Consider the following 57,671-nt stretch of genomic DNA (forward strand, 5'->3'; position numbering starts at 1 on the left):
GCGCCGGGTCCTTCTCGACGTACTTGCGGTACTCGTCGAGCGTGGTGGCGCCGATGGTCTGGAGCTCACCGCGCGCCAGCATCGGCTTGAGGATGCTCGCGGCGTCGATCGCGCCCTCGGCGGCGCCCGCGCCGACCAGGGTGTGGATCTCGTCGATGAACAGGATGATGTCGCCGCGGGTGCGGATCTCCTTGAGCACCTTCTTCAGGCGCTCCTCGAAGTCGCCGCGGTACCGGGAACCGGCCACCAGCGAGCTGAGGTCGAGGGTGTAGAGCTGCTTGTCCTTCAGCGTCTCGGGCACCTCGCCCTTGACGACCATCTGCGCCAGGCCCTCGACGACGGCGGTCTTGCCGACGCCGGGCTCGCCGATGAGCACCGGGTTGTTCTTGGTGCGCCGGGACAGCACCTGCATGACCCGCTCGATCTCCTTGGCCCGCCCGATGACCGGGTCGAGCTTGCCCTCGCGGGCCATGGAGGTCAGGTTGCGGCCGAACTGGTCCAGCACCAGCGACGAGGAGGGCGTGCCCTCGCCCCGGCCACCGGCCTCGGCGGGCTCCTTGCCGCCGGAGTAGCCGGAGAGCAGCTGGAGCACCTGCTGGCGGACCCGGTTGAGGTCCGCGCCCAGCTTCACGAGGACCTGGGCGGCGACGCCCTCGCCCTCGCGGATCAGGCCGAGCAGGATGTGCTCCGTGCCGATGTAGTTGTGCCCGAGCTGCAGCGCTTCGCGCAGCGACAGCTCCAGGACCTTCTTGGCGCGCGGGGTGAAGGGGATGTGCCCGCTGGGTGCCTGCTGGCCCTGGCCGATGATCTCCTCGACCTGTTGGCGCACGCCCTCCAGCGCGATCCCCAACGACTCCAGCGCCTTGGCGGCGACACCCTCACCCTCGTGGATCAAACCCAGGAGGATGTGCTCGGTGCCGATGTAGTTGTGGTTGAGCATCCTGGCCTCTTCCTGGGCCAGGACAACCACCCGCCTCGCGCGGTCGGTGAACCTCTCGAACATTCGCACTCCCTGACTGCTGCGCCGGCGGTCCTCGGCTCGCCACTGGCATCCGTGGAGAGCGCGGCACCGTGGGACCACTGTAGTCGTTGCCCCGTCGCTCTCCGCTTCCGTTCCGAGCCTGTCGTCTTCGGGGAACTCCTACATCCGGTTACAACGGGTCATCTGCCAGGCAGATTCCGCGAACCGGGCGTTGTCCGCTGAGCGCGAACACCGCCATTGGTAAGGTAAGGCAAACCTCAGACGGCACGACCACAAGGACCCTGCTTCCCCATGACCGTACCGGCGCGGATCGACGCCCGCGACGCGCTGAACCCCCTCGCCGACTCCGTCAGGGCCGCGTCGTCCCTGGTGGGGTGGCTGGAGATCCGCTACGAGCGAACGGGTTCCGGCGCACCCGATGGATGGACCCGGTGCGCCGACCTGCTCGCCGCCCCGGACGGGTTCGCCGCGTGGCGCGCGGGCCTGGCGGAGTGGATGGAGGAGCAGCACGGCGGCTCCACCGAGCGGGCCACGGCGGGGTACGTGCTCGGCTGGTACCTGGGCGCGGTCGGGATGCTCGGCGGCGCGCTGTTCCACCGGGCGCGCCGGGTGCCCTCGCTGCGCCCGCAGGACGTGGCGCTGCGGCTGGCCGACGCGGGCAGGCCGGACGTGGTCGGCGTCGCGCTGCTGGCGGGCGGGTTCGCCTGCCTGCCCAGCGATCCGGCGAGCAACCACCCCGAGGCCACCGTGGTCGCCGACGAGTCAGCGCTGGCCGCGCTGCTGCGCGCCCGGTTCGCCGCGCACGCCGCCGCGTTCACCGCCGCCTACGGCCCGACCACCCGGCTGGGCAGGCGGGCGCTGTGGGCGGCGGCCACGGACGCGCTGGACAGCTCCGCGTGGCTGGCCGGGCTGCACGGCGGCGACGAGGCGGCCGGGGTCGCGGACTCGGCGCTGCTGCTGCCGTTCCGCGAGGCCCCGTACACCTCGGCGACGACGTTGCGGGTGGTCGACGGGACCTGGACGCGGCGGCGGGAGAGCTGCTGCTTCCACTTCACCCTTCCGGGGGCGCAGGCGTGTGAAACCTGCCCCCGCGTCTGCGGGAAGTGACCGGCTCTCCGCCGTTCGCCGGGTGGATCAGCCCTTCGGGTGGTCTTGCCTGCGGTTGGTCGCCGCGTGCGTCGTGGACCGGATCGGCACCACCATCGGGGTGCCCGCGACCGGGTCCGCGATGACGGCGGCCTCCAGCCCGAACACCTCCTCGAGGACCTCTTCGGTCAGCACCTCGGCGGGCGCGCCCTGCACCACGATCCGACCGTCCTTCATGGCCACCAGGTGGTCGGCGTAGCGGGCGGCGAGGTTCAGGTCGTGCAGCACCATGACGATGGTGCGCCCGCCCTCGGCGTGCAGCAGCCGCACCAGGTCCAGCACGTCGATCTGGTGCGCGAGGTCCAGGTAGGTCGTCGGCTCGTCGAGCAGCAGCAGGTCGGTGCCCTGGGCGAGCGCCATGGAGATCCAGGCGCGCTGGCGCTGGCCGCCGGAGAGCTGGTCCAGGGTGCGCTCGGCGAAGTCCTCCATGCCGGTCAGCCGCAGCGCCTCGGCGACGGCGGCCTCGTCGTCGCCGGACCACTGCCGGTACCAGGCCTGGTGCGGGTGCCTGCCCCTGGCGACCAGGTCGGCCACGGTCAGGCCCTCGGGGCCCTGCGGGGTCTGCGGCAGCATCCCGAGCACCTTGGCCACCTCGCGGGTGGGCACCTGGGTGATCGGTCTGCCGTCGAGCAGGACCTCGCCGCCCCTGGTGGGCAGCAGGCGGGCGAGCGCGCGCAGCAGGGTGGACTTGCCGCAGCCGTTGGGGCCGATGACGGCGGTGACGGCGCCGTCGAGCACGTCCAGGTCGAGCCGGTCGACGATCACCCGCTCGCCGTAGCCGATCGACAGCTCGCGCGCCCGCAGGCGCGTTCCGGGGGACGGGGGTGCCGTGGTCATGTCCTCGCCTCCCGGCGGCCTCGGATGAGCAGGTGCATCAGGTAGGGGGCGCCGAGCACGGCGGTGACCACGCCGACCGGCAGCTCCGTGCCGTCGATCAGCTGGCGGGCGATCAGGTCGGAGAGCACCACCAGCACCGAGCCGACGACGGCCGAGCCGAACAGCGGCGGGGTCGCGGTGCCCGCGAGGCGCACCGCGATCTGCGGGGCGGCCAGCGCCACGAACCCGATCGGGCCCGCGGCGGCGGTGGCCACGGCGGCGAGCACGACGCCGAGCAGCAGCAGGGCGGTGCGGGCGCCGTTGAGCCGGACGCCGAGGCCCCTGGTGGTGTCGTCGCCGAACTGGAGCGCGCCGAGCGTGCGGGTGGACAGCACGGCGGCGGGCAGCAGCAGGGCCAGCGCGAGCGCGACCGGGACGATGTGCTCCCAGCCCCGGTTGTTGAGGCTGCCCGCGATCCACACCAGGGCGCGGGCGGTGTCGTTCACGTCGCCCCTGGTGAGCAGGTACTGGGTGGCGTTCGCGGTGATCGCGGTGACGCCGACGCCGACCAGGACGAGCCGGAAGCCCTCGATGCCGCGCCGCCAGGCGATGCCGTAGACGACGAACCCGGCGACCAGGCCGCCCGCGAGCGCGGCGAGCGGGACGCCGACCTCGGCGACCGCGCCCGCGACCGCGCCCGCGTCGCCCGCGAGGATGATCACGAGGACCGCGCCGGTGCCCGCGCCCCAGGTGACGCCGATGATGTCCGGGGTGGCCAGCGGGTTGCGGGAGATGGCCTGGAAGATCGCGCCGGAGGCGGCGAGCGCGGCGCCGACCAGCAGGCCGGTGAGCACGCGCGGCAGGCGCAGCTCCAGCACGACGAACCGCTGACTGCGGCTGCCGCCGCCGAGCAGCACGTCGACGACCTGGCCGAGGCTGATCGGGAAGTCGCCGTAGGCGATGGCCACGGCGAGCGCGGCGAGGGCGAGCGCGAGGCCGCCGACGACCAGGGCGATCGGGCGCCAGCGCAGCGGCCAGGAGAACGGGCCGAGGCGGAGGCCGGTGCGGCCCTTCACGGTCGGGCGCGCGAGCGCGTCGCCGCCGACCGGGACGCCGGACGCGAGGCCGACCGAGGTGGCGCCGTTCACCACGGCCTTCTCCCCCGCCGCGCCTCCGTCCCCGCTCACAGCTTCACCAGGTTCCGGCGGCGGACCAGCGCGACGAAGAACGGGGCGCCCACCAGGGCCATCACGATGCCGACCTCCAACTCGCCCGGCCGGGCGACCACCCGGCCGAGGACGTCCGCCACGAGCAGCAGCACGCTGCCCATCAGCCCGGCCACCGGCAGCAGCCAGCGGTGGTCCGGCCCGGTCACCGCGCGGGCGGCGTGCGGGACGACCAGGCCGAGGAAGCCGATGGGCCCGCAGGCCGCGACCGAGCCGCCGACCAGCAGGGTGATCGCGCCGATGCCCAGCGCCCTGGTCCGGTTCACGTTCTGGCCCAGCGAGCGGGCCACCTCGTCGCCGAGCGAGAGCGCGTTGAGGCCGGGCGCGTTGAACGCCGCGAGCACCAGGCCCGCGACCAGGAACGGCAGCACCTGCCACAGGACCTCGACGTCGCGGCCCTCGACCGAGCCGACCTGCCAGAAGCGGAACGAGTCCAGGCTCTGCCGGTCGGACAGGATCACCCCGGAGATCAGGCCCTGGAGCAGCGCGCTGACCGCGGCGCCCGCGAGCGCGAGGGTGACCGGGGTGGGCCCGCTCCGGCCGGAGCCGAGCAGGAAGACCACGACGCTGGCGCCGAGCGCGCCCGCGAAGGCGAACCAGACGTAGCCGAGCGGGCTGGTCACGCCCAGCAGGGAGATCGCCAGGACCACGGCGAAGCCCGCGCCCTGGTTGATGCCGAGGATGCCGGGGTCGGCGAGCGGGTTGCGGGTGTGGCCCTGGATCAGCGCGCCGCCGATGCCCAGCGCCATGCCGACGGCGATCGCGAAGCCCGTCCTCGGCAGCCGCAGCTCGCGGACGATGGAGTCGTCCTCGGTGCCGGTCGGGGTGAGCAGGGCGTGCGCCACCGAGCCGAGGTCGATCGACTTGGAGCCGAACGCGACGCTCGCGGCGGCGGCCAGGGCGAGCAGGCCCAGCAGCAGCGCGAGCGCGCCGAAGCGGCGGGTCGTGCGGACGGTCACCACGCGCTCTCCTCATGACCCGCCGTGGAACAGTGAGGTGAGCCTAACCGAACTTCCGCGCGGTCGTGACCAGCGGGTATCGCCGACGACCCCGACAAGTCGCGGAGGTTTTCTCTGGGTGATCGGTCGGGCACCCGCAGTGGGAACCGCAGGGCAAACCACCCGGCGCCCAAGATCGAAGCGCGACGCACGTCTCATTTGGGTATTGCCCGTTGACCGATGAGAACTTTGTCAAAACAAGCCGAAGGGGTGCCGGATCATTCATCCGGCACCCCTTCACGGGTCAGTGGAATTGCCGTGGCGAACGCCACTCAATCCTCACCCCTGCTGGTGGTAGGCCTCCAGCACCTCGGCCGGGATGCGACCGCGGTCGGAGACCTTCATGCCCTGCTTGCGGGCCCACTCCCGAATCGCCTGGTTCTGCTCGCGGTCGGCAGAGGCGGGACGGGCGGCGGCCTTCACACCCGCCGGGCGGCCGGGGCCGCGCTTGCGACCGCCGGTCTTGCGGGCGGCGGTGGTGAACGCGCCGAGCGCGGAGCGCAGCTTGCCCGCATTCACCGAAGAAAGGTCGATCTGGTAAGCCACACCGTCCAGGCCGAAGTCGACCGTCTCCTCGGCGACACCGCCGTCCAGGTCATCGACCAGGGTCACGGTGACCTTCTGCGCCATGCGTATCCTCCTGGGACTCGAATGCGCGGCGTGCTCCCCGACCGCGACCAAAAAACATGTGCGCCAGCAGGTTAGCGCACAAGTCGAGGAATGCGCCGCACGGAGTCCTAGAAGTTACTCATTCCGGGCGCACGAGGGGGAACAGGATCGTCTCCCGGATACCGAGACCAGTGATGGCCATCAGCAGGCGGTCGATGCCCATTCCCACACCACCGCTCGGTGGCATTCCGTACTCCAGCGATCGCAGAAAGTCTTCGTCGACCGGCATCGCTTCCACGTCACCGCTCGCGCCCAACCTGGCCTGCGCTTCCAACCGCTCCCGCTCGACCACCGGGTCGACCAGTTCGGAGTATCCGGTGGCCAACTCGAAACCGCGCACGTAGAGGTCCCACTTTTCCGCCACACCGGGGATGCTGCGGTGCTGGCGGGTCAGCGGCGAGGTCTCGACCGGGAAATCCCGGACGAACGTGGGGGCGTGCAGGTGGTCGCCCACCAGGTGCTCCCACAGCTCCTCGACGAGCTTGCCGTGGCCGAGCTTCGGGTCGGTCTCCAGGCCGAGCTTGTCGGCCAGCGCCCGCAGGTCGTCCACGCTGGTCTCGGGCGTGACCTCGACCCCGGCGGCCTCGGACAGCGAGCCGTACATGGTCAGCGTGGTCCACTCGCCGCCCAGGTCGTACTCGGTGCCGTCGACCAGGGTGACCACGTGCGAGCCCGCGACGGCCATGGCCGCCTCCTGGATCAGCTCCCTGGTCATCACCGCGTTGGTGTCGTACGTCGCGTACGCCTCGTAGTACTCCAGCATCGAGAACTCCGGCGAGTGCGAGGAGTCGATGCCCTCGTTGCGGAAGTTCCGGTTGATCTCGAAGACCTTCTCGATACCGCCGACCACGCACCTCTTGAGGTACAACTCCGGCGCGATGCGCAGGAACAGGTCGATGTCCAGCGCGTTCGAGCGGGTGACGAACGGCCGGGCCGCCGCGCCCCCCTGCAAGGTCTGCAACATCGGGGTCTCGACTTCGGTGAAACCCCTGCGGTGGAACGACTCGCGCAGAGAGCGCACCAGCTTGGCGCGGTTGCGCACGGTGTCGCGCGCCTGTTCCCTCAGGATCAGGTCGACGTACCGCTGCCGAATGCGGGTTTCCTCGGCGAGTTCCTTGTGGGCGACCGGCAACGGGCGCAGCGCCTTCGCCGTGATGGCCCACTCGTCCGCCATCACCGACAGTTCCCCGCGCCGGGAGGTGATCACCTCTCCGCGCACGAAAACGTGGTCGCCGAGGTCGACGTCGGTCTTCCAGTCGGCGAGCGCCTGCTCGCCGACCTTGTTCAGGCTCAGCATGGCCTGGAGCTCGGTGCCGTCGCCCTCGCGCAGGGTCGCGAAGGCGAGCTTGCCGGTGTTCCGGATGAACATGACGCGGCCGGTCACGCCGACCACGTCGCCGGTGCTGGTGTCGGGCTCGAGCCCGGTGTGCGCCTCGCGCACCTCGCGCAGCGAGTGCGTGCGGGCGACTTCGACCGGGTACGGGTCGACCCCGCGCTCCAGCAGCCGCGCCCGCTTCTCCCTGCGGACCCTGAGCTGCTCGGGAAGGTCGTCGTCGCTGGTCGGGGAACCGTTCTGCGGCTGCTCACTCACACCGGGAAGGGTACGGAAAGGGCTATCGGGAAATCGAACCGGTTCTCACTAGGGTGTGGGTGGTGACGAGCGCAGAAGACCACGCGGACCTGTGGGCTCGCCGGGCCGCGTCTTTCGGGGCTCACGCCTCCGCCTACGCGGAGCACCGGCCCGACTACCCGGCCGACGCGATCAAGTGGTGCCTGGACCCCCTGGAGAGCACGCCGCTGCGCGTGCTGGACCTGGCGGCGGGCACGGGGAAGCTGACCGAGGGCGTGGTGGCGCTGGGGCACCACGTGACGGCCGTGGAGCCCGACGAGCAGATGCTCTCGGAGCTGGTCAGGCGCAACGGGGGCGTGCGGGCCCTGCCGGGCACGGCGGAGCGCATCCCGGTGCCCGGCGGGACGGTCGACGCGGTCGTGGTGGGGCAGGCGTTCCACTGGTTCGACCAGGCGCGGGCGCTGGCGGAGATCGCCCGCGTGCTGCGACCGGGCGGGGTGCTGGCCGCGCTGTGGACCGGCGACGACCACGGCGTGCCGTGGGTGGCCGACTACCTGGCCGCCGTGTGGGGCGCGGACGGCGACCCGCACAAGATCGGCTCGTCGGGCGGGCCCGCCGAGATCATGCCCCGGCACGAGATGTTCCACGAGCAGGAGACCGCGCGGTTCGCGCACCGGCAGCGCAGGACCCCCGAGTCGCTCGTGGCGACGCTGCGGACGCACTCCGGGGTGGCGACCCTGCCGGAGGCCGAGCGGCTGGCCCTGGAGGCCAAGGCGCTGGACTTCCTGCGCTCCAGGGAGGAGACGCGGGACGGGTTCGACCTGCCGCTGCGGGTGATGGTCAAGCGGATGGTGCGGATCTGACCACGGCCCCCTCGGGCGCCCGGACGGCCGCCGCCCCCGGTCCCGTCGCGGGAACCGGGGGCGGCGGCCGTCAGCGGCCCGGCGGTCAGCGCATGTTGCGCTCGAACACCAGGCGCAGGCCCAGCAGGGTCAGGTCGGGCGCGTGGATCTGGATCGCGGTCGACTCGGACACCACCAGCGGCGCGAGACCGCCGGTGGCCAGCACGGTCACCGGGCCGGGGTCGACGGTGGCCAGCTCCTCCACGATCCGCCGCACCAGGCCGTCGACCTGGCCGACGAAGCCGTAGACGATGCCGGACTGGAGGCACTCGACGGTGTTCTTGCCGATCACCGAGCGCGGCCGGACCAGCTCGACCTTGTGCAGCTGCGCGGCGCGGGCGGCCAGCGCGTCCACCGAGATCTCGATGCCGGGCGCCAGCGCGCCGCCGAGGAACTCGCCCTTGGCGGAGATGACGTCCAGGTTGGTGGACGTGCCGAAGTCGACCACGACGCACGCGGTGCTGTGCAGGTGGTGCGCGGCCATCGTGTTGATGACCCGGTCGGAGCCGACCTCCTTCGGGTTGTCCACCAGCAGCGGGACGCCGGTGCGCACGCCCGGCTCCACCAGCACCTTCGGCACCGAGGCGTAGTAGCGGCCGAGCATGACGCGCAGCTCGCGCAGCACGGCGGGCACGGTGGACAGCGCCGAGATGCCGGTGATCTTGTCCGCGTACTCGCCGAGCAGCCCGCGCATGGTCAGCGCCAGCTCGTCGGCGGTCATCCTGGCGTCGGTGCGCATCCGCCAGCTGTGCACGAGCGCGGCGGAGTCCCCGGTGCCGTCGTACAGGCCGAGGACGATGTTCGTGTTGCCGACGTCGATGACGAGCAGCACCGTGTTCCCCCTACTGGTTCTGGATGAGCGCGTCGAGCGCGGCGGCGTCGGCCGTCTCGGCGAGTGCCTGCGCGGTCACCGCGCCGCTGAGCAGCCCGGAGCCCTCGGGGGCGCGGGCGGCGTCCGAGCCGAGCTCGACGACCTTGTTGTCGGCGTCGACGAACACCACGCGCGGCCGGTAGGAGCGGGCCTCGGCGTCGTCCATGGACCCGTAGGCGATGAGGATGACCAGGTCGCCGGGGTGCACCAGGTGCGCGGCGGCGCCGTTGATGCCGATGACGCCGGAGCCGCGCTCGCCGGGGATGACGTAGGTCTCCAGGCGGGCCCCGTTGGTGACGTCCACGATCGCGACCTGCTCGCCCGCCAGCAGGTCGGCGGCGTCCATGAGGTCCTCGTCCACGGTGACCGAGCCGACGTAGTGCAGGTCGGCCTGGGTGACGGTGGCCCGGTGGATCTTCGACTTGAGCATCGTGCGGAACATGGCGGCGCTCCTCCCTACTCGTCGCCCGCGCCGAGCAGCACGGGGACGTTGTCGATCAGCCTGGTCGCCCCGACGCGGGCCGCCACCAGCAGGCGGGCGTCGCCGTTCTCGGGCGCGGGCCCGAGGTCGGGGGCGCGCAGCTCCAGGTAGTCCAGGTCGATGCCGGGCACGGCGGCGAGCGTCGCGCGGGCGGTGGACAGCACGGCCTCCGGGCCCTGCGCGCTCACGTGCGAGCCCGCGACGAGCGCGGCGGACAGCGCGGTGGCGGTCTCCCGCTCGGACTCGGACAGGAAGCGGTTGCGGGAGGACAGGGCGAGCCCGTCCGACTCGCGCACGGTCGGCACGCCCACGACGGCGGTCGGCACGTTCAGGTCGGTGGCCATCCGCCCGATCAGCGAGAGCTGCTGGTAGTCCTTCTCGCCGAACAGGGCGTAGTCGGGCTGCACGACGTTGAACAGCTTCGACACGACGGTGAGCACGCCCGCGAAGTGGCCGGGCCTGCTGGCGCCCTCCAGCTCGGAGCCGAGCGGGCCGGGGTCGAGGGTGACCTGGCTGCCCGCCGGGTACATGGTGGCGACCTCGGGGGCGAACACCAGCGGGGCGCGCTCCTGGCGGCACACCTCCACGTCGGCGTCCAGGTCGCGCGGGTAGCGCTCCAGGTCGGCGGCCTCGCCGAACTGGGTCGGGTTCACGAACACCGACACCACCACGACGGTGTTCTGCAGGACGTGGGCCTCGCGGATGAGCCTGCGGTGGCCCTCGTGCAGCGCGCCCATGGTGGGCACGAGCGCGATGTTGCGGCCCGCCGCGCGCAGCGCCCTGGTGACGCGGCGCAGCCGCTCGGGGTCGCGGTGCACGGTCACCCCGCCGGGGGTGTAGTCGTCCTTGGTCAGCGGCTTCGTCATCGGTCAGTCCTCGTCGAGGGTGGTGCGGACGTCGGTGGCGCGGTCGGCCGGGAGGAGCCCGGCGGACTCGGCCCGGTCTGCGGTGCGCCTGGCGAGCGCGCGGTACGCGGCCAGGGCGCCGGGGGCGCGGTCGGCCAGCACGGCGAGGTGCTTGGCGACGGTGCCGGTGTCGCCCCTGGCCACGGGGCCGGTGAGGGCCCGGTCGCCGTGCCGCAGGGCGTTGTCGAGCGCGGCGCCGAGGAGGGGCGCGAGGACCCGCTCGGGGTTGGCGACGCCCGCGCCGCGCAGCGCCTCGGCGCAGTCGGCGACCAGGGTCATCAGGTGGTTCGCGCCGTGGGTGAGGGCGGCGTGGTAGAGCGGGCGCGCGGCCTCCGGGACCCGGACGGCCTCGGCGCCGATCTCCACGACGAGGGCCTCGCCGACGCTCCAGGCGATGTCGTCGCCGTCGGCGGCGGTGACCCCGAAGGTGCAGGCGCGGACCCGGTCCACGTCCTCGGGGCGGCCGGTGAAGGTCATGGCCGGGTGCAGCGCCAGGCACAGCGCGCCCACCTCGGCGGCGGGGGCGAGCGCGGCCACGCCCTGCGCGCCGCTGACGTGCACCACGATCTGGCCCGCGCGCAGCGAGCCGGTGGCGACCAGGCCCCTGACCAGGCCGGGCAGCTCGTCGTCGGGGACGGCGAGCAGGACCAGGTCGGCTCCGGCCGCCACGTCGGGCGGGGGGAGCACGGGGACGTCGGGGAGCAGGGCGTCGGCCCTGCGGAGGGAGGCGGTCGACACGGCGGAGACCGCGGTGACGACGTGGCCCGCCCTGGTGAGGGCGGCGCCGAGCACCGAGCCCACCCGGCCTGCCGAGATGACGCCCGCGGCCAGGCGCGCGGGGCGGGGGGTCGCGTCCATGCGACGTTGCTCCTTCAGGACGTTCCAGTCCCGTTGGGGGGTACCGGACGACTCCACCGAGGGTAGTGAGGGGGTGCGGGCGCGGGGGTCAACTGCGACGAACGCCACCCGCCGCGTCGGGGTCGTTCGGCGAGGTCGGGACGGTCGGGCCGGTCCGGGGGGCCTGGGCGCCGGGACGGCCCCGGTCGTCCGGGCGGGCCGCGCGGCCCTGGCGGGCGATGCGCGCGATCCGGACGGTGCGCTCCGCGCGCTCGGTGAGCCGGGGGCGGCCCGCGCCGTCCGCCGCGCCGAGCGCGCCGGGGGCGTTCACGGCGGCCACGCGGGTGGCCAGCAGCGAGCGCAGGAGGTTGGCGTGGCGGCGGTCGGCGTCCGAACCGGCGGTGCCCAGCGCCATGCGGTGGCGCAGGAACGCCAGTTCGGTGGCGGCCACCTGGTAGCCGGCCACCGCCTTCGCGGCCTCGTCGCCCGCCTTGCGGCGGACCGTGCGGCGCCAGCGGCTGCGGCCCTGGAGGCTGGCCAGCAGGGTGACCTCGCTGGCGGCGATCCACTGGCGCTCGGCCATGCCGGGGAGCTGCTCGGCGACGATGCGCTGCTCGCGGCGGCGCTGCCAGACCACCAGCCAGAGCATGCCCGCGAAGATCGGGACCATGATCAGGAAGTAGAGGTTGATGAACGTCGAGCCGGTGCCGACCGTGGTGGAGAAGTTCCACAGGGAGTGCAGGCCCACCGCGCCCAGGTAGCCCAGCAGCGGGCCCGCGATCCGGACGTTCCGCTTGTGCGACATCGCCGCCAGGCCGACGCCGATGCCGAGCATCGAGGTGAACAGCGGGTGGGCGAACGGGGACAGGACGCCGCGCAGGATGAACAGGGCGACCACGCCGCTGCTCGCGTCGCCGAGGCCGCTGTCCACGAAGACGCGGGCGAAGTAGTAGATGTTCTCGGTGAACGCGAAGCCCGCCGCGACCACGCCCGCGTAGACGAGGCCGTCGACGGCGCCGTCGAACTCGTGGCGGCGGCGCAGGAAGAGGGCGAGCAGGAAGACGCCCTTGGTGGCCTCCTCCACGATCGGGGCGCCCACCACGGCGGCGAACGTCGCGCCGTCGCCGTCGTTGATCAGCTCGCCGATCACCTGGGCGGTCTGGTTGAAGACCAGCGAGGTGATGGTCGCGCCGCACGCGCCCCAGGCGAAGCCGAAGAGCAGGAGCTTGGCGGGCTCCGGCTCCCAGCGGTCGAGCCACAGGTAGGCGCTCAGCACCGCGATGACCGGGAGGAGCGAGGCCGCCGCGCCCACCAGGATCGGGGCCAGGCCGACCTTGCTGGTGCCGAGGCCGAGCAGGACCAGGCCGCAGACCCCCAGCACGATCAGGGCCGCGACCGGGAGGAGCACGGTCCAGCGGCGTTGTTCGGTCCTCTTGCGGGCCGGTGAGGGTGCGGCAGCGGTCACGTGGTGGAACTTTATAGCGGTGGTGGCGGGGGTGGTGCGCGGATCTCGTCGTGGCTGGTGGGCGGGCCGTCAGGGGCGCCAGGGCGGCAGGTCGGGGAGCAGGTCCGGCAGCGCCGGGCCCCTGGGGTGCAGTAGCCAGCCGAAGGCGCCGAGGCCGGTGGGGTCGCGCAGCTCCGCGATCCTGGAGGCGCGCTCGGCGGCGGTGAGCCAGTCCGGGGTGCGCGCGGTGAGCGGTGCGGCGGACCGGCCGAGGGCGGCCAGCGCGTCCCGCTGCGACACCAGGGCCCACGGGCGGCCCGCGGCCTCGGCGCAGGCGTCCAGCGCCACGTGGGCGGTCAGGTCGCAGGAGCCGTCGAAGGCCGGTTCCACCCGGTCGCCCGCGCGGTAGGCGGTGAACGTGCCCTCGGGGTAGCGGCCCGCCGCGCGGTCGGCCGCCAGGTGGCCGTAGTCGATCGCGAGCGCCGCGCCCCGGACGCGGGCGACCGCCGACGCCCAGGCCGCGTCCCTCGGGGCGCCGATCTCCGCCCGCCCACCGGGGCGCAGCGGCCACCAGCGGTCCAGCCAGGGGTCCCGGTGCGGCCAGGCCACCACGGGGCAGGGCAGGGCGTCCAGCCACTCGTGCGCGACCAGGAGCCCGGTGACGCGCTCGGGGAGGTCGCGGGTCCAGCGGACGCCGGGGAGGTCGCGGGTCGGGCCGACGTCCACGGCGGTCACCCGGACGCGGTGGCGGAGCGCGGGGTCGGCGTCGGCGAGGGCGCGGACCGTCCCGGACAGCTCGCCGCCGCCCGCGCCGAGGTCCACGAAGTCCAGCGCGGGCGGGTGGTCCAGGGCGGTGTCCACGCGGCGCAGGAGTTCCAGGAGGGCTTCCGCGAGCTCCGGGCCGACCAGGGGGGCGGTGCGGAAGTGGTCCGACGGCACCTCGCCCCTGGTGAAGAAGCCCGCCGGTCCGTACAGCGCCTCGCGCCACGCCGATTCCACGTCCTGCACGGGAGGCAGTGTGCCCGGTCCGATGACCGCCGGCGCCCGGCCCGCGCGGTGGGAACGCTGGGGCGCATGGAGTTCCACGCGATCGGTGACGACGTCCTCGCCCGTGCCAGGGCTGCTGCGGGGGCGGACGAGGAGCACGAGCTGCTGACCGCGCCGGGGGTTCCGCTGCGGTGCTGCCTGCGGCGGGCCGGGGCGGAGGCGGTGGTGCTGTTCCGGTACCGGCCCGGCGCGGGGCGCGGGCCCTACGCGGAGGTGGGGCCGGTGTACGCGCACGCCGAGCGGTGCGCGGGGCCGGAGGTGGTGGACGGGGAGCTGCCGCTGTTCACCGCGCCCCGCGTGCTGCGGGCTTACACGGCCGAGGGGCGCATCCACGACGGGGTGCTGTCCGGTCCGGACACCGGGTGGGCGGACCTGGGCGCGCTGCTCGCGGACCCGGCCGTCGCGCGGGTGCAGGTGCGGTCGGCGACGCACGGGTGCTTCCTCTTCGAGGTCACGCGGTCCGCCGTGCGAGCATGACCGGGTGCAGATCACCGTGGGCGTGGGAGCTGGGGCCAAGCACCTCGGGGTGGACCGGGTGGTCGACCTCGGACCGCTGCACCCCTCCGCGCACGGGGCCTACCGGCTGCGGTTGACCGTGCGGGACGACGAGGTGATCACCTCCGCCGAGCCGCTGGTCGGGCACCTGCACCGGGGCGCGGAGAAGCTGTTCGAGGTGCGCGACTACCGGCAGGTGCTGACCCTGGCGAACCGGCACGACTGGTTGGCCGCGTTCTGCAACGAGCTGGCCGTGGCGCTCGCGGTCGAGCGGATGACCGGCATGGACGTGCCGCCGCGCGCGCAGTGGCTGCGGGTGCTGCTGTGCGAGCTGAACCGGGTCATGGCGCACCTGGTGTTCCTGGCCCCGCTGACCGACCCGGTGGCGGCGGCGCGGGGGCGGGAGGCGGTGCAGTCGGTGCTGGAGGAGGCGTCCGGCGGGCGCATCCACTTCATGGCCAACCGGATCGGCGGGCTGCGCGAGGACGTCCCGGCCGGGTGGACCGAGCGGGTGGCGGGCGCGCTGGACGTGGTCGAGGTGCCCGAGGCGCCCACCGGGTTGGCCGGGCTCGGGGTGCTGGGCCGGGCGGACGCGCTGGCACTCGGGGTTACCGGGCCGATCGGGCGGGCGTCCGGGGTGGACCTGGACCTGCGGCGGGACGATCCGCTGCCCGCGCACCGGGAGCTCGACGTGCGGCCGAGCGTGCGGACCGCCGGTGACGCGCACGCGCGGGTCGCCTGCATGATCGACGACCTGGCGCAGGCGGTGGCGCTGGCGCGGGAGTGCCTGCGGCGGCTGCCAGGCGGACCGGTGAACCTGAGGCTGCCCAAGGCGATCAAGGCCCCGGAGGGGTCCGTGTACACGCGGGTCGAGGCCCCGCTCGGGGTGTCGGGGGTGCACCTGGCCTCGCGCGGCGAGAAGACGCCGTGGCGGTTGAAGCTGCGCACGCCGTCGTTCAACAACGTGCAGGCCCTGTCCGCCCTGCTGCCGGGGACCCCGGTGGCGCAGCTCCCCCTGGTGCTCGGCTCGTTCGCGGTGGTCGTCGGCGACATCGACCGCTGACCGGGGCCACGGGCGCGGGCTGGAAGCGCTTCCGCGCCAGGGGAAGCGGACGAAGGCGGACCACGCGGCACGCTGACGCCCATGACGTCAGCCCTGCCTGCGTCCCTGAGCGCCCGGCCGTGGACACCCGTCAGCTCATGGGCACCCGGCCGCGCTCATGGGCACCGCCCCACCTGGCCGCGCCCGTTCGCACGCGTGGACGTCTCCCCGCGCCCGTCCCCTGCCTCGTCCGCAGGTGCGCCCGCCCCCGTCCCACCAAGACGACCGCGACACCCCTTGCCCCACAACCACAAGCGCCCCGACTCCTCCAGGAGCCGGGGCGCTTGTGGTTGTGCCGCTAGTCCTCGCGGCGGCGCCTGCGGCGGGGCGAGTCGCCGCCGCCGAAGGCCGCCAGGAGTTCGCTGACCGACTTGCCGTCCGCGTGCGCGCCCGCCGCCGGGTCCGGCTCGGCCGCGGCGCGCCTGCCCGCGGCGGGCTGGGCGGCCTCGTCGCGGGGTTCGGCCCTGCGACGGCCACCGGCGGCCTGCTCCGGCTGCTCGGGCTGCGCCGCCCTGCGGGGGGCGCTCTCCTCCGGCTGGGGCGCGCGGGCCGCCGCCGCCCCGTCGGCGACCGGGCGACGCGTCCCGGACTGCTCGGAGGCGGACCGGCCGCCCGCCACCGCGCGGCGCACGCCACCGGCCTGCTCCGCCGCCGACAGGCCGCCCGCCGCAGCGGGGCGGCGGACCGCCGACTGCTCGGAGGCCGAGCGTCCGCCCGCGACGCCGCGCCGCACGCCCGACTGCTCGGACGCGGTCCGGCCCGCCGCAGCAGCAGGACGCCTGGCCTGCTGCGTCCCCTGCTCGACGGCCGGACGGCCACCGGCGACGGACCTGCGCACGCCGGACTGCTCGGACGCGGTCAGCCCGCCCGCAGCCGGGCGGGCGGGGCGCTCCTCGGCCACCGTCTCGCGGCTGATCATCTCGGTGCGCTCGGCGATCCGGCTGCGCCGCTGCGACTCCGCCGTCTTCACGGGCTCGCCCTGGCCGCGCGCCGCCGACGTGCCACCGCGCGCCGACTGGTCCGTGAAGTAGTCCTGCCCTGCGCCGTCGGCGGGCCTCGCGGCCTGCTTGGCCGGGTGCGCCACCTGCTTGGTCGGCGCGGCCTGGGGCGTCCCGGCCTGCGCCCCGGCCTGGGCCTGCGCCGCGGCGGGGCGCTGCGCTTCAGCGGGGCGCTGCGGTTCGGCCTTCGGCTGGGCGCGCTTCACGCCCGGCGGCTGCACGGCCTGCTTCGGCGCGGCGGGCGCCGCGGACTTCGGCTGCGGCGGCCTGGTGCCGCTCCGGACGGGATCGCGGCGCACGGCCTCCGCGCGGGCCGCCTCGCGGCGCACCGGCTCCACCCTGCGGGCGGGCGGCGCGTCGGTGACGCGCTCGATCAGCTCGGTCTGCTCCGCCGGGTCCAGGTCGACCACGGACGGCTGGTCGTCCTTCTTCGCCTTGCCCGAGGTGATGACCCGGTGCTCGTTCATCGCGGACACCAGGCGGGACTGGTCCAACCGGGACTGGTCGCCCAGCGAGCGCATCCGCGTGGCCTCCGCCCGCAGCGCCACCCGCTCGACCAGCACCTCGCCGCCCAGCAGCGCCTCCAGGTTCTCGCGCAGCGCGCGCAGCTCGCCGCGCAGCGCGTCCAAGTCGTCCTTCGCGTCCTCCTGCGCCTTGCGGTGGGCCTCGGTCTCCAGCTCCAGCTCGAACTCGCGCCTCGCGGCGACCTCGCGCTCCAGCTCCAGCTCGTACACGTTCTGGAGGTCGGCCACCTCGTCCTCGCGGTCGGCCACCTGGCGGCGGTAGCGCGCGGCGAGGAAGGCGCCCACGAGCGCCGCCCACAGCGCCGACACCACGGCCAGCCTCAACCAGCGGGCGTTGTCACTCAGCACCAGCACCGCCGCGGCAACGAGGGCGAACGCCAGTGCTGCGACCAGCAGGAGGCGCGCGGAGCCACGACCGTGTTCTTGCTGCTCGTCGTCTCTCGACGGGGCTCGCCCGGTCATGGGCACCACGGTACCGGTCGGTTACCCGTTTGAGACCTCGGCATCCGGTTTCACGCTCGGTGCTCGGGCTGGTCCGGAGTGCGGCAGCAGCGCTCCAACCACAGTCCGGAGGCGATCAGCGCCGCTGCGCACACGAGTCCCACCACGGCGCTGGTCAGGTCGTTGTCGGCGGCCGGGAACCGGCCCCGCGCGGGGGCGACGTGCAGCAGCACCGCGCCCCAGGCGCCCGCCATGATCGCGCCCAGTGCCGAGGACGCCTTGGCGAGCGCGACGGCGCGGGCGGCGGTGAGCGCCTGCACCGGTTCGGCGCCGGGCTTGCGCAGGATGCGGGCGCGCAGCGACACGGCGAGGCCGAGGTCGACGGCGGCGATGACCAGCAGGACCACCCCGGCGAGCCTGGGCAGCGGGGGCAGCTGGGAGTAGGAGAGCTTGAGCAGCAGGAAGACCAGCGCGGCCGAGCCGAGCCCGGCGGCGAGCAGGTCACGGCCCCTGGTGAACGTCACAGCGCGACCTCCAGCCTCCGCACCCCGGACAGGTCCACCCCGGCCAGCAGGTCGGCGACCCGGCCGCGACCGGGCAGCACCGCCTCCGGGTCGACGTCGAGCCAGGGCGCCAGCACGGTGGCCCGCTCGTGCGCGCCGGGGTGCGGCAGCAGCAGCTCGGGGTGCTCGGACCGGACGTCGTCCACGGCGACCACGTCCACGTCGAGCGTGCGCGGCCCCCAGCGGCGCTCCCTGACCCGGCCGGAGGCCTGCTCCAGCTCCTGGCCCCTGCGCAGCCAGCCCCACTCGTCCAGGTCGCCCTCGACCAGCAGGACGGCGTTGAGGAAGTCGTCCTGGTCGGTGACGCCCCACGGGGCGGTCTCGTACACCGGGGACGCGGCGAGCAGCCACGGCCGGAAGCCGTCGACGGCGGAGCGCAGGTGGGCGAGCCGGTCGCCGAGGTTGGAGCCCAGGGACAGCACGGCGCGGCTCACCTGGTCCTCCGCACGGTCACCGCCACGTCGGCGAAGGTCAGCGGGATGGGCGCGTGGGGCTTGTGGACGGTCACCTCGGTCGCGGTGACCCGGCCGTCGGCCATGACCACGTCGGCGGCCCGTCCGGCGACGGTCTCGATGAGGTCGTGCGGCCCGCCGGCGACGACCTCGGCGACGGCCTCGGCCAGCTCGCCGTAGTGCAGGGTCTCGCGCAGGTCGTCGGTGGCGGCGGCGCGGGTCAGGTCCAGCCACACCACCACGTCGACCAGGAAGTCCTGGCCGTCGCGCTTCTCGTGCTCGAACACGCCGTGGTGCGCGTGGACCTTCAGGCCGCGCAGCTCGATCCGGTCGCCGGACCCGGTGGGCTCAGGCACGACCGGCCCGCCACGCGCCCGCGACGGCCACCGCGTCCACCGAGCGCGGCACGTCGTGCACCCGCACGCCCCAGGCGCCGTTGAACGCGGCCAGCGCCGACACGGCCGCCGTCGCGTCCTCCCGGCCCGCCGGGGGACGCTCGCCCAGCAGGGCGCCGAGGAACCGCTTGCGGGAGGCGCCGACCAGCACCGGGAAGCCCAGCGCGATCAGCTCGTCCAGCCGGTTCAGCAGCTGCCAGTTGTGCTCGGCCCGCTTCGCGAAGCCAAGGCCGGGGTCGACCACCACGTTCTCGGCCCGCACGCCCGCGGCGAGGGCGGCGTCCACGCGGGCGGACAGCTCGTCGCGGACCTCCCGCACCACGTCGGAGTACTCGGCGAGCCGGTCCATGTCGGCGCTGTGCCCGCGCCAGTGCATGACCACGTAGGGCACGTCCGCCTCGGCGACGACCTTGAGCACGTCCGGGTCGGCCAGGCCGCCGGACACGTCGTTGACCACCGACACCCCGGCCTCCAGGGCGGCGGCGGCCACCTCGGAGCGGGTGGTGTCCACGCTGGTCACCACGCCCTGGGCGGACAGCGCGGCGATGACGTGCGAGGTGCGGGCGACCTCCAGGTCGCTGGGCACCCGCTCGGCGCCGGGCCGGGTGGACTCGCCGCCCACGTCGACCAGGTGCGCGCCCTGGTCGCGCAGGGCCAGCCCGTGCGCGACCGCGTCGGCGAGGTCCAGGTACCGGCCGCCGTCGGAGAACGAGTCGGCGGTGACGTTCAGGACGCCCATCACGACGCAGCCGCCCGGTGTCGGGAGCGGGCTCACCGGTAGCGCCCCTTGATCAGCGAGATGGCCTCGGCGCGGGAGGAGGCCGAGGTGCGCAGCAGGCCGCGCACGGCGGAGGTGGTGGTGCGCGAGCCGGGCTTGCGCACGCCGCGCATCCCCATGCACAGGTGCTCGGCCTCGACCACGACGATGACGCCGCGCGGCTCCAGCCTGCGCACGAGCGCGTCGGCGACCTGCGAGGTCAGCCGCTCCTGCACCTGGGGGCGCTTGGCGTACAGGTCGACCAGGCGGGCCAGCTTGGACAGCCCGGTGACCCGGCCCTGCTCGTTCGGGATGTACCCGACGTGCGCGACGCCGTGGAACGGCAGCAGGTGGTGCTCGCAGAACGAGTAGACCGGGATGTCCGTGACCAGGACGAGCTCCTCGTGGCTCTCGTCGAAGGTCTTGGCCAGCACGCTGTCCGGCTCGGTGAACAGGCCCGCGAACATCTCGCGGTAGGCCCGCGCGACCCGCGCGGGCGTCTCGCGCAGTCCCTCGCGCTCGGGGTCCTCGCCGCAGGCGAGCAGCAGCTCGCGCACGGCGGCCTCGGCGCGCTTCTGGTCGAAGGGCCGCTTCGCGGCGACGCCGGCCTCCCCGTTGCTGGGGAGACCGGCGTTGTCGAATTCGATCACTTGCGGTTGTCCGGGTCCGAGTCGAAGTTCCGCTTGTCCGCGTCCGCCGGGTCCGGCCGCCACGCGGGTGTGGTCGGCTGGCCCCCGCTGCCCGGCACGGTGGCCGGGGTCCAGCCGGGGGGCGCCCCGTAGTTGGGCGGCCCCGAGCCGGGGGTGACCTGCTGCGGCGGGTGCTGGACGCCGTTGGCGCCAGCGGGGACCTGCTGCGGCTGGGCCTGCCCCTGCGGGGTCTCGGGCGGCGGCGCGGGCAGGGCCGCGGGCTCCGCCTCGACCTGGTCCTCGACCACCGGCGGCCACGGCTCGCCGCGCTCCCTGGCCAGCTCGCCGGGGGTCTTGACCGGCGGCTTGGTCGAGGGGATGCGGTTGCCGAAGTCGTTGAACTGGGTGATCCGGGGGCGCTTCTCGACGCCCGCGAAGATCCGCTCCAGGTCCTTCTGGTGGAGCGTCTCCTTGTCGATCAGCTCCAGCGTCAGGTCGTCGAGGACGTCGCGGTAGGTGTTCAGCACCTCGTAGGCCTCCGTGTGGGCGGCCTCGATGAGCTTGCGCACCTCCTCGTCGATCTCGTGCGCGACCTCCAGCGAGTAGTCGGCCTGGCGACCGGCGTTGCGGCCGAGGAACGGCTCGCCCTGCTCCTGGCCGTACTTGACGGCGCCGAGGCGGGAGCTCATGCCGTACTCGGTGACCATCGCGCGGGCGATCTTGGTCGCCTGCTCGATGTCGTTGGACGCGCCGGTGGTGGGCTCGTGGAAGACGAGCTCCTCCGCCGAGCGACCGCCGAGCGCGAACACCAGCCGGGCGATCATCTCGGACCTGGTCATCAGGTCCTTGTCCTCCTCGGGGACGGACAGCGTGTGACCGCCGGTGCGCCCCCTGGCGAGGATGGTGACCTTGTAGACCGGGTCGATGTCCGGCATCGCCCACGCGGCCAGCGCGTGGCCCGCCTCGTGGTACGCCGTGATCTTCTTCTCCTTCTCGGAGATGATCCGGCTCTTGCGGGCGGGGCCGCCGATGACGCGGTCGACCGACTCCTCCAGCGCGGAGCCGTCGATGACGGTGCCGTTCTGGCGGGCGGTGAGCAGCGCGGCCTCGTTGATGACGTTGGCCAGGTCGGCTCCGGAGAACCCGACGGTGCGCTTGGCGAGGCCGTCGAGGTCGGTGTCGGGGGCCAACGGCTTGCCCTTGGCGTGCACCCGGAGGATCTGCTTGCGGCCCTTCAGGTCCGGTGCGGACACCGGGATCTGCCGGTCGAAGCGGCCGGGGCGCAGCAGGGCGGGGTCGAGGATGTCGGGCCGGTTGGTCGCCGCGATCAGGATGATCCCGCCGCGCGAGTCGAAGCCGTCCATCTCCACGAGCAGCTGGTTGAGCGTCTGCTCGCGCTCGTCGTGCCCGCCGCCCATGCCCGCGCCGCGGTGGCGGCCCACCGCGTCGATCTCGTCGACGAAGATGATGCAGGGCGCGTTCTGCTTGGCCTGCTCGAACAGGTCGCGCACGCGCGAGGCGCCGACGCCGACGAACATCTCGACGAAGTCCGAGCCGGAGATCGAGTAGAACGGCACGCCGGCCTCACCGGCGACGGCCCTGGCCAGCAGGGTCTTGCCGGTGCCGGGGGGCCCGTAGAGCAGGACGCCCTTCGGGATCTTCGCCCCGAGCGCCTGGTAGCGGCCGGGGTTCTGGAGGAAGTCCTTGATCTCGTAGAGCTCCTCCACCGCCTCCTCGGCTCCCGCGACGTCGGCGAACGTCGTCTTGGGCATGTCCTTGGAGAGCTGCTTGGCCTTGGACTTGCCGAAGTTGAGGACGCGGTTCCCGCCACCCTGGGCGTTGTTCATCATCCACATCAGCAGCAGGAGCAGCAGCCCCAGCGGCACCAGGTACAGGAGCATCTGCGTGAGCAGGGAGTCCTGGGTCACCTTGGTCTCGACCTGCGGCTTGTTGCTCGCCTGGTCGACCAGGGTGAACACCTCGTCCGTGGCGCTGGCCGGGTACGAGGCCATCAGGAGGCCGTGGTTCTCGAAGGTGGAACCATCGTTGAGGACGAGTTTGAGCTTCTGCTCCTTGTCCTCGATCGTGACTTCCTTGACCTTCCCGTCCCGCACCTGTTGGAGGGCTTGGGAGGTCGTGACCTGGTGGTAGTTCCGGTCCTCGTCGAAGAGCACGCTGAAGACGTAGAAGAGGAGCACCACCGCCACGATCCACAGCAGCGGGTTGCGAAGCAGGCGCTTGCGGTCCATTCACTTACGGCCGTCGGGCGGCCTCGACCCTCCCTGACTTGTTGACGGGCGCGGACGGGCACACCCGTCCGACCAGACTACCGCCCGGACGGCCGGTGCATCGCCCCGCGTGCGCGGGGCCCGCCCCGGTTGTCGCGTTCGAGGGACCAACGGGCGGAAGAGCTCTCCGGTTCCCGTCGCGGCGCCCGGTTCCGATCGCAGGTCAGGAGCGGTCGGAACCGGGGCCCGCAGCACGGGTTGAACCGCGCCCACCGGATTCCCGTAACTCTTTCGAGGGAAACGTCGTTACGTTGGTGCGGACGGGGAAAACCGGCCGCCGCACGTGACCTCAGCCACGGAAGCCCAGGTCAGAGCGTTAGGCGTGTCATCCTCGGTTACCGTACGAGGTCACCATCGGTAACACCGAGTGATCAATCCCCTCCCCCGGAGGGGTGAAAACCACCGGATCGAAGGTGCGCAGAAGAAGATGTCAGCCCGCAGCGAACGCCCTGGCCGCGCCAAGCGGATAGCACTCCCCGTGGGGGCCCTGCTCGGCGTGCTCGCCGCAGGGGCCACGGCCGTGGTCGCGCTCAAGGCGACCAGCGGCCCGGACTGCACCGGCACGCTCCCGCTCAAGGTCGCCACCACCCCGGCCGCCGAGGCGGTCGTGCGCGGCGCGGCCGACGACTACCAGGCGGGCCAGCCCGTCGTGGACGGCCGGTGCGTGCAGGTGCAGGTCGAGGCGCGCACCGCCGCCGACGTGGCGCACGAGCTGCCGAACGCCCGGATCAACCCGCCCGTCATGTGGGTCCCGGACTCGACCATGTGGGCCGAGGAGGCCCAGCGCCAGTCCGCGAGCCTGGGCGCCGACGCGCCCGTGCTGGAGGTCGGCGAGCCGCTGGCCGGGTCCCCGCTGGTCATCGCCGGTCCGGCGGAGAAGCTGCGCGCTCTGGGCTGGCCGAGCGCCTCGGTCGCCTGGGCCGGCGTGCTCGCGCCCGGCGTGGACGCCGCGGTGAGCGACCCGACCACCTCCACCGAGGGCCTGGCCACCCTGGCGGTCATCCGCTCCCGGCTCGGCAACGCGGACGGCACGCCCAACCAGGAGCTGATCGGCTCGCTGATGCGGATCGGGCGCAACGCCGTGACCGTGCGCGACTCGTTCAGCAAGGTCAGCCAGGACGAGCGGACCGCGCCGCTGTTCACCGCCTCCGAGCAGGCCGTGCTGGCCGCGAACCGGGCGGCGGGCGGGCTGCGGGTCGCCGCCTCGTACCCGGCCGAGGGCACGATGATGCTCGACTACCCGGTGGTGCGGATCAAGCGGACCACCGACCAGCCTGGCACCGGGGTCGCGGCGAGCGGCTTCGAGCAGGCGCTGCGCAGCGCCAAGACCCGCGAGCGGTTCGTGGACGCGGGCTTCCGCACCCCGGACGGGCAGGCGGTGGCGGGGCTGTCGGCCGAGCGCGACGGGGTGGGCGGCGACGCGGTGAACGCGATGCCGAAGCCCAGCCCGGCCGAGGTGTCCGAGCTGCTGGGCACCTGGGGCGCGGTGAGCCTGGACTCGCGGATGCTGGCGGTGCTGGACGTGTCCGGGTCGATGACCGAGCTGATGGGCAACGGCCAGACCCGCATGGCGGCGGCGTCCGAGGCGGCGCTGACCGCGCTGGGGATGCTGCCGGACACCTCGGAGATCGGCCTGTGGGCGTTCTCCACGAACAAGAAGCCGCCGAACGACTGGATCGAGCTGGTGCCGCTCGGCCCGCTCGGCGAGGTGCTGGGCAGCGCGCCGAGGCGGACGCAGCTCCAGCAGGGCGCGAAGGGCCTGGCGGCGCTGGTCGGCGGCGGGACCGCGCTGAACGACACCACGCTCGCGGCGTTCCGCCGGATGCAGGCCTCGTACGACCCCGAGAAGATCAACTCGGTGGTGCTGATCACCGACGGCCGCAACGACGACTACGCCAGCATCACCACCGCGCAGCTGCTCCAGGCCCTGGAGTCGGAGTCCGACCCGGCGCGCCCGGTGCCGCTGATCATGGTCGGGCTCGGCCAGGAGGCCGACATGGAGGCGCTGCGGGCGATCTCCTCGGCCACCGGCGGCAAGGCCTACCAGGCGCTGGAGGCGGCCGACATCCGCAGCGTGCTGCTGGACGCGATCTCCCAGCGGCGGTGCAGGCCCAACTGCTGAGCCCGGACCCGGCGGGCGCCTGCCCGACGAGCACGGGACCCGCCCGCCCCGCGAACCGCGCGGGGCGGGCGGCGCCCGCTCAGCCGGAGTAGACCTTCGGGTCCAGCTTCCCGATGTACGGCAGGTCGCGGTACCGCTCGGCGTAGTCGAGGCCGTAGCCGACCACGAACTCGTTGGGGATGTCGAAGCCGACGTACTTCACCGGCACGTCGACCTTGACCGCGTCGGGCTTGCGCAGCAGCGTGCAGACCTCCAGCGAGCGCGGCTTGCGCGAGGCGAGGTTCTTGAGCAGCCAGGACAGCGTGAGCCCCGAGTCGATGATGTCCTCCACGATGAGGACGTCCCGGTCCGCGATGTCGCGGTCGAGGTCCTTGAGGATGCGCACCACGCCCGAGGAGGACGTGGAGGACCCGTAGGAGCTGACCGCCATGAACTCCAGCTGCACCGGGACGGGAAGCGCCCTGGCCAGGTCGGAGGTGAACATCACCGCGCCCTTGAGGACGGTGATGAGGACGAGGTCGTCACCGCCTGCCGGGTAGTCGGCGGCCACCTGCTGGGCGAGCTCACCGACCTTGTCGCTGATCTCCTGCTCGCTGACGAGCACGGAGGCGATGTCGCCGTCGTACACGGACGATCCCCTTTGGTCATGCCTGGACTGGTTCCACCAGCAGCCTGCCACGTGCCCGGCGCACCACAAAGCCGCCGGGTACCCACACCCCACCACCACCGGCCCCGGCGCGCACGAGGGCGTCCACCGCGCGCAGGTGCGAATCGGACAACTCGGGCACGCCCTCGGCGAGCAGCCACCGCCGCAGCACCCGCCTGCGCAGGGCCACCGGCAGCGGCGCGAGGTCGGCGACCGCGCCCCGGTCGCCCGCGAACGCGTCCGCGAGGTCGTCCAGCGCGTCGTTGTCCTCGCGCAGCTGGGCGGCGGTGCGGGCCAGCGCCCGCGCCACCCCGCCCTGCAGCACCTCCTCCAGCAGCGGCAGCACCTCGCGGCGCAGCCGCACCCTGGTGAACGCGGGGTCGGCGTTGTGCGGGTCCGACCACGGGGAAAGGCCCAGCTCGGCGCAGGCGCCCTCGGTGTCCGCCCTGGTCACGCCCAGCAGCGGGCGGCCCCACGGCGCGTCCAGCTCGCGCATCCCGGCGATCGAGCGGGGCCCGGAGCCCCGGCCGAGGCCCAGCAGCACGGTCTCGGCCTGGTCGTCCAGGGTGTGCCCGAGCAGCACCAGCCCGCGCTCGGGCCGCAGCGCGGCGTACCGGGCGCGGCGGGCCGCCGCCTCCGGCCCACCGCCGCCGGACACCTCGACCCGCCGCACCTCGGCGTCCAGGCCCAGCTCGGCGCACGTGCGGGCGGCCCGCTCGGCGACCTCGGCCGAGCCCTCCTGGAGCCCGTGGTCGACCACGACGGCCCGCGCGCCGCCGGTCAGCGCGGCGGTGCAGGCGGCGAGCGCCAGCGAGTCGGCCCCGCCGGACACCGCCACCGCGACCCGCGCGGGGCGGTGCTCGGCGAGGAACCGCCGCACCGCCGTCCGGACCCGCGACAGCGGCCCGTTGGCGGCCGGGGTCACGGCGCGACGCGGCGCAGCCAGGCGGCGGGGTCGGCGATCTCGGCGCGGGTCGGCAGCGCGTCGGGGGCGCTCCACACCGCGTTGAACCCGGTCATGCCGACCTCGTCCACCACGTGCCTGGTGAACGCGGCGCCCTCCGCGTACTGCCTGACCTTGGCCTCCACGCCCAGCAGCGAGCGCAGCACCCGGTCCAGCAGCCCGCCGCCGGAGCGGCGCGCCGTGAACCGCTCGCGGATGACCGCGACGGACGGCACCACGTCCGGGCCGACCGCGTCCATGACGTGGTCCGCGTGCCCCTCCAGCAGGGTGGACACCGCGATCAGCCGGTCGAGCGCGGCGCGCTGCTCGGGCGTCTGGAACAGCTCGATCAGCCCGACCGGGCCGTCCGCCTCGCGCAGCCGCCTCGGCAGGTCGCGCAGCCGGGGCGACTCCTCGTCCATGCTCTCCAGCAGCTCGGTGACCAGGCCGGAGAAGTGCCCGGCCAGCCACGGCACGCCGGTGAACTGGAGCCGGTGGGTGCACTCGTGCAGGCACACCCACATGCTGAAGTCCTCGCCGGGCACGTTCAGCGCGCGCTGGGTGCCGACGATGTTCGGGGCGACCAGGAGCAGCCTGCCGCCGCCGGAGAACGGGTCGTACTGGCCGAGCACGCGGGAGCTGAGGAACGCGAGCACCACGCCCGCCTGCACGCCCGCCGTGCCCGACACGACGCCGCCGAGCACGCCGCCCTGCCGGGGCATGGCGCTGTCGGTGAGCACCGACAGGCCGTCGGCCGCCGCGCGCACCCAGCTGGGCCGGTCGACGACCTCGCCCGCGCGCAGCGGCAGCCCGTGGCCGAGGCCCGTCAGCTCCCGGACGTGCGTCTCGGCGTCCACCGCCAGCTCGCGGAGCCTGCCGACCGCGACGTCGGCCTCGGCCCTGGGCACCACCGGTCCAGGGCGGACCAGCCGGGCCGCTGTGGAGACGGCCACCTCCCAGTCGATCGACGCCGCCGCCCGGTCCTGCTGAGTCACCGAGTTCACACCTGACGACGCTACCGGCGCTGGACCGTTCACGAACAGCCGCAGCCCCTGAGCTGGGCGGCGAGGGCGTCGAGCCCGGCCCGCGCGCCGAGGGCGTCGCCGCTGCCGTTGGACATGAACGCGAACACCAGCAGCCTGCCGTCGGTGTCCACCACGACGCCCGCGAGGCTGTGCACCTCGGTGAGCGTGCCGGTCTTGCCCCTGATCCAGCCCTTGCCCGAGGGCGACTGCGCGAACCGCTCCCGCAGGGTGCCGTTGCCGCCCGCGACGGCGAGCGCCGTGAGCAGCGGTCGCATCCGGGTGGTGACCGGGTCGGTGGCGGCGTCGGGACGCGCGGCGGCGGTGAGCAGGTCGCCGAGCAGCTTGGCGGGCACCTTGTTCTGCACGCTCATGCCGCTGGCGTCGAACGTGGTCACGCCGGTCAGGTCGAAGCCGTTCTCGGTGAGCACGTCCCGCACGGCCTTGGTGGCGCCCTCGTAGGAGGTCTCGGCGTTGCGCGCCTTGGCGACCTCGCGGCCCAGCGTCTCGGCGAGCACGTTGTCCGACAGCTGCATCATGTTCTCGATCAGCCGGTCGAGCGGGACGGACTTGACCTCGCCGAGCACCTTGGCGGCCTGCGGGGCGATGGTCTTCTCACCGGCGGTCGCGCCCAGCCGCTCGGCCAGCTCCCGCGCCGCGTCGGGCGCGGGGGTGGCGGTGCGCGGGGTGTCGCCCTTGGTGGGGTCGGAGCGGGCGCCGTCGAGCATCAGCGGGCCGATGTTGGTGATGAAGCCCGCCGCGACGTCGCCGGGGTCGACGCCGGGGGCGAGGCCGGGCTCGGCGCTGTAGCGGCTGATGTCGTAGTCGACCTTGGTGATCGGGCCGGAGGCCTTCACCTGCTCGACCAGCTCGTCCAGGGTGGGCGCGCCGGAGTAGACCGACGACTGGCCCTCGGGCAGCGAGGACAGCGTCGGGTCGCCGCCGCCGACCAGGACGACCGTGCCGGGCTCGGTGCCCTGGACGACCTTGGTGGTGAACTGGGTGGTGTGGTCGAGCTGGAGCAGCGCGGCGGCGGCCACCAGGTTCTTCACCGTGGAGGCGGGCACCAGCGGGGTGGTCTCGCCCTGGTGCCACAGCACGGTCTTGGTGACCGGGTCGACGACGGTGCCGGTGAGGTTGCCGAGCGCGCCGTTGGCGAGCGGGGCCTGGAGCGCGGCCTGCACGCCCGCCGGGGTGGGCGCGGGCGCGTCGGAGCCGAGGGCCCGCACCGCGAGGTCCACCTGCGCGGGCGGCGCGGGCGGCTGGGTGGTGGAGGTGGGCCCGGTCTCCAGCCAGCCGAGCTGCACGGCGGCCAGCGCGGCGCCGCCGAACAGGACGAGCACGGCCGCGAGCGCGCCCACGACCACCAGGGGCCGCTTGCGCTTGGTCCGCTGGGCGGGGACGTCGGCCCGCTCGTCGGAGTCGGCGGCGAAGGCGGCGAAGGCCGCGTCGTCGTCGCGCCGGTCGGTGGAACCGGGTTCGGCGGCGGGGTGCTGGTCGCCGGGCGGGATGGTGCCGCGCCCGGACTGGGCGGCGCGGTGCTGGTCACCGCCGGGCGGGATCGTGCCGTGCCCCGGCTGGGCGGGGCGGTGCTGGTCGGAACCGGGCGGGATCGTGCCGTGCGGGCCGCTCCCCGGCCCCTGGGGCCGCTGCTCGACCCGAGTCTGCTCGCCGCCGGACTGCTGGCCGGGGGGCGGGAAGGTGAACTGGCCGGGGGTGATGCTGACCTTCTGGGTCTGCTCGGACGCGCTCTGGCCGCTCTGGTGCCGGATGCCCTGGCTGCCCGACCCCTGCTGCCCGAACCCCGGCTGACCGGCCTGCCCCGAGCCGGGCGGGATGGTGCCGCGCGGACCGCTCCCGTGGCCACCTTGCCCCGGCCCCTGCCTGCCGGGCCCCTGCTGGCCGGGTGCTTGCTGACCGGGACCTTGTTGGCCGCCCGCTTGCTGACCGGGCCCCTGTTGGTGAGGTCCTTGCTGACCGGCTCCCTGCTGGCCCGGCGCTTGCTGTCCGGGCGCCTGCTGGTGAGGCCCTTGCTGTCCGGTCGCCTGGTGGCCCGGACCCTGCTGGCCGGGTGCTTGCTGCTGGCCGCTCTCCGGTCTGCCCGCGTTCTGGGCGCGGTTGGCGGCGGCGCGCTGCGCGGCGAGCTGGGCGTCGGCGCGCGCCGGGTCGAACGAGGGCACCTCCGCGCGCGTCCCCGGCCACCCGGCCTCGGGCTGCGAGGTGGACTTCGGCGGGTCGAACCGCGTCGGCTCGCCACCGAGGAGGCCACCGGGAGCGGGGAAACCGCCTGCGGGCGTACCGGGAGCCGGAAAACCACCGGCCGGGGTAGCGGGAGCGGGGAACCCAGCAGCCGGGGTGCTGCCCGAGGGCGTGCCACCCGACTGCTGCCCACCACCGGACTGCGGCGCGTTCGACTGCTGGGCGTTCGGCTGCCGCGCGCCGGACTGCTGCGCGTTCCCCTGCTGCGTACCGGACTGCGGCACACCGGGCTGCTGCGTGCCGGGCTGCGGCGTGCCGGGCTGCTGGGCACTGGGCTGCGACGTGCCGGACTGCGGCGTGCTCGCCTGCTGGGCGCCGGACTTCCCGCCGCCCGCCTGGCCACCCGCCGCCTGCGCGCCGCTCGCCTGCCCGCCCGCAGCCCCTGCCGCCAGCGCGCCCGCGCCCAGCGCCGCAGCGCCCACTCCACCGGCGCCCGTCCCGCCCGCGCCCGCGCCGGACGCCCCACCGGACCGGTTGTCCTCGTCACCCGACCGGGCGGTTTCCGCCTGACCGGCGCCCGCAGGCCGCGTGACCTCGTCGCCGTCCGGTCCCGCCGGTGTCGCGCCCTGCTCCGCCGCGGTCCCGCGCTGCGCCCCGGAGGGCTGCTGAGCTGCGGTCGCGGTGTCCTCCCCCGCCTCGCCACCGGCCTCGGGGAGGTCGGTCCTCGGTGTCGGCCCGCCGGGCGGTCGCAACCGGTCGATCTTGATCAGCTCGGTCTTCTCGGCGCCGCCCGACTTCTTCGGCAGCGCGATGCGCATCGTCGGCGGATCAGCCGGGCGCGGGCTCCTGACCTGCTCGCGGTCCGTGTCGTCGCCGTCGACGGTCGGCCACGATGGCTCCTCGGGCACGCGGTCCTCCGGGTTCGATTACGGGCAATCTCACACGCCCCTCAGCACTGCTGGCGGGGGTTGACGAGACGTCGTGGTCCACACTAGTGGGAACTACCGGACAGCCAGACGAGCGAGGACCGCCAGTGGAGTTCGACGTCACCATCGAGATCCCCAAGGGGGTCCGCAACAAGTACGAGATGGACCACAAGACGGGGCGCATCAGGCTCGACCGCACCCTGTTCACGGCCACTCAGTACCCGGCGGACTACGGGTTCGTCGATGACACCCTGGGCGAGGACGGTGACCCGCTCGACGCGCTCGTGCTCGTGCAGGAGCCGACCTTCCCCGGCTGCCTGATCCGCTGCCGCGCGATCGGCATGTTCCGGATGACCGACGAGAAGGGCGGCGACGACAAGCTGCTCTGCGTCCCGTCGGACGACCCGCGCTCGGAGCACCTGCGGGACATCCACCACCTGAGCGAGTTCTACCGCCTGGAGATCCAGCACTTCTTCGAGGTCTACAAGGACCTGGAGCCGGGCAAGAGCGTCGAGGGCGCGACCTGGGTCGGCCGCACCGACGCGGAGGCCGAGATCGTGCGCTCCTACCAGCGCCTCAAGGACGCCGTGGCGCGCGGCGAGGAGCACTGAGGCCGTTCCACGGAACGGTGAAGGCGAAGAGGGCCACCCCTTGGCGGGGTGGCCCTCTTCGTTTCCCCGGTCGGGGCGCCTCTCGCCGGAAGCGCCCCGGTCAGGGGGTCGGTGCGGCGCTGGTCAGCGCGCGGCGGGTCAGTGCAGGGCGATGGTCGAGGTCGCGTCGGCCTCGTCCTTCGAGCGCTCCAGGCCGGAGCGGTCCGACAGCGGCACCTCGCGCAGGAACCACACGATCGCGAACCCGACCAGGGTCACGAAGGCGCCCACGAAGAACACCGTGTCGATCGCGGAGGAGAAGCCCTCCAGGAACGGCCTGGCCAGCACCGGGTCCAACTTGGACAGGAACTCGGTGTTGTTCAGGTCCGCCGCCGCGCCGCCGCTCTGGAGCTGCTGCGCGAAGGACTGGTTCTCCGGCCGGGCGAGCGCGGCGCGGAACGCGTCGGTGCCCATGGCCGAGCGCAGCGACTCGCCGATCTTGTCGCCGACCGTGCTGAACAGGACGGACAGGAACACCGCGGCGCCGACCGTGCCGCCGATCTGCCGGAAGAACGTGGCCGACGAGGTCGCCACGCCCATGTCGCGGGGCTCGGCGTCGTTCTGGATCGCGATGAGCAGGGTCTGCATGCACAGGCCGAGGCCGATGCCCATGGTGAACATCAGCGCCATCGGCTGCCAGGTGGCGGTGTCCACGCCGACCGTGCTGAACAGGAACAGCGACGCGGTCATCACGCCGAAGCCGACGACCGGGAACACCTTGTAGCGGCCGGTCTTCGAGGTGATCTTGCCGCTGGTGCCCGCCGCGGTCATGATGCCGAGGGTCATCGGCAGCATCATCAGGCCCGCCGTGGTGGCCGAGTGGCCCTGCACGATCTGCAGGTACAGCGGGATGGAGACCATGCCGCCGAACATGCCCGCGCCGAGCACGAAGTTGATCGTGTTGCCGAGCGCGAAGGTCTGCTTGCGGAACAGCCGCAGCGGCAGCAGCGCCTCGTCGCCCGCGCGCTTCTCCGCCCACACGAACGCGATCAGGCCGAGCACGCCGACGACGTACATGGTGATCGAGGTGGCCGAGGCCCAGCCCCACTCGCGGCCCTGCTCGGCCACGATCAGCAGCGGCACCAGGCCGACGGTCAGCGTGATCGCGCCGAGGAAGTCGACCCGGTGGTCGACCCGCTGGTGCGGGATGTTGAGGACCTTGGCGACGACGACCAGCGCGGCGAGCGCGATCGGGACGTTCACCAGGAACACCCAGCGCCAGCCCGCGAAGCCGAGGAAGTGGTCCATGCCCGCGAACAGGCCGCCGACGACCGGGCCCGCGACGCTGGAGACGCCGAAGACGGCCATGAAGTAGCCCGCGTACCGGCTGCGCTCGCGGGGCGAGGTGATGTCGGCCAGGATCGCGAAGGCCAGCGACATGAGGCCACCGGCGCCGAGGCCCTGGACGGCGCGGAACGCGGCCAGCTCGTACATCGAGTCGGCGATGCCGCACAGCAGCGAGCCGACCAGGAACATCGAGATCGCGGTGAGGTACATCGGCTTGCGCCCGTAGATGTCGGACAGCTTGCCGTACAGCGGCGTCGTGATGGTCGACGTGATCAGGTAGGCCGTGGTCGCCCAGGCCTGGATGGTCTGCCCGTTCAGGTGGTCGGCGATGGTCTTCATGGCCGTCGCGACGATCATCTGGTCGAGCGCGGCCAGGAACATGCCCATGAGCAGCCCGGACAGGATCGTCAGGATCTGCCGGTGGGTCAGCAGCGCGGCGCCGGGCGGCGTCGCTCCCGCTTGGGTTGTCGTCTCCGACATCACTTCTCCCCTTCGGAGCGCGGCCCCTGTCCGCCCTCTGCGATGAAATCCGGGAGCGCTTTCTCGTATCCCTCGACGAAGCGCTCGAAGTGCTCGACGAACGTGGTCCAGTCGTGGGTGGACCAGTCCGAGAAGAGGCGGGCCAGCGCCGCGTTGCGCACCCGTCGCCGCTCGTGCAGGAGGGACAGCCCATTGTCGGTCACGGCGAGCACGCTCGCCCGTCCGTCGTCGGGGTCCGCCCTGCGCTCCACCAGCCCGTCCTTGACCAGCCCGGCGACCTGGCGGCTGACCGTGGAGGGGTCCGAGAAGACCGCCTCGGCCAGCGCGCTCGCGCGGGACGGGCCCATCTGCGCCAGGTTGGCGAGCAGGACGAAGGAGGCCTTGTCGATGCCCGCCTTGCTGAGGCTGGCGGAGAGCGCGGCGTGCATCTTGTTCAGCCGGACGAGTGCGGTGCCGAAGCGGCCGGCGAGCTCGTCGTCGGGCCGCCCGCTCCCGTGGGCGTCCTCGGGCGTCGTCATCCGGACCACTCCATTGCTTGCATCATCCAACTAGTTTCAGTGGGCAAGTTTGCGCCCGATCAAGAGTCTTGGCAAATGAAATACTCGTGACGAGCGTCGCTTCGCTACTGGCCGGTAACATCTCATGCCATGGATCTCTCGCTCGTCGCGGACGCGATGCGGAAGTCAGTGCCGTGGGTGCAGACCAACGGCGTGGAGTTCACCGAGGTCGGGGCGGACCGCGTGGTCGCGGCGCTGCCCGACCGGCCGGAGTCCCGGAACCACGTCGGCGGACCGCACGCGGCCGTGCTGTTCGGACTCGGCGAGACCGCCTCCGGCGCCGTGGTGATGGCGGCGTTCAGCGGCTACCTGGACCGGGCGACGCCGCTCGTGGCGCGCGCGGAGATCGCCTACCGCAAGCTCGCGCTCGGCCCGCTCACGGCGGAGGCGCTGCTGGAGCGGCCCGCCGCCGAGGTGGTCGCCGAACTGGAGGGCGGGCAGCGGCCGGAGTTCCCGGTGCGGGTGTCGGTGCGCGATGCCGAGGGCGTGGTGACCACCGAACTGGTGGTGACGTGGACCCTCAAGCCCCGGCGATGAGGACCCACAGCAGTTGAATGACTCCATGGTGAAGTGGTCGGCCGTTACCCGGTCGACCACATTCACTCCAAGGAACTAATGCAGTAACGCAGTGCGACTCCTGCCGCGATGAGGCGAGCATGGAGAGCACCGCGCTGGTCCGCAGGACGCCGTTCCGGCTCCTGCCACTGGTCCCCGCACTGCTGCTGACGGCCTGCGCCGCGCAGCCGCTCGCCGCACCCGCCGCCGGCCCTGCCGCCGGTCCCGTCGCGGCGGCAGGCACGCCGTCGAACGCCTACGGGCGATCGGACGCCGATCAGCGGTGGGACCCGGCCGGGTCGTGGTCGAACTCCTCCCCCGCGCAGGCCGCCCCCACCGACTCCTCCCTCCTCCCCGCCCGCGCCTCGGGCGTCCTCGACGCGCGCACGATCGCCGTGGCGGGCGGCGGCTCGGTCCGGCTGCTCGGGCTGGCCGAGCCGGGCGCCTGCTGGTCCGGCGCGGCGGCCGACTTCCTCGGCTCGCTGGTGGCGCAGAAGGACCTGGCGCTCGACGGCGCGTCCGTGCGCCTGCCCGGTGGCGCCGACCTCTCCGCCCAGCTGGTCAGCCAGGGCATGGCCCGCGCCGAACCGGACGCGGCAGGCGCGCTGACCCGCGCCGAGGCCGCCGCCAGGAAGGCCGGGCTCGGCCTGTGGGGCGCGCCGTGCGGCGGCTCCGACTCGGTGGTGACGACGCCCGCGCCGACCGCGCGCGCACTGGCGGCGTGCGCCGCGAACAGCTCCACGACCCCCGCCGGCCGACCCGGCTCACCGACTCCCGACCACGACACGGATGGGGTGGCCTGCGCATGAGCGCGAACCACGGCAACGACCAGAACGGCGGCGCGCCCGGCTACGGCGTCCCCGACGACAACGCGGGCTACGGCACGCCGGGCTACGGCACGCCCGGCTACGGCGTCCCCGGCTACGGGGCGCCCGACCACGGCTACGGCCCCCAGGCCACCGCCTACACCCCTCCGCCGCAGGCCAAGAGCGGTCTGAAGGGCAAGTGGTCGGCGATGTCGCGCATGAAGAAGACCGGCGCGGTGGCGGGCGGGATCTTCGGCGCCCTGATCCTGATCGGCGCGCTCTCCGACCCGCCGCCCGCCGACAGCACCAGGGCGGCGGCGACCGCGAGCGCCACCGCGACCACCACCAGCACCACGACGACCACCACGACGGCCCCGACCACCACGACGCCTCCCCCGGTGACGGTGGCCGAGGTGGCGGACGGCCGCTCGGTCGCGGTCGCGGGCGGGCGGGTGCTGGTGCTGGCCGGACTGGCCCAGCCGGGCGAGTGCTGGGCGCAGCAGGCGGTGGACTTCCTCAAGTCGACCGTGGCGGGCAAGGAGCTGGCGCAGGTCGGCGGGCAGCTGCTGCTGCCGGACGGCAGCGACGTGTCCCTGCTCGCGCTGTCCCAGGGCGTGGCGAAGGCGCTGCCGGAGGCGAGCGCCGCGCACAACGCGGCCCAGGCTGCGGCCCAGAAGGCGGGCCTCGGCCTGTGGGGCGCGCCCTGCGGCGGCTCGGACGCCAAGCCCGCCCCGACCACCACGCAGGCCCCGGCTCCCCAGCCGAACCCCCAGCCCAACCCGCAGCCGCAGCCCAACCCCCAGCCGAACCCGCAGCCGAACCCGCAGCCCGCGCCCCAGCCCCAGCCCCAGCCCCAGCCGGACCCCGCGCCGAGCGTCTACTACAAGAACTGCGCCGCCGCGCGGGCCGCAGGCGCCGCACCGGTCCGCCGGGGTCAGCCCGGCTACGGCTCGCACCTGGACCGCGACGGTGACGGAGTCGGCTGTGAGTGAGCTGAGCGCCAGGACCTCCGATCCCGAGCGCGTCCGGGGTGGCAGGGTCGTCTGCGGGTTCCTGGTGGTGCTGACGGCGCTCGTGCTGGCGGGCTGCGAGGGGAGCACCCCCTCCGGGGGCGAGCTGTCCACGAGCCCCTCGCCGACCACCACGACCACCAGCGCGACCACCACGACCAGCAGCCCGGCGCCGGTCACCACGACGAGCACGACCACCACCACGCCGCCGCCCGCCGTGGCGCCGCAACCACAACCACAACCGCAGCCCGAGCCGAAGCCGCAGCCCAAACCGCAGCCGGCGCCCGAGCCGCAACCCGCGCCCGCCTACTACAAGAACTGCGCCGAGGCGCGCGCCGCAGGAGCCGCACCGCTGCACGCCGGTGAGCCGGGTTACCGCTCGGCCCTCGACCGGGACGGGGACGGCGTGGCCTGCGAGTGACCACCGCGGCGGGCTCCGGCGTCCGGGGGTCGTCGGAGCCCGCCGCGGCCCTCCCCCTCCCCACCGCCCCCTCCCCACCGCCCCCTCCCCGCCGACTGGACCTGGCCGCCGCACCCGCGTAGAACCGGTCCCGTGCTGGTGGATCAGGTCGAGGTCGAGTACACCCCCGCGACGGTCGTCGACGCGGCGCGCGCCGCCGAGGAGGCCGGGATCGACGGGTTCTGGGTCGCCGAGACGCGGCACGACCCGTTCGTGGCGCTGAGCCGGGTCGCCGACCGGGTCGAGGGGATCGGCCTGGGCACCGCCATCGCGGTCGCCTTCGCCCGCAACCCGATGAGCACCGCCGTCCAGGCCAACGACCTGCAGCTGCTGTCCCAGGGCCGGTTCCGGCTGGGGCTGGGGTCGCAGGTGGAGCCGCACATCACCAAGCGGTTCGGGATGCCCTGGTCGAAGCCCGCCGCGCGGATGCGCGAGTACGTGCTGGCGATGCGCGCGATCTGGGAGTCCTGGGCCACCGGGGAGCGCCCCCGGTTCCGGGGCGAGTTCTACACGCACACGCTGATGACGCCGTTCTTCGACCCCGGCCCCAACCCGTTCGGCCCGCCCGAGGTGTGGCTGGCGGGCGTCGGGGAGCGGATGACCGAGGTCGCGGGCGAGGTGGCCGACGGGTTCCTGTGCCACGCCTTCACCACCGAGCGGTACCTGCGCGAGGTGACGCTGCCCGCGCTGGAGCGCGGCCTGGCGAAGTCCGGGCGGACGCTGGAGGGGTTCGGCGTGAGCGGGCCGTCGATGGTGGTCACCGACGACGCGTCGGCCGCCGCCGCCCGCCGCCAGATCGCGTTCTACGGCTCGACGCCCGCCTACCGCCCGGTGCTGGACCTGCACGGCTGGGGCGAGCTGCACGAGGAGCTGCACCGGCTGTCCCGCCGGGGCCTGTGGGCCGAGATGGACGCGGCCGTGCCGGACGAGGTGCTGGGCGCGTTCGCCGTCACCGGGACCCCCGCGGAGGCCGCCGCCGAGGTCGTGGCGCGGTACGGGGACGTGGTCACCCGGATCGCGGCCCCGGTGCTGCGCGCGGACCTCAGGTCCGGCTGAGGCTGGGCACCCGGTGCGGGAACAGCGCGGACTCGGGCACCACGCGGGCCACGACGACCCTGCGGTTCCAGCGCCTCCTGCCGATCCGCTGGGCGACGAACACCAGCGGCAGGGCAAGCAGCGTCACCACGACCATCGCGAGCATCCGTCATCACCTCCAGGGCGGCACGGACACTGTCGCCCAGCATCGGCGGAATCGGCATGAAGGTCACCCGATCGGAGCATCAAGCACCGTGCCCAGGGTCGAGTGAGTTCCTCTGGGGACAATATGCACCCTAAGAACGCTCTCAGGCCCGCGCTCGTCCCCCAATGCGCCCGAAGAGTGCAGTGGATCACGCCCAACGGGGTGAACGCGGCTGGTTAGGTTAGGCTCACTTGAGATAGGCAAGGGGCACTGGGGGCCGGAGCTCCGCCGCGTTCCGGGTTCGGGGGTTCCCGGACCGGCGGGGCCCCGGTAACGATCACTCGTCGTCACCCGAACCATCCGCCCTCGCGGCAGCGCGTGCCGACCCCGCGCACACCGAGTCACCGGTGCGCCCACAAGGACCAGAGCCATACGACCTTTAGGGTGAAAAGCTCTTAGGTTAGGCTCACCTCATGTCACAAGGCGACGCTCTGCTCACCGGTGAGGCGCTGGTCCTCGCGCACCACGACCGCGCCGTGGTGGAGGGCGTGTCCCTGGAGCTGCGCGCGGGCGAGGTCACCGCGCTGGTCGGCCCCAACGGCTCGGGCAAGTCCACCGTGCTGCGCTCGCTCGCGCGCCTGCACAAGCCCCGCGAGGGCGGCGTGCGGCTCGGCGAGCGGCAGGTGTGGGGGCGTGCGGCGCTCAGCGGCAAGGAGTTCGCCCGCAACGTCACCCTGCTCACCCAGCACCGCCCCACCCCGTCCGGCGTGTCCGTGCGCGACGTCGTCTCCTACGGCCGCCACCCGCACCGCGCGGGCTGGCGCGGGGTGGACGCGGACGGGGCCGCCGCCGTCGACCGGGCCATGGAGCTGACCGGCGTCACGCCCATGGCGGGCCGGGGCGTCGACGAGCTGTCCGGCGGCGAGCTGCAGCGCGTCTGGCTGGCGTCCTGCCTGGCGCAGGAGACCTCGGTGCTGCTGCTCGACGAGCCCACCAACCACCTGGACCTGCGCTACCAGGTCGAGGTGCTGGACGTGGTGCGCGACCTGGCCGACGACCACGGCGTGGCGGTCGGCGTCGTGCTGCACGACCTCGACCACGCGGGTGTGGTCGCCGACGAGGTGGTCCTGCTGTGCGATGGCCGCGTCGTCGCCTCCGGGGCGGTCCGCGAGGTGCTCACCCCGGACCACCTGACCAGCGCGTACGGCGTGGAGGTCCAGGTCGTCGACGACCCGGTGACCGGCGCCCCGCACTGCCGCCCGCTCGGCAGGCGCACGCCCCGCAGACCCTGAGTTCCCCCCACCGAGAAGAAGAGAAGAACGATGCGCCTGTTGACCCCCGCCCTGCTCGCGGCAGCCGTGCTGCTGTCCGCCTGCGGCACCACCGAGAGCACCTCCAGCGAGCCCAGCGCGTCCGGTGACGCCGGTGGCGCCATCACGCTGACCGACGCGCGCGGCAAGACCGTCGAGCTGAAGGCCCCCGCGAAGAAGGTCGTGTCCCTGGAGTGGGCCGAGACCGAGATGGTGCTGACGCTGGGGGTCACCCCGGTCGGCGCCGCCGACCCCGCGGGCTACGCGACCTGGAACTCCGCCGAGGCGCTGCCCGGTGACGTGAAGGACGTCGGCAAGCGCGGCGAGCCCAGCGTCGACGCGATCGTGGCGCTGGAGCCCGACCTGGTGCTGATGCCGCTGGCCCGCGACACGGCCGTCGCCGAGCAGCTGGAGAAGGCCGTCCCGGTCGTCATGACCAAGTCCAGCGACGCGACGAAGAACTTCGACCGGCTGCGCGAGGACTTCAACCTGATCGCCAAGGCCGTGGGCAAGGAGGCCGAGGCGAAGACCGCGCTGGCCGAGATGGACGCGAAGCTGGCCGAGGGCAAGAAGGCCGTCGAGGCCAAGGGCGCGACCGGCACCCCGTTCGTCATGGCCGACGGCTGGATGCAGGGCAGCACGGTCAGCATCCGCCCGTTCGGCAAGGGCTCGCTGGTGTCCGACACCGCCGAGGCGGTCGGCCTGGTCAACGCGTGGACCGGCGAGGTCGACGCGGAGTGGGGCCTGGGCTCGACCGACGTCGAGGGCATGACCGCGATCACCGACCCGAAGACGATCATGGTCTACAGCGCCTCCGAGGAGGACGTGTTCACCACCGGTCTCAAGGACAACGCGGTGTGGCAGCGGCTGCCGTTCACAACCTCCGGCAAGATCACCAAGCTGGAGAAGGGCACCTGGACGTTCGGCGGGCCCAAGTCGGTCGTCGGCATCGCGGACCAGTTCGTGAAGGCCGCAACGTCCTGATGCTGCGCACCGCCGCCGTGGTGGCGGGAGCAGTGGCGGCCATCGTCCTGCTCTCCGCCGTCCACCTGACCCAGGGCACGTCGTCCGTCGGCGCGCTCGACCTGCTGTCCGCCGTGCTCGGCGACGGGAACGCGCAGGCCTTGGCCGTGCTGGAGGGCTCGCGCCTGCCCAGGCTGCTGACGGCGCTGCTCGTCGGCCTGGCGCTGGGCGTCGCGGGCGCCGGGATGCAGTCGATCGCCCGCAACCCGCTGGCCTCCCCGGACACCCTCGCGGTGAACTCGGGGGCGCACCTGGCCGTGGTGTCGTTCGCGGCGTTCGGGATCGGGCTGCCCGCCTACGCGGCGGGCGGCGCGGCGTTCGTCGGCGGCCTCGCGGCCACCGCGCTGGTGCTGGCGCTGTCCGGCGGCGCGTCGACGAGCCCGAGGCTGGTGCTGGTCGGCTCGGCGGTGGGCCTGACGCTGTACTCGGCGACGACGCTGGTGCTGCTGCTGTTCGAGCAGGAGACCACCGGCCTGTACGCGTGGGGCAGCGGGTCGCTGTCCGTTGGCGACCTGCGCACCACGACCCAGATGGCGCCGGTCGTGCTGGTCGGCGTGGTCGGGCTGGTGCTGATGTCCCGGTCGCTGGACGTGCTGGCGCTGGGCGACGACAACGCGGCCGTCGTGGGCCTGAAGGTGCGGCGGACCAGGCTGGGCGCGGTGCTGCTGACCGTGGCGCTGACCGCGGCGGCGGTGACGGCGGCGGGCCCGGTCGGGTTCGTCGGGCTGAGCGCCCCGGTGATCACCCGGCTGCTGGCAGCGCGGGTCCCCGGACTGGCGAGGCACCGGGCGCTGCTGCCGGTGTCCGGCCTGGTGGGCGTGCTGGTGGTGCTCGGGGCGGACGTGCTGCTGCGGGCGCTGCTGGGCGCGTCCGAGGCGGTCCGGGTGCCCACCGGCGTGATGACCACGCTGCTGGGCGCGACGGTGCTGGTGTGGCTGGCGCGCAGGCAGCGGTCCGGCGGGTCGCGCAGGCAGCCGCCGAGCGGCCGGGTCGGCGTGGTCGGGTCGCGGCGGCGGCTGGTGGCGGTGTCGGTGGTGCTGGCCGCGCTGGTCGTGGCCGCGCCGCTGGTCGGGCTGCTGATGGGCGACCGGGTGGTGCTGCTGGGCGACCTGGGCAACTGGCTGTCCGGGCGGACCGGCCCGGCGCTGACGTTCGTGCTGGACCAGCGGCTGCCCAGGGTGCTCGCGGCGGTCGTGGCGGGCGCGGCGCTGGCCGTCGCCGGGTGCGGCGTGCAGTCGGTGAGCCGGAACCCGCTGGCCGAACCGGGCCTGCTGGGCATCACGGCGGGCGCGGGGCTGGGCGCGATCGGGCTGATCACGCTGGTGCCCGGCGCGGGCCCGTGGCAGATCGCGGGCGCGGCCGGGTTCGGCGCGCTGGTGGCGTTCGCGCTGGTCTACGGGCTGTCGTGGCGCGGCGGGCAGGACTCGGACCGGTTGGTGATCATCGGCATCGCGCTGTGGTCGGCGGGCATGTCGCTGATCACGCTGCTGGTGGCGACCACCGACCCGTGGAACACGGTGAAGGCGCTGACCTGGCTGTCCGGCTCGACCTACGGGCGGACGCTGGAGCAGGTGCTGCCGCCCGCGCTGGCGCTGGCCGCGATCGGGCCGCTGCTGTGGTTCGCGCACCGCGACCTGGACCTGCACTCGCTGGACGACGACACCCCGAGGGTGCTGGGCGTGCCGGTGGAGCGGTCCCGGCTGCTCCTGCTGCTGGGCTCGGGCGTGCTGGCGGCGAGCGCGGTCGCGGCGATCGGCGTGGTCGGGTTCGTGGGCCTGGTGGCCCCGCACCTGGCCAGGTCGCTGGTGGGCGGGCGCAACGCGCGCGTGCTGCCGGTGGCGGCGGGGCTGGGCGCGGTGCTGGTGAGCCTGGCCGACACGATCGGCCGGACGGTCATCTCGCCCGCGCAGATCCCGGCCGGGCTGGTGATCTCGCTGGTCGGCACGCCGTACTTCGTGCTCGTGCTGTGGCGCTCCAGGGAGCGCAGGGCCTGAGCCGAGGGGCTCCCCGCTCGCGGGGAGCCCCTTTTTTTCTGCGGCCCCTCCCCCGAAGCCGGGCTCACAGCCCGTGGGCGCGCAGCTCGCGCAGGGCCCCTTCCAGCACGTCCCGCTCCGCGACGGCGAAGTCCAGCGGGTCGACCACGTCGCCCCAGCGCTCCTGGGCGCTCGCCTGGACGGCGTCGAACCAGTCCGGCAGCGCCTTCGCCCCGGTCTCGTCGATCCGCCCGTGCGCCAGCGCGTCCGCGACGACCAGGTCGAGCTCCGCGCGCGCGGGCGCCAGGCCCGGCTTGCGCGGCGCGGTCCAGTCGTCGGCCAGCACCGGGCGCAGCAGCGCGGCCTCCCGGTTCCAGTGCAGCAGCAGCGCGAGGTCGGCGGTGGCCCCGTCCGGCAGCTCGGCGGGCCACAGGGCGCGCAGCGCGGCCCGCTGCCCCGACCACGGCGTCGACCCGGCCTTGGGCAGCAGCTCCGGGTAGAGCCTGCCGATCAGCGGCGCGAAGAACCCGTGCAGCCACAGCCTCGGGTGCGGCGGGCGCCAGTACAGGTCGCTCACGCACGCGTCGGCGAGCCCGCCCAGGATCGGCTCGACCAGCAGCGGCACCAGCGGCGGGTCGCCGAAGTAGCGCACGTCCCCGTCGAGCAGGCACACCACGTCGCCCCGGCTGGCGGCCACGCCCGCTAGGACCGCCGCGCCCCGGCCCGGCCGCGACTCGACCACCGAGGCGCCCGAGGTGAGGGCGACCTGGGCGGTGCGGTCGGCGCGCCCGACCACGACCACGACCTCGCCGGGCACCCCGAGGTCCTCCAGCCCGCGCAGCGCGTCCTCGACCACCAGGCCGACGGTGGACTCCTGGTCGTGCGCGGTGACGACGACGCTCACGCTGCGGGGCCTGCGGGCCGTCCTGCGGCTCGGCGCGGCGTCGACCGCCGCGTCGATCACCGGGTCGTCAGGTCGGCGCACGCGCCCTCCGCTCTCCCGCCGGGCCGTGAACCGGTCCGAACAAGCGAACAGGCCCGGTCCGGGGAACCCGGACCGGGCCTGCGCTTCTCGCTGAGCCGCCTATCGGAATCGAACCGATGACCTGTTCATTACGAGTGAACCGCTCTGGCCGACTGAGCTAAGGCGGCGAGACGCGACAACTATAACCGACGCCACGAGCGTCACCGAACGGGGGGTCCCCTCGTTGCACCCGCCGAGGCGGCGCCGCCCGAACGACGCCGCCGAAGCCGTCCGGACCGAAGGAAAGGCGTAGGTGAAGTCGCTCCCCCCGAACCCCCGCTCACGACGGTGTCACCCGGTGGTGAATAGGCTGGCGAGCACGAACGCCGTGCACACGACCACACTGCTCTGGACCGGCATCACGCTGCTGCTGATCGGCGTGCTGGCGGTGCTCGCCGCACCCCCGCGCAGACCGCCCGCCGCGTCGGACCGGCAGCACCGGGCGCCCCGCTCACGCAGGCCCGCGCGCGTCAGCCCCGCTGCAGGGTCGTCAGCATCGCCTCCACGGCGATCCTCGGCTTCACGTTCCGCTCCAGCGCTCCCCGACACGCCAGCACTGCTTCAAGTCTGCGCAGCGTCGACTCACGGCTCCAAGCCGCCGCCGCCGTCCGGGCGTCCGCCGCGCGGTCCGGGTGGTTCAGCGCGGCCTCGGAGCCGGTCGAGGTGACCAGCACGTCCCGGTAGAACGCGGCCAGGTCCACCAGGGCCTGGTCGAGCGAGTCCCGCTGGGTCCGGGTTGCCCTGGACTTCTGCCGCTTCTCCAGGTCCTTGAGCGCGCCCTTGGCGCCCCTGGTGGCCGAGGCGGTGCCCTTGCCGGTGCCGCCCGCGCCCATGGCGGTCTCCAGCGCCTTGCGCTCCTGCTCGTCGCGCTCCTCGTTGGCGGAGAGCGCGTCGCCCTCGGCGGCCTTCACCAGGTCGTCGGCGCAGGTGAACACGTCGGCGGGCCTGCGCAGCGCGAGCGGGATGGCCAGCACGGACTCGCGGCGCAGCCTGCTCTGCTCGTCGGTGGCGAGCCTGCGGGCCCTGACCACGTTGCCGCCGGTCACCGACGCGGACCAGGACGCCAGGTCGGGGGCGACGCCCTCCTCCTCCAGCGCGGCGGCCACGTCCGGGACCTTCGGGGAGCCCAGCCGCACCACGCGGCATCGGGAGCGGATGGTCACCGACACGTCGTACGGGTGCTCGGAGGGCGCGCAGAGCAGGAACACGGTGCGCTCCGGCGGCTCCTCGACCGCCTTGAGCAGCGCGTTCGACGCGCCCTCGGTGAGCCGGTCGGCGTCGGCGACGATCACGACCTGCCAGCGGCCCGAGGTGGGCCTGCGCGCGGACACCTGCACCAGCGAGCGCATCTCGTTCACCGAGATCGACAGGCCCTCGGGGGCGACCACGCGCACGTCGGCGTGGGTGCCCGCGAGCGCGGTGTGGCAGCCGGCGCACACGCCGCAGCCGGGCCGGTCGTCGGTGGCGGTGCACTGCAGCGCGCCCGCGAACGCCCTGGCGGCCTCGGTGCGGCCCGATCCGGGCGGCCCGGTGAACAGCCAGGCGTGCGTCATGGCGCCCGGCGCGGGCGTCCCCCCGGCGACGATCGCGGCGGCGGCCTCCGCCGCGGCGGCGAGCACGGTCACCGCGTCGGGCTGGCCGACGACCTCACTCCACACTCCCCTTGGCACGGGACAACCGTACTCAGGGGGCCTCGGCGAGCGGAGCGGCAGCGCGGATCTCGCCGCCGACCAGGCGCGCCACGGCGTCCTTGACCCGCGCGGCGACCTCGTCCGGGGTGCCGTCGGCGTCGACCACGAGGTAGCGGTCGGGGTCGGCGGCGGCCATGCCGGTGAGCAGGCGCTGGACCTGCCAGTGGTGCTCGGCGTTGGTGATGGTGCGGCGGGCGCCCTCCAGCCCGGCGGGGACCGCGCCGGGGGGCGCGCCGAGCGCGGAGGCGGGCAGCGTGGTGGGGGTGCGGTCGAGCAGCACGGTCAGGTCGGGGCGGAGCCTGCCGGTGGCCCAGTCGGACAGCCGCTCCAGCTCGGAGGTGTCGACGGAGCCGGAGGCGGAGAAGTGCGCTATCGGGCTGTCGGCGAACCGGTCGACGACGACGATCAGCCCGTCCTCCAGCGCGGGCCGGATGCGCCGCTCGACCACGTCGGCGCGCACGGCGGCGGCCACCAGCGCGTGCGCCCGCACCCCGGCCAGGTCGGCGGTGTTGAGCAGCTCGTGGACCCGGTGCTCGTCCAGGTCGGGGTCGCTGGCCAGCAGCACCTCGTGCCCGGCGGAGCGCAGCACCTCGGCCAGCTCGCGGGCCTGCACGGAGGTGTCCAGGCTGGCGTCGCCCTCCACGGTGATGAGCAGGCCGCGCTCCCGGCGGGGCCTGCCGCGCAGCGCGGCGAGCAGGTCGGACAGGATCGGGGTCTCGCGCCGGTCGTCCATGAGCCGGTAGGCGATCAGGCCGACGGCGGCGGCCAGCACGCCCGCGCCGAACAGCACCGGGCGGGTGCCGTCGATCTTGAGCGGGTGGTCCAGGACGGTGATGACCCTGGGCTGCAGGGTGGTCACCAGCAGCGGGCTGGCCACCGTGGACAGACCGAGGATGACCTTCATCAGGGACTGGACCAGGGCGACCATCCGGCCGCGCACCTCGTCCTCGACCTTGGAGCCGATGATGGTCAGGCCGGTCAGGAACGCGATGCCCGCGCAGCCGCCGACCAGGGCGACCGCGACCAGGGCGAACCACAGGTGCGGGGCCAGCGACACCACGCCCAGGCTCAGGCCCGCGCAGACGATGGTGACGCCGAAGAGCCTGCCGTGGGTGAGCCTGCGGGCCAGCTTGGGGGCGGTGATCATGCCGGTGGCCAGGCCCGCGAAGACGGCGATGAACAGCAGGCCGTAGGCGCTCTCGCCGCCGAGCAGGCTCAGCGCGTACAGCTTGGCGCTGCCGATGACCGCGCCCGCCGCCGCGAACGCGCCGGTCATGCCGATGACCAGGCCGCGCAGCAGCGGACGGCGCCAGGCGTAGGCGAGGCCGTCGCGCATCATCACGAGGAAGCCGGGGGCGTCCTCGTCGCGCTTGCGGGGCGTGGCCATGCGGCCGGACAGCTCGGGGATGCGGGTGGCGACCAGGACGGCGGAGGAGACGTAGAGCAGGCCGTTGACCACCACGGCGATGGTGGCGATGCGGAAGCTGAGGTCGCCGCCCTGCAGGTGGAAGTAGCCGGGGATGCCGGAGATCAGCGCGTAGAGGCCGAAGCCGCTGATGGTGGTGATGCCGTAGGTCATCACCAGGCCGAGCTGGTTGGCGGTCTCCACCTGGTCGGGCCTGCGCAGCAGGTTGGGCACCGCCGAGTCCTTGGCGGGTATCCACAGCATGGCGCAGCAGCCGATGAGGAAGTTCGCGATGAACAGCCACCAGGCGGTGCCGACGAAGGCGATGGACAGGAACAGGCCGCCGCGCGCCAGGTCGCAGGCGACCATGACCTTGCGGCGGTCGAACCGGTCGGCGAGGACGCCGCCGAGCGGGGCGAAGAGCATCCCCGGCAGCAGCTGGGTGATGACGACCGCGCTGAGCGCGAAGCCCTCCCAGCGGTAGCCCTCGGCGAGCTTGGTGACCAGACCCGTCAGCGCCAGGAGTGACAGCCAGTCACCCACGCTGCAGAGGTAGGTGACGCCCCAGAGCCTGCGGAAGGGGCGGATGGCCAACACGCTCCGGATGCGATGCCCGGTGGACGCCTCGGTCCGGTTGCTCCCGGATCGTCCCGGCCCACCAGCCGTGTCGCTGTCCTGGATGGTGCTCACCCCCTAGGTCGCAGGTCACCAGGGTAACCGGCTGTGCTGGTCGGGGGGCCGGATCGGGCGCAGCGGTGAGGTTCGCCTCTCAGCGCAGGGCGTCGAGGAGCGCGCCGACGATCTCGCGGAGCGTGGTGAAGAGCATGGAGGCGATGACGCCGAGGACGACCAGGATGGCGACCACCGTGCTGCCGGTCCCCTTCGCCTGGGCCTCGGGGCGCGGGGGCGGCGCGGCCGGGGACCCGCCCCGCCGGTGCCCGGCCCGCTGGGTCGGGACCTGCGGGGGCTGGAACTGCTGGTGCTGGAACTGCGGGTGCTGGAACTGCGGGTACGGGGCGGGCGAGAACGACGGCTGCGGCTGCGGGACCGACGCGCGCGGGGCCCGCCCGCCGCCTGCCCGGCCCGCCTGCGGGAGCGCGGTCTGCGGTCCGCGCGGCCGGGTGGAGCGCGCCGCCCGCTGGGGCGTCGCGTGGACAGGACGCGCGACCGGCGTGACCGGCGCCGGGGCCCGGACGTCGGCGGCCGGGACCTGGGCGGGCGTCTCGGGCACGGGCAGCGCCCAGGGCAGCTCGCCGGTGACCAGCCCGGCGAGCGGGTCGGGGAACGCGGCGGGCGGCGGCGGGGCCTGCGTGCCGTCCGGTCCGAACAGCCCGCCGTCCCCACCCGCCGCTGCGGCCACGGTCCTCAGCCCTTCGACTTCGCCGGGGTCTTCTTCGCGGCGGGCTTCTTCGCCGCGGGCTTCGCGGCGGCCTTCGTCGTCCTGGCCGCGGGCTTCTTCTTGGTGCTCGGCCCCTTGGCCCGCTTCTCCGCCAGCAGCTCGGAGCCCCGCTCGTCGGACAGCGTCTCCACGTTGTCCGACTTGCGCAGCGAGGCGTTGGTCTCGCCGTCGGTCACGTACGGGCCGAACCGGCCCTCCTTGACCACCATCGGCTTGCCGGACACCGGGTCGTTCCCGAGCTCCTTGAGCGGCGGGGCAGCCGCCGCGCGACCGCGCTTCTTGGGCTCGGCGTAGATCTTCAGCGCCTCGTCCAGGGTCACCGTGAACAGCTGGTCCTCGGTGGTCAGCGACCGCGAGTCGGTGCCGCGCTTGAGGTACGGCCCGTACCGGCCGTTCTGCGCGGTGATCTCCGCGCCGGACTCCGGGTCGGTCCCGACCAGGCGCGGCAGGGACAGCAGCCGCAGCGCGTCCTCCAGCGTCACGCTGTCCAGCGACATCGACTTGAACAGCGAGCCGGTGCGCGGCTTCGCGGCCTTCTTGCCGTCGGCGGGCTCGGGCAGCACCTCGGTGACGTACGGCCCGAAGCGCCCCTCCTTGGCCACGATCTCGTGCCCGGTCGCCGGGTCGTTGCCCAGCGAGCGCCCCTCCTGCGGGGTCGCGAACAGCTTCTCCGCGATCTCCAGGGACAGCTCGTCCGGCGGCAGGTCGTCGGGCAGGTTCGCCCGCTGCGACGCGCCGTCGACCTCGCGCTCCAGGTAGGGCCCGTACCGGCCGACCCTGACCACGACGGTGTGCCCGGCCTCGTCGCTGAACAGCGGGATCGAGTTGATCTCGCGGGCGTCGATCTCCTCGACGCTGGAGCCGACCAGCTTCTTGAGCCCGCCGGAGCGGCCGATCGAGGTCTCGGGGCCGACGTCGCCGCCGAAGTAGAAGCCGGACAGCCAGGTGGTGCGCTCCTGGCGGCCCTCGGCGATGCCGTCGAGCTCGTCCTCCAGCGCGGCGGTGAAGTCGTAGTCGACCAGCCTGCCGAAGTGCTGCTCCAGCAGCCCGACCACCGCGAACGCCACCCAGGAGGGCACCAGCGCGGAGCCCTTCTTCCACACGTAGCCGCGGTCCTGGATGGTGCTGATGATCGACGCGTAGGTGGACGGGCGGCCGATGCCCAGGTCCTCCATGGTCTTGATCAGGCTGGGCTCGGTGAAGCGCGGCGGCGGCGAGGTCGAGTGGCCGTCGGCGGACAGCTCGGCGGCGTGCACCGGCTGCTCGGCGACCAGCTGCGGCAGCCGGGACTCGGCGTCGTCGGCGTTGCCGCCCGCCTCCGAGTCGACCGTCTCCACGTACGCCTTGAGGAAGCCCGCGAACGTGATCGTGCGGCCGGAGGAGGCGAACAGGACCTCCTCGCCGCCGCCGGTGCGGCCCGCGACGCGCACGCTCGTGGTGTTGCCGCGCGCGTCGGCCATCTGGGAGGCGATGGTGCGCTGCCAGATCAGCTCGTAGAGCTTGTACTCGTCGGAGTCCAGCTCGCGGGCCACCTGGCCGGGGGTGCGGAAGACCTCGCCCGCCGGGCGGATGGCCTCGTGCGCCTCCTGGGCGTTCTTGACCTTGCGGGTGTACTGCCTGGGCTCCTTGGCCACGTACTGCGCGCCGTACAGGTCGGTGGCCTGGGCGCGGGCCGCGGTGATGGCGGTCTCCGACAGCGCGGTGCTGTCGGTTCGCATGTAGGTGATGTAGCCGTTCTCGTACAGCTTCTGCGCGGCCCGCATCGTGCGGTCGGCGGAGAAGCGCAGCTTGCGGCCCGCCTCCTGCTGGATCGTGGAGGTCATGAACGGCGGGTACGGCTTGCGCGTGTAGGGCTTCTCCTCGACGGAGGCCACCCGCATGGCCGCGCCGGTCAGGCCGTCGGCGATGGCGCGGGCGTGCGCCTCGTCCAGCACCTTGACCTCGACGCCGTCCTTGAGGCGGCCGTCCGAGCCGAAGTCGCGGCCGGTGGCGAGCCTGGTGCCGTCGACGGAGACGAGCCTGGCCGGGAACTGGCGCGGGGTGGCCTCGGCGCCCGCGTCGATCGTCGCGGAGACGTCCCAGAACGAGGCGGTCACGAACTTCATCCGCTCGCGCTCGCGCTCGACCACGATGCGGGTCGCCACCGACTGGACGCGGCCCGCCGACAGCTTCGGCATGACCTTCTTCCACAGCACGGGGCTGACCTCGTAGCCGTAGAGGCGGTCGAGGATGCGGCGGGTCTCCTGCGCGTCGACCAGGCTCAGGTCCAGGTCGCGCGGGCTGGCGGCGGCGGCGAGGATCGCGGGCTCGGTGATCTCGTGGAACACCATGCGGCGCACCGGGACCGAGGGCTTGAGGGTCTCCAGCAGGTGCCAGGCGATGGCCTCGCCCTCGCGGTCGCCGTCCGTCGCGAGGTAGAGCTCGTCGACGCCCTTGAGCAGCTCCTTCAGCTCGGCGACGGTCGACTTCTTGTCCGGGGTGACGATGTAGAGCGGCTCGAAGTCGTGGTCGACGTCCACGCCGAGCCGCGCCCAGGGCTGCCCCTTGTACTTGGCGGGCACGTCGGCCGCGCCGCGCGGCAGGTCGCGGATGTGCCCCTTCGACGACTCCACGACGAAGCCGTTGCCGAGGTAGGACGCGATCTTGCGCGCCTTGGTGGGCGACTCGACGATCACCAACCGCCGGTTGCCGTCCGCACTTCCCCCGGTGCTCTTCCTCGTTCGCGTCGATCCAGCCACGCCGTCCTGCTCTCTTCGACCACTGTGTTCCCGACCCGCCAGTGTGCACTGCCCGGCGACCGCCGCAGGGCTGCCCTGGTCGGGACAGGGTGACACAACTGTGCCTGAACTTCCCCCAGGACGAGCCGCTACGCGGCGGGCCAGGTGCGGTCCCCGACCCCGGTCGGAGCACGTCCGACCAGCTCGGAGAGCCGTTCCAACCGCCTTCGGCCGGTCACCCGCAAAGCCGGTCCGCCCGACTTCGGGGTGAGCAGCGCGGCGGGCAGCCCGGCCGAGGCGAGCGCCGCGCGGAGCGGTTCGTGGGTGTCCGGCGCGTCCGGGTCGAGGCCGAGCAGGTAGCCCGGTTCGACCCAGCGGCCCGAGGTGAGCGCCCACAGCCGCAGCACCCCGCCGTGCGGGGTGAACCCGCTCGGGACGACCTTGGCGCCCGCGCGCAGCCAGTGCGCGGCGAGCGGGGCGAGGTCGGTCCGGAAAGGGGTCCTGACCTGCACCGGCGGTTCGGCTCCCGGCTCGGGTTCCGCGATCGGTTCGGGCGCGCCGGACTCGGCCTGCACGCCGCGCTCGGCGAGGGCCGCGACGAGCGCGGGCCCGCGCCAGGGCTCGGCGAGGACGGCGGTGAGGCGGGCGGCCCGCCCCCTGGCGAAGCCGAGCACCCGGCCCGGCCCGCAGAGCAGGCCGGCCAGGTCGTCGACGCCCGGTCGCCGCGCCTCGGCCGAGTAGAAGGACAGCTGTTGCCCCACGACCCGGCAGCGTAGAACAGGCGTTCGACGCCGGCCAGTCCCGCGCGGGGGCGGGGCGACCCGACGAGTCGTCCCGATCTCACTCTTTCGTGTGAACTTCGCGCACCTGCGCCCGAGTGGGCGCGGGGTCACTTGCCCGCGAGGGCGGACATCTGCTCGACCACCTCGACGCACTCGGGCGTCTTCTTCAGCACCTCGTTGAGCTCGGGCTTGTTCTTGCCGATCTCCTGGAGCGGCGCGACGAGGTCCTTCGCGTCACTGCCCTCGGACAGCTTGTCCAGCTCGGCCTCGAACGTGGGGCTGGCCGGGTCGAGCGCCTTGACCTTCCCCAGCGCCGCCTCGGCCTCCTCGCCGGAGGTCTTGAGCAGGGTGACGAACTGCTGGTGGAACTCCTCGCCGACGACGGCGGGCGCGCCGATCTCCTCCAGCTGCTTCGCGGCGTCGAGGCTCTCCTTGGCGCCGTCCTCCATGAACTCGACCAGCAGGTCCTTCTGCATGGCCTGCATCTGGGCCTCGCTCACGTTCTCGCCCGCCTCCATGGCCTGCGCGAACATCTTCTTCATCAGCTCCAGGGCCGCCTTGGCCCGGCTGCCGAGGGTGGTGCAGAAGGAGGTCGCCCAGCGCGCCTCGCGCTCGCTGTCGTCGACCTGGGCGGAGACCGGGGCAGCGGACGCGGCGGAGGTGCCCGCGGGGGCCGCAGTGCCGTCGGTGTTCGTGCTGCACGCGGACAGCACGAGGGTCGCGGAGAGCAGCACGGACGTGACGGACAGGTGACGCTTCACTAGCTAGTACCCCCAGAAGAGTTAAAAAATCTGCCCGAAAGGTACAGAGCAGGTCTGACAAAGATCGACTGAGTTATCGCAGCGTGCCCCAAGTTGGTCCGTTCAGGGGGACTTGGGATGTGCGACGGCGAGACGCCAGCCTGAGCTCAGCCGCTCCCCGGCAGCTGACCGGACTTCGACGCCATCTCCCGGCACGGTCCGGCGGCGGCGAAGGCGGGAGCCAGCTCCGGGTCGCCCTTGGCGCTCTCCAGGTGCTTCTGCAGCGCGTCGGACCCGCCCTGCCCCTGGTCGAGCGCCGCCATCTGCTCCGCGAACGCCGGGTCGGCGGCGGTCAGCCCCTGGAGCTTCTTCGCCGCGGCGGCGGACTCCGCTCCCGCGCCCTCCAGGAACTTGACGATCTCCGCGTGCAGCGCGGCGGAGCGCCCGGTGGGCGCACCCAGCTCGTTCAGCTTCTTCACCGAACCGGCCATCGCGGTCCCGGTGCCCGCGAGGTAGTCCAGCACCGCTGTCCGGTAGCCGTCGAGGTCGCCGCCCTCCATCCGGGAGCTGACGTCCTCGAGCATCGCGAGGCTGCGGTCGACCATGCCGTTGAAGGTGGCGCAGGACTCCCCGGCCCAGCTGACCGCCTTCGGGTCGGCGCCGTCGCCGCCGGACTTCGCGCTCGCCGAGGTCGGGGCCGCGGAGGCGGCCCCCGAGGGCGCGACCGCCGAGGGCGCGGAGGACGAGGTCGCCGGGGCGCCGCTCGCGGGCGCGGCCGTGCCCGAGGCGCCGGACGAGCAGGCGGAGAGCACGGCGGCGCAGGCCAGCGCGGCGCCGACCAGGGAAACGCGGAACTTCACGGAAAAGATACCCCCAAGCGAGTGAAAACCTCCCCTCGCGAAAAGGTACAGATCATTTTCCGCTTGGTCCAGAGATCGTTTTCCCGGTGAATTCGATCTTTTGGTGGACGTGCGCCGGGATTCCGGTCAGCCGCCGATCTTCCGCTGGATCTCGACGCACTTCGGCGCGGTGTTCATGGCCTGCTCCAGCTCGGGAACGGCGGAGACCTTCTCACCGTGCGCGAGCAGGGCGCTGGCGGCGTCGAGGCCACCGGCCTGGGACACCGCCTGGGCGAAGTCGGGATCCTCGGGGTCGAGCGCCGCGACCTGCTGCTCGGCCTTCCCCAACTGGTCGTTGACCTTGCCGAGCACCTCGATGATCTCGGCGTGCAGCTCCTCGGCCCCGGCGAGCGGAACGCCGATCTTCGCGAGCTCCCCCTCGGCCGCCGTGAAATCGGTCTCCAACCCGGAGACGAGTTGCGTGAAAGCCGCCAGTTGCGCTTTGTTGCGCTCCACCACGTCGGTGATGGCGGGCAGCTGGGTGTGCTTCTCCTGGTAGGCCTGGAGGCCGAGGGCGTACCCGCCGACCAGCCCGCAGTAGGCCTCGACCCACGTGGTGACCTTGTCACCCGGCGGCGCGGCAGCGGTCCCGGACGACGTGGCCGACGCGGGCGCGGAGGTCCCGGAGGACGGGGGCGCGGCGGGGTCGGTGGGACCGGACGAGCAGGCGGACAGCGCGACGGCGGCGACGAGCAGCGCCCCGACGGCGGAGTGGTGCTTCACGGTTTCTACCCCCGCACGAGTGAGTTGATCTCGAACAAGGTAGCGATCCGCCGGACCACCGACCAGGGTCCGGCGAGCGGCGCACCCGGTCGGGCGCGGCCCGCGAACCCCCACGACCACCGCCCCCACGGCAGGACTCCCCTGACCTGGGGGAACCCACCCGTCAGCTCACGAGGTCGACGGCGGAACGGAGGACTCCGGCGCGGGCGCGTCGGCGGTCGCGGACGGTGACGGGCTGGCGGTGCGCAGCGCCTGGCACTTCGGGGCCTTGCGGGCGGCGGCGGCCAGCTCCGGCGTGGACTCGACCTCCTTCAGCGGCACGCTGAAGTCCGCGAGCTTGGCCAGCGCGTCCCTGGCGGGCGCGAGGCCGCCGTACTGGTCGTTCGCGTCGGCCTGCTCCACGGCGGACTTGGCGTCGGTGAACACCGTGGCCATCTCGGTGAAGGTGGTCGCCATCTTCTCCACGACCTGGTCCCCGCCCGCGACCGGGGACTGCCCCACGGCGCGCAGCTCGGTCGCGCTCTTGGTGAACGCCTCGCCGAACTGGCCCATGTAGGTGGCCATCAGCTCCTTGCGCTTGCCGGGGTCGGTGACGTCCGCGCCCGGCGGGGTCTTCTGGACGGTGGCGAACGCCGAGGTCGCCGAGCACACCTTGTCCAGGTAGTCGGCGGCGAGCTGCTCCGGCGAGGCGGAGGTGGACGTGCTGCTCGTGGTCGGCGTCGGCTCGGTGCCCTGCCCGGTGCAGCCCGCGAGCAGGCCCGCGGAGAGCGCCGAGGCGGCGACGGCGGTGACGAGGCGGGCTCTCATGTCGGTCTCCCTGGCAGGCGCGGGTGGTCGGTGCTCGACCCCCATTCCACCGAACGCCCCCGAGGGGGAGCACCACGGGGTGGTGCTCCCCCCTGCCGAACGGGCCTTTCCCGGCGGCCCCGACTAGGCGGCGCCGCCCGTGGCGGGCGCCTGGACCGGGTCGGTGACGGTCGCCTGCGCGGGCACGCTGGGCGTGCCCGACGGCGGGTCGACCGGGTCCTCGCCGATGACCGTGCCGCGTCGCTTGGACACCACGACCGCCGCGACGATGACACCGACTGCGATCGCCGCGATGCCGTAGCGGATGGCGGGCGAGGCGTCCGCGCCGATCGAGAACGTCACCACGGCGGGCGCGATCAGCACCGAGACCAGGTTCATCACCTTGATCAGCGGGTTGATCGCGGGACCGGCGGTGTCCTTGAACGGGTCGCCGACGGTGTCGCCGATGACCGTGGCGGCGTGGGCGTCGGAGCCCTTGCCGCCGTGGTGGCCGTCCTCGACGAGCTTCTTGGCGTTGTCCCAGGCGCCACCGGAGTTGGCCAGGAACACCGCCATGAGCGTGCCGGTGGCGATCGCGCCCGCCAGGTAGCCCGCGAGCGGCCCGACGCCGAGGCCGAAGCCGACCGCGATGGGGGCCATCACCGCGAGCAGGCCGGGGGTGGCCAGCTCGCGCAGCGAGTCCCTGGTGCAGATGTCCACGACGCGGCCGTACTCGGGCTTGGTCGTGCCGTCCATGATGCCGGGGTTGTCGCGGAACTGGCGGCGCACCTCGAACACGATGGCGCCCGCCGCGCGGGTCACCGCGTTGACGGCCAGGCCGGAGAACATGAACACCACGGCCGCGCCGACCACGAGTCCGACCAGGACGTTCGGCGTGAACGCCACGAAGTCCTGCGCCTCGAACACGCCGCCGACCTCGACGAGCGCCTTCTCGATGGCGTCCTTGTAGGACCCGAACAGGGCGGCGGCGGCGAGCACCGCCGTGGCGATCGCGATGCCCTTGGTGATGGCCTTGGTGGTGTTGCCGACCGCGTCCAGCTCGGTGAGCACCTGCGCGCCCTCGCCGTCGACGTCGCCGGACATCTCGGCGATGCCCTGGGCGTTGTCGGAGACCGGGCCGAACGTGTCCATGGCGACGATGACGCCGACCGTGGTCAGCAGGCCGCAGCCGGCGAGCGCGACCGCGAACAGCGCCACGATCACCGAGCCGGACAGCAGGAACGCGCCGTACACGGCCGCGCCGATCACCAGCGCGGTGTACACGGCGGACTCGAAGCCCAGCGAGATGCCGGACAGGATCACGGTGGCCGCGCCGGTCAGCGAGGTGCGGCCGACCTCCTTGACGGGCTTGTGCTCGGTGCCGGTGTAGTAGCCCGTCAGCCACAGGATGACGCCCGCCAGCACGATGCCGATGAGGACGGCGGCGGCGGCGATCACGGCCGGGTTGCCCTCGGTGGCGGCGATCTCCGCGCTGACCCCGCCCAGCTCGCCGAACGTGCCGGGCAGGAACGCGAACGCGGCGACCGTGCACAGCACCGCCGAGATGACGGCCGAGATGTAGAACGAGCGGTTGATCGCCTTCAGCCCGCTCTCACCCGGTCGCGCGCTGGTGATGTACACGCCGATGACCGCCGTGACCACGCCGATGGCGGGCACGATCAGCGGGAACAGCAGGCCCTGCGCGCCGAACGCCGCCGTGCCCAGGATCAGCGAGGCGACCAGGGTGACCGCGTAGGACTCGAACAGGTCGGCGGCCATGCCCGCGCAGTCGCCCACGTTGTCGCCGACGTTGTCGGCGATGGTGGCGGCGTTGCGCGGGTCGTCCTCCGGGATGTTCTGCTCGACCTTGCCGACCAGGTCGGCGCCCACGTCGGCGGCCTTGGTGAAGATGCCGCCGCCGACGCGCATGAACATGGCCAGCAGCGCGGCGCCGAACCCGAAGCCCTCCAGCACCCTCGGGGCCTGGCCCGCGTAGACCAGCACGACGACCGCGGCGCCGAACAGGCCGAGGCCGACGGTGAACATGCCGACCACGCCGCCGGTGCGGAACGCCACCCGCATGGCCTTCTCGCGCCCGCTCTGACCGGCCTGGGCCGCGGCGGCCACGCGCACGTTCGCGCGCGTGGACAGCCACATGCCCAGGTAGCCGATGGTCGCCGAGAACGCGGCGCCCACGATGAAGAACAGCGACCTGCCGATCCGCTCGCCGGTGTCCTCGGCCGGGAGCAGGAACAGCAGGGCGAAGACCACGACGACGAAGATGCCGAGGGTCCGGAACTGCCGGTTGAGGTAGGCCGAAGCGCCTTCCTGGACCGCCTTGGCGATGTCCTGCATCTTGGCGGTGCCCTGGCCTGCGGCCAGCACCTCCTTGAGCAGGACAGCTCCGACTGCGAGAGCGGCCAGGGCGACCACGGCGACCACGGCGACGAGGCCGCGATCACCTCCGGAGAGCTCTATGCCCTCCGCGAGGAATTGCCGGGACATCCGTCCTCCTGGTTGAGTGATGAGCCCAACGAAGGTGCCTCGACGACCGCTTCGGCACGGGCCGCCTACACCCGGTCTGTCCCGACGCGACGTGATCCATCCCTCATTGGATGCGATAGCGGCGGAGTCTATTCACCTCCGGGCCGGGGGCGACAGTGCGTCTCAATCCGTGCACGCACCGTTATCAACGCAGGAAGCCGCCGTGATCGTGGACCGGTGTGCTTAGCTGCCGCCTGTGGCGAACCAGGGACGTCGACTGCTGGACCGGGTGCTCGCCGGGGTTCCGCTCGGCGAGGCCCCGCTGACGCACGCCGAGGAGCTCCCCGGCCGGGAGGCGCGGGAGGTCCCGTGGCCGTCCTGGGCGGCCCCCGAGGTGGTGTCCGCGCTGGTGGACCGGGGGGTGCCCGCGCCGTGGTCGCACCAGGCGCTCGCGGCGGAGCTGGCGTGGTCGGGGCGGGACGTGGTGGTGGCGACCGGCACCGCGTCGGGCAAGTCGCTGGCCTACCAGCTGCCGGTGCTGAGCGCGCTCGTGGCGGACGGGCGGGCAACTGCTCTGTACCTGTCGCCGACGAAGGCGCTGGGCGCGGACCAGATCCGCGCGGTGGAGGAGCTGGCGGTGCCGGGGGTGCGGGCGGCCTCGTTCGACGGGGACACCGCGATGGACGAGCGGGACTGGGTGCGGGCGCACGCGAACTGGGTGTTCAGCAACCCGGACATGCTGCACCGGGGCGTGCTGCCGAACCACGCGCGGTGGATCCGGTTCTTCCGCAAGCTCGCGTACGTGGTGGTGGACGAGTGCCACTCGTACCGGGGCGTGTTCGGCTCGCACGTGGCGCTGCTGCTGCGGCGGTTGCGGCGGGTGGCGCGGCGGTACGGGGCGGACCCGGTGTTCGTGCTGGCGTCGGCGACCGTGGCCGAGCCCGCGGCGTCGGCGGAGCGGCTGGTGGGGAAGCCGTGCGAGGCGGTGGTGGAGGACGGGTCGCCGCGCGCCGGGCGGGTGGTGGCGCTGTGGGAGCCGCCGCTGCTGGCCGAGCTGGAGGGCGAGAACGGCGCGCCGGTGCGGCGGTCGGCGGGCGCGGAGACGGCGCGCATCCTGGCGGACCTGGTGGTCGAGGGGGCGCGGTCGCTGGCGTTCGTGCGGTCGCGGGTCGGGGCCGAGCTGACCGCGATGGGCGCGCGGCGGGCGCTGGCCGAGGTGGACCCGGAGCTGCCTGGGCGGGTCGCCGCCTACCGGGGCGGGTACCTGCCGGAGGAGCGGCGGGCGCTGGAGAAGGCGCTGGCGAGCGGGGACCTGCTCGGGGTGGCGACGACGA

52 protein-coding genes and 1 tRNA gene (2 of these 53 cut by a window edge) are annotated in these 57,671 nt (G+C 73.7%); 15 read left to right on the top strand and 38 right to left on the bottom strand.

Annotated features, from left to right (window positions below):
* Positions 1-1,003: the 5' portion of an ATP-dependent Clp protease ATP-binding subunit gene (locus LV78_RS24545; protein WP_253847967.1), read on the bottom strand. It extends 1,556 nt beyond the left edge of the window; the window shows 1,003 of its 2,559 coding nt (coding positions 1-1,003); the start codon lies at positions 1,001-1,003; its stop codon lies off the left edge, out of view.
* Between the two features lie 270 nt (positions 1,004-1,273).
* Here LV78_RS24545 and LV78_RS24550 point away from each other — a divergent pair, with 270 nt between their 5' ends.
* Complete coding sequence (locus LV78_RS24550; RefSeq protein WP_253847968.1) at positions 1,274-2,089, top strand: (2Fe-2S)-binding protein; 816 nt, start codon at positions 1,274-1,276, stop codon at positions 2,087-2,089.
* Positions 2,090-2,116: 27 nt separating this feature from the next.
* On the opposite strand, the gene LV78_RS24555 is transcribed toward LV78_RS24550, so the two are convergent.
* The 5 genes from LV78_RS24555 to lysS all read right to left on the bottom strand — a co-directional run bounded on the left by LV78_RS24555 (position 2,117) and on the right by lysS (position 7,428).
* The gene (locus LV78_RS24555; RefSeq protein ID WP_253847970.1) at positions 2,117-2,965 is read right to left on the bottom strand and encodes an ABC transporter ATP-binding protein; all 849 of its coding nucleotides are present in this window, start codon (positions 2,963-2,965) and stop codon (positions 2,117-2,119) included.
* Positions 2,962-4,131: a FecCD family ABC transporter permease gene (locus LV78_RS24560; RefSeq protein WP_253847971.1), complete on the bottom strand. Its 1,170-nt coding sequence runs from the start codon at positions 4,129-4,131 to the stop codon at positions 2,962-2,964. The genes LV78_RS24555 and LV78_RS24560 overlap by 4 nt, the downstream gene beginning before the upstream one ends.
* Positions 4,128-5,132 (bottom strand): FecCD family ABC transporter permease, encoded by a 1,005-nt coding sequence (locus LV78_RS24565; RefSeq protein ID WP_253847972.1) that lies wholly within the window; start codon positions 5,130-5,132, stop codon positions 4,128-4,130. The genes LV78_RS24560 and LV78_RS24565 overlap by 4 nt, the downstream gene beginning before the upstream one ends.
* A gap of 315 nt (positions 5,133-5,447) precedes the next feature.
* Entirely contained in the window at positions 5,448-5,798 is a 351-nt protein-coding gene (locus LV78_RS24570) for a histone-like nucleoid-structuring protein Lsr2 (protein ID WP_012782962.1), read from the bottom strand.
* Positions 5,799-5,916: 118 nt separating this feature from the next.
* Entirely contained in the window at positions 5,917-7,428 is a 1,512-nt protein-coding gene (gene lysS / locus LV78_RS24575) for a lysine--tRNA ligase (RefSeq protein ID WP_253847973.1), read from the bottom strand.
* 62 nt (positions 7,429-7,490) lie between these two features.
* Between lysS and LV78_RS24580 the strand changes: the two genes are divergently transcribed.
* On the top strand, positions 7,491-8,270 hold the full coding sequence (locus tag LV78_RS24580) for a class I SAM-dependent methyltransferase (RefSeq protein ID WP_253847974.1): 780 nt from the start codon (positions 7,491-7,493) through the stop codon (positions 8,268-8,270).
* A gap of 85 nt (positions 8,271-8,355) precedes the next feature.
* Here LV78_RS24580 and LV78_RS24585 read toward each other — a convergent pair whose 3' ends face one another.
* From LV78_RS24585 to LV78_RS24610, 6 genes are all read right to left on the bottom strand, one after another.
* Entirely contained in the window at positions 8,356-9,141 is a 786-nt protein-coding gene (locus LV78_RS24585; protein WP_012782959.1) for a type III pantothenate kinase, read from the bottom strand.
* Positions 9,142-9,151: 10 nt separating this feature from the next.
* Positions 9,152-9,622 (bottom strand): aspartate 1-decarboxylase, encoded by a 471-nt coding sequence (gene panD / locus LV78_RS24590; RefSeq protein WP_096491190.1) that lies wholly within the window; start codon positions 9,620-9,622, stop codon positions 9,152-9,154.
* 14 nt (positions 9,623-9,636) lie between these two features.
* Positions 9,637-10,527: a pantoate--beta-alanine ligase gene (panC, locus tag LV78_RS24595; RefSeq protein ID WP_253847976.1), complete on the bottom strand. Its 891-nt coding sequence runs from the start codon at positions 10,525-10,527 to the stop codon at positions 9,637-9,639.
* A 3-nt stretch (positions 10,528-10,530) separates the two neighbouring features.
* Entirely contained in the window at positions 10,531-11,424 is an 894-nt protein-coding gene (locus tag LV78_RS24600) for a Rossmann-like and DUF2520 domain-containing protein (protein WP_253847980.1), read from the bottom strand.
* Between the two features lie 88 nt (positions 11,425-11,512).
* Positions 11,513-12,868 carry a PrsW family intramembrane metalloprotease gene (locus tag LV78_RS24605; protein ID WP_308208744.1) on the bottom strand — a complete coding sequence of 452 codons (1,356 nt, stop codon included), beginning with the start codon at positions 12,866-12,868 and terminating at the stop codon, positions 11,513-11,515.
* 69 nt (positions 12,869-12,937) lie between these two features.
* Positions 12,938-13,855: an SAM-dependent methyltransferase gene (locus LV78_RS24610; RefSeq protein ID WP_253847982.1), complete on the bottom strand. Its 918-nt coding sequence runs from the start codon at positions 13,853-13,855 to the stop codon at positions 12,938-12,940.
* 66 nt (positions 13,856-13,921) lie between these two features.
* On the opposite strand from LV78_RS24610, the gene LV78_RS24615 reads away from it, so the two are divergent.
* On the top strand, positions 13,922-14,371 hold the full coding sequence (locus LV78_RS24615) for a DUF1203 domain-containing protein (RefSeq protein WP_253847984.1): 450 nt from the start codon (positions 13,922-13,924) through the stop codon (positions 14,369-14,371).
* Between the two features lie 4 nt (positions 14,372-14,375).
* Entirely contained in the window at positions 14,376-15,452 is a 1,077-nt protein-coding gene (locus LV78_RS24620) for an NADH-quinone oxidoreductase subunit D (protein ID WP_253847985.1), read from the top strand.
* Positions 15,453-15,789: 337 nt separating this feature from the next.
* Here LV78_RS24620 and LV78_RS24625 read toward each other — a convergent pair whose 3' ends face one another.
* Genes LV78_RS24625 through ftsH form a run of 7 tightly spaced genes read right to left on the bottom strand, consistent with a single transcriptional unit; the run spans position 15,790 to position 22,499 of the window.
* Positions 15,790-17,475, bottom strand: a complete 1,686-nt coding sequence (locus LV78_RS24625) for a DUF6779 domain-containing protein (protein WP_253847987.1) — start codon at positions 17,473-17,475, stop codon at positions 15,790-15,792.
* A gap of 50 nt (positions 17,476-17,525) precedes the next feature.
* Entirely contained in the window at positions 17,526-17,978 is a 453-nt protein-coding gene (locus LV78_RS24630) for a DUF3180 domain-containing protein (RefSeq protein WP_253847988.1), read from the bottom strand.
* A complete protein-coding gene (gene folK, locus LV78_RS24635) occupies positions 17,975-18,451 on the bottom strand; it encodes a 2-amino-4-hydroxy-6-hydroxymethyldihydropteridine diphosphokinase (RefSeq protein WP_253847989.1) in 477 nt (158 codons plus the stop codon). The genes LV78_RS24630 and folK overlap by 4 nt, the downstream gene beginning before the upstream one ends.
* A complete protein-coding gene (gene folB, locus LV78_RS24640; protein ID WP_253847990.1) occupies positions 18,448-18,825 on the bottom strand; it encodes a dihydroneopterin aldolase in 378 nt (125 codons plus the stop codon). The genes folK and folB overlap by 4 nt, the downstream gene beginning before the upstream one ends.
* Positions 18,818-19,603, bottom strand: a complete 786-nt coding sequence (folP, locus tag LV78_RS24645) for a dihydropteroate synthase (protein WP_253848106.1) — start codon at positions 19,601-19,603, stop codon at positions 18,818-18,820. Before folP ends, folB begins: the two co-directional genes overlap by 8 nt.
* A 32-nt stretch (positions 19,604-19,635) precedes the next feature.
* Positions 19,636-20,271, bottom strand: coding sequence for a GTP cyclohydrolase I FolE (gene folE / locus LV78_RS24650; RefSeq protein ID WP_253847991.1), 636 nt, complete (start codon positions 20,269-20,271; stop codon positions 19,636-19,638).
* On the bottom strand, positions 20,268-22,499 hold the full coding sequence (ftsH, locus tag LV78_RS24655; protein WP_253847993.1) for an ATP-dependent zinc metalloprotease FtsH: 2,232 nt from the start codon (positions 22,497-22,499) through the stop codon (positions 20,268-20,270). Before ftsH ends, folE begins: the two co-directional genes overlap by 4 nt.
* A gap of 466 nt (positions 22,500-22,965) precedes the next feature.
* Between ftsH and LV78_RS24660 the strand changes: the two genes are divergently transcribed.
* On the top strand, positions 22,966-24,660 hold the full coding sequence (locus LV78_RS24660; protein WP_253847994.1) for a substrate-binding and VWA domain-containing protein: 1,695 nt from the start codon (positions 22,966-22,968) through the stop codon (positions 24,658-24,660).
* Positions 24,661-24,739: 79 nt separating this feature from the next.
* On the opposite strand, the gene hpt is transcribed toward LV78_RS24660, so the two are convergent.
* From hpt to dacB, 4 genes are read right to left on the bottom strand one after another with little or no spacing between them, the layout of a single operon-like run.
* Positions 24,740-25,288, bottom strand: coding sequence for a hypoxanthine phosphoribosyltransferase (gene hpt / locus LV78_RS24665; protein ID WP_253847995.1), 549 nt, complete (start codon positions 25,286-25,288; stop codon positions 24,740-24,742).
* 16 nt (positions 25,289-25,304) lie between these two features.
* Positions 25,305-26,231 (bottom strand): tRNA lysidine(34) synthetase TilS, encoded by a 927-nt coding sequence (gene tilS / locus LV78_RS24670; protein ID WP_253847996.1) that lies wholly within the window; start codon positions 26,229-26,231, stop codon positions 25,305-25,307.
* Positions 26,228-27,244 (bottom strand): Rv3626c family coenzyme F420 biosynthesis-associated protein, encoded by a 1,017-nt coding sequence (locus LV78_RS24675; RefSeq protein WP_372494994.1) that lies wholly within the window; start codon positions 27,242-27,244, stop codon positions 26,228-26,230. Before LV78_RS24675 ends, tilS begins: the two co-directional genes overlap by 4 nt.
* 38 nt (positions 27,245-27,282) lie before the next feature.
* Complete coding sequence (gene dacB, locus LV78_RS24680) at positions 27,283-30,378, bottom strand: D-alanyl-D-alanine carboxypeptidase/D-alanyl-D-alanine endopeptidase (protein ID WP_253847999.1); 3,096 nt, start codon at positions 30,376-30,378, stop codon at positions 27,283-27,285.
* A 125-nt stretch (positions 30,379-30,503) separates the two neighbouring features.
* On the opposite strand from dacB, the gene LV78_RS24685 reads away from it, so the two are divergent.
* A complete protein-coding gene (locus LV78_RS24685) occupies positions 30,504-31,007 on the top strand; it encodes an inorganic diphosphatase (protein ID WP_096491173.1) in 504 nt (167 codons plus the stop codon).
* A gap of 138 nt (positions 31,008-31,145) precedes the next feature.
* On the opposite strand, the gene LV78_RS24690 is transcribed toward LV78_RS24685, so the two are convergent.
* The gene (locus LV78_RS24690; protein ID WP_253848000.1) at positions 31,146-32,813 is read right to left on the bottom strand and encodes an MDR family MFS transporter; all 1,668 of its coding nucleotides are present in this window, start codon (positions 32,811-32,813) and stop codon (positions 31,146-31,148) included.
* Positions 32,813-33,331, bottom strand: coding sequence for a MarR family winged helix-turn-helix transcriptional regulator (locus LV78_RS24695; protein WP_253848001.1), 519 nt, complete (start codon positions 33,329-33,331; stop codon positions 32,813-32,815). The genes LV78_RS24690 and LV78_RS24695 overlap by 1 nt, the downstream gene beginning before the upstream one ends.
* A 129-nt stretch (positions 33,332-33,460) precedes the next feature.
* On the opposite strand from LV78_RS24695, the gene LV78_RS24700 reads away from it, so the two are divergent.
* The 5 genes from LV78_RS24700 (at position 33,461) to LV78_RS24720 (ending at position 37,257) form a co-directional block, all read left to right on the top strand.
* The gene (locus LV78_RS24700) at positions 33,461-33,907 is read left to right on the top strand and encodes a DUF4442 domain-containing protein (RefSeq protein WP_253848002.1); all 447 of its coding nucleotides are present in this window, start codon (positions 33,461-33,463) and stop codon (positions 33,905-33,907) included.
* Between the two features lie 119 nt (positions 33,908-34,026).
* Positions 34,027-34,734 carry a thermonuclease family protein gene (locus LV78_RS24705; RefSeq protein ID WP_253848003.1) on the top strand — a complete coding sequence of 236 codons (708 nt, stop codon included), beginning with the start codon at positions 34,027-34,029 and terminating at the stop codon, positions 34,732-34,734.
* Positions 34,731-35,723: an excalibur calcium-binding domain-containing protein gene (locus LV78_RS24710; protein WP_253848004.1), complete on the top strand. Its 993-nt coding sequence runs from the start codon at positions 34,731-34,733 to the stop codon at positions 35,721-35,723. Before LV78_RS24705 ends, LV78_RS24710 begins: the two co-directional genes overlap by 4 nt.
* Positions 35,716-36,162 carry an excalibur calcium-binding domain-containing protein gene (locus LV78_RS24715; protein ID WP_253848005.1) on the top strand — a complete coding sequence of 149 codons (447 nt, stop codon included), beginning with the start codon at positions 35,716-35,718 and terminating at the stop codon, positions 36,160-36,162. The genes LV78_RS24710 and LV78_RS24715 overlap by 8 nt, the downstream gene beginning before the upstream one ends.
* Positions 36,163-36,294: 132 nt before the next feature.
* A complete protein-coding gene (locus LV78_RS24720; protein WP_253848006.1) occupies positions 36,295-37,257 on the top strand; it encodes a TIGR03617 family F420-dependent LLM class oxidoreductase in 963 nt (320 codons plus the stop codon).
* On the opposite strand, the gene LV78_RS24725 is transcribed toward LV78_RS24720, so the two are convergent.
* Positions 37,244-37,402: a hypothetical protein gene (locus LV78_RS24725; protein ID WP_253848007.1), complete on the bottom strand. Its 159-nt coding sequence runs from the start codon at positions 37,400-37,402 to the stop codon at positions 37,244-37,246. The genes LV78_RS24720 and LV78_RS24725 overlap by 14 nt on opposite strands.
* Positions 37,403-37,854: 452 nt before the next feature.
* Between LV78_RS24725 and LV78_RS24730 the strand changes: the two genes are divergently transcribed.
* The 3 genes from LV78_RS24730 to LV78_RS24740 are packed head-to-tail and all read left to right on the top strand — an operon-like array spanning position 37,855 to position 41,708.
* Positions 37,855-38,673: an ABC transporter ATP-binding protein gene (locus LV78_RS24730; protein ID WP_253848009.1), complete on the top strand. Its 819-nt coding sequence runs from the start codon at positions 37,855-37,857 to the stop codon at positions 38,671-38,673.
* Between the two features lie 30 nt (positions 38,674-38,703).
* Positions 38,704-39,675 (top strand): ABC transporter substrate-binding protein, encoded by a 972-nt coding sequence (locus tag LV78_RS24735; protein ID WP_253848010.1) that lies wholly within the window; start codon positions 38,704-38,706, stop codon positions 39,673-39,675.
* Positions 39,675-41,708 carry an iron ABC transporter permease gene (locus tag LV78_RS24740; protein WP_253848011.1) on the top strand — a complete coding sequence of 678 codons (2,034 nt, stop codon included), beginning with the start codon at positions 39,675-39,677 and terminating at the stop codon, positions 41,706-41,708. Before LV78_RS24735 ends, LV78_RS24740 begins: the two co-directional genes overlap by 1 nt.
* Before the next feature lie 64 nt (positions 41,709-41,772).
* On the opposite strand, the gene LV78_RS24745 is transcribed toward LV78_RS24740, so the two are convergent.
* The 12 genes from LV78_RS24745 to LV78_RS24800 form a co-directional block, all read right to left on the bottom strand.
* On the bottom strand, positions 41,773-42,672 hold the full coding sequence (locus LV78_RS24745) for a glycosyltransferase (RefSeq protein WP_253848012.1): 900 nt from the start codon (positions 42,670-42,672) through the stop codon (positions 41,773-41,775).
* A gap of 93 nt (positions 42,673-42,765) precedes the next feature.
* Positions 42,766-42,839: transfer RNA gene (locus tag LV78_RS24750), tRNA-Thr, on the bottom strand.
* Between the two features lie 342 nt (positions 42,840-43,181).
* Positions 43,182-44,381 (bottom strand): DNA polymerase III subunit delta', encoded by a 1,200-nt coding sequence (locus tag LV78_RS24755; protein ID WP_253848013.1) that lies wholly within the window; start codon positions 44,379-44,381, stop codon positions 43,182-43,184.
* Positions 44,382-44,394: 13 nt separating this feature from the next.
* Positions 44,395-46,497: a bifunctional MFS transporter/dTMP kinase gene (locus LV78_RS24760; RefSeq protein WP_253848014.1), complete on the bottom strand. Its 2,103-nt coding sequence runs from the start codon at positions 46,495-46,497 to the stop codon at positions 44,395-44,397.
* 79 nt (positions 46,498-46,576) lie between these two features.
* Complete coding sequence (locus tag LV78_RS24765) at positions 46,577-47,167, bottom strand: hypothetical protein (protein WP_253848015.1); 591 nt, start codon at positions 47,165-47,167, stop codon at positions 46,577-46,579.
* A gap of 5 nt (positions 47,168-47,172) precedes the next feature.
* Positions 47,173-49,944: a type I DNA topoisomerase gene (gene topA / locus LV78_RS24770; protein WP_253848016.1), complete on the bottom strand. Its 2,772-nt coding sequence runs from the start codon at positions 49,942-49,944 to the stop codon at positions 47,173-47,175.
* A 128-nt stretch (positions 49,945-50,072) separates the two neighbouring features.
* Positions 50,073-50,684 (bottom strand): hypothetical protein, encoded by a 612-nt coding sequence (locus tag LV78_RS24775; protein ID WP_253848017.1) that lies wholly within the window; start codon positions 50,682-50,684, stop codon positions 50,073-50,075.
* Positions 50,685-50,812: 128 nt separating this feature from the next.
* A complete protein-coding gene (locus LV78_RS24780) occupies positions 50,813-51,466 on the bottom strand; it encodes a hypothetical protein (protein ID WP_253848018.1) in 654 nt (217 codons plus the stop codon).
* 146 nt (positions 51,467-51,612) lie between these two features.
* Positions 51,613-52,305, bottom strand: coding sequence for a hypothetical protein (locus tag LV78_RS24785; RefSeq protein ID WP_253848019.1), 693 nt, complete (start codon positions 52,303-52,305; stop codon positions 51,613-51,615).
* Positions 52,306-52,431: 126 nt separating this feature from the next.
* Positions 52,432-53,067, bottom strand: a complete 636-nt coding sequence (locus LV78_RS24790) for a hypothetical protein (protein ID WP_253848020.1) — start codon at positions 53,065-53,067, stop codon at positions 52,432-52,434.
* Between the two features lie 168 nt (positions 53,068-53,235).
* A complete protein-coding gene (locus tag LV78_RS24795; RefSeq protein WP_253848021.1) occupies positions 53,236-53,874 on the bottom strand; it encodes a hypothetical protein in 639 nt (212 codons plus the stop codon).
* Between the two features lie 123 nt (positions 53,875-53,997).
* Positions 53,998-56,358, bottom strand: a complete 2,361-nt coding sequence (locus LV78_RS24800; protein ID WP_253848022.1) for a sodium-translocating pyrophosphatase — start codon at positions 56,356-56,358, stop codon at positions 53,998-54,000.
* Between the two features lie 235 nt (positions 56,359-56,593).
* On the opposite strand from LV78_RS24800, the gene sftH reads away from it, so the two are divergent.
* Positions 56,594-57,671, top strand: the 5' end (the start) of a protein-coding gene (sftH, locus tag LV78_RS24805) for a DEAD/DEAH box helicase (protein WP_253848023.1). 1,319 nt of this gene lie beyond the right edge of the window; the window shows 1,078 of its 2,397 coding nt (coding positions 1-1,078); its start codon is at positions 56,594-56,596; its stop codon lies beyond the right edge, outside the window.

It is taken from the genome of Actinosynnema pretiosum (assembly GCF_024171695.1).
Lineage (GTDB): Bacteria > Actinomycetota > Actinomycetes > Mycobacteriales > Pseudonocardiaceae > Actinosynnema > Actinosynnema pretiosum.

Excerpts from the sequence above, each read along its gene's own strand:
- LV78_RS24550 (WP_253847968.1), top strand. The coding sequence starts at position 1,274 with ATGACCGTACCGGCGCGGATCGACGCCCGCGACGCGCTGAACCCCCTC.
- LV78_RS24555 (WP_253847970.1), bottom strand. The coding sequence starts at position 2,965 with ATGACCACGGCACCCCCGTCCCCCGGAACGCGCCTGCGGGCGCGCGAG.
- LV78_RS24570 (WP_012782962.1), bottom strand. The coding sequence starts at position 5,798 with ATGGCGCAGAAGGTCACCGTGACCCTGGTCGATGACCTGGACGGCGGT.
- panD (WP_096491190.1), bottom strand. The coding sequence starts at position 9,622 with ATGTTCCGCACGATGCTCAAGTCGAAGATCCACCGGGCCACCGTCACC.
- panC (WP_253847976.1), bottom strand. The coding sequence starts at position 10,527 with ATGACGAAGCCGCTGACCAAGGACGACTACACCCCCGGCGGGGTGACC.
- LV78_RS24600 (WP_253847980.1), bottom strand. The coding sequence starts at position 11,424 with ATGGACGCGACCCCCCGCCCCGCGCGCCTGGCCGCGGGCGTCATCTCG.
- LV78_RS24615 (WP_253847984.1), top strand. The coding sequence starts at position 13,922 with ATGGAGTTCCACGCGATCGGTGACGACGTCCTCGCCCGTGCCAGGGCT.
- LV78_RS24625 (WP_253847987.1), bottom strand. The coding sequence starts at position 17,475 with ATGACCGGGCGAGCCCCGTCGAGAGACGACGAGCAGCAAGAACACGGT.
- folP (WP_253848106.1), bottom strand. The coding sequence starts at position 19,603 with ATGGGCGTCCTGAACGTCACCGCCGACTCGTTCTCCGACGGCGGCCGG.
- ftsH (WP_253847993.1), bottom strand. The coding sequence starts at position 22,499 with ATGGACCGCAAGCGCCTGCTTCGCAACCCGCTGCTGTGGATCGTGGCG.
- LV78_RS24660 (WP_253847994.1), top strand. The coding sequence starts at position 22,966 with ATGTCAGCCCGCAGCGAACGCCCTGGCCGCGCCAAGCGGATAGCACTC.
- LV78_RS24690 (WP_253848000.1), bottom strand. The coding sequence starts at position 32,813 with ATGTCGGAGACGACAACCCAAGCGGGAGCGACGCCGCCCGGCGCCGCG.
- LV78_RS24695 (WP_253848001.1), bottom strand. The coding sequence starts at position 33,331 with ATGACGACGCCCGAGGACGCCCACGGGAGCGGGCGGCCCGACGACGAG.
- LV78_RS24700 (WP_253848002.1), top strand. The coding sequence starts at position 33,461 with ATGGATCTCTCGCTCGTCGCGGACGCGATGCGGAAGTCAGTGCCGTGG.
- LV78_RS24705 (WP_253848003.1), top strand. The coding sequence starts at position 34,027 with ATGGAGAGCACCGCGCTGGTCCGCAGGACGCCGTTCCGGCTCCTGCCA.
- LV78_RS24710 (WP_253848004.1), top strand. The coding sequence starts at position 34,731 with ATGAGCGCGAACCACGGCAACGACCAGAACGGCGGCGCGCCCGGCTAC.
- LV78_RS24725 (WP_253848007.1), bottom strand. The coding sequence starts at position 37,402 with ATGCTCGCGATGGTCGTGGTGACGCTGCTTGCCCTGCCGCTGGTGTTC.
- LV78_RS24730 (WP_253848009.1), top strand. The coding sequence starts at position 37,855 with ATGTCACAAGGCGACGCTCTGCTCACCGGTGAGGCGCTGGTCCTCGCG.
- LV78_RS24735 (WP_253848010.1), top strand. The coding sequence starts at position 38,704 with ATGCGCCTGTTGACCCCCGCCCTGCTCGCGGCAGCCGTGCTGCTGTCC.
- LV78_RS24740 (WP_253848011.1), top strand. The coding sequence starts at position 39,675 with ATGCTGCGCACCGCCGCCGTGGTGGCGGGAGCAGTGGCGGCCATCGTC.
- LV78_RS24795 (WP_253848021.1), bottom strand. The coding sequence starts at position 53,874 with ATGAGAGCCCGCCTCGTCACCGCCGTCGCCGCCTCGGCGCTCTCCGCG.
- LV78_RS24800 (WP_253848022.1), bottom strand. The coding sequence starts at position 56,358 with ATGTCCCGGCAATTCCTCGCGGAGGGCATAGAGCTCTCCGGAGGTGAT.